Source organism: Streptomyces tamarix, from assembly GCF_032423885.1.
Lineage (GTDB): Bacteria > Actinomycetota > Actinomycetes > Streptomycetales > Streptomycetaceae > Streptomyces > Streptomyces tamarix.
The window spans coordinates 57,672-113,458 of sequence record NZ_JAWCTQ010000018.1; the positions used below are offsets into that span (position 1 = coordinate 57,672).

The window sequence follows — 55,787 nt, forward strand, 5'->3', positions numbered from 1 at the left end:
CAGTCCGGCGGCGGCCTCGCGGGCCCGCTCCGCGGCGCGCGAACCGATGATCACCTTCTGGCCCGCGCGGGCCAGCCGGTAGGCGAGGCCGCGCCCCTGGTCACCGGTGCCGCCGAGGACGCCGACGACGAGGCCGGACACGTCGGGCAGGTCCCAGGGGTCCCGGGCTGGCTTCTTGGTCTCCGTCTCACTCATGGTGCCGACACTACGTGCCACCACCCCCGTACGGGTGACGGGCCCGCGAAGCGCCGCGCCGGGCGGGCCGGGGCGGGCAGGATGCGGCGCCATGGATGCCGTACGGGTCGCCCTGCTCCGTGACGTGCTCGCCGGGACCGCGTGGCCGGCGGCGGCGCGCGGCTTCGCGGGGGCGCTGCGCTCGTCCGTCACGCGGCACGGCGGCGGGCTGCTGCTGGTGGGCACCGCGGAGTACGAGCCGTGGCACCTGGCCGCGCACCTGGTGGACGAGGCGATGTGGGCGGGCCTTCCGGAGTTGGCGCCCACTCTCGTACGGCACCGGGTGCGGCCCTCGGACCCGGCGCACCTGGCGGTGGGGCTGGGCCGGCTGGAGGCGGCCGGGCGGGGCGCGACGCTGCTGGTCGTGGCGCCGGACCGGCCGGACGGCGGCCTGCTGGAGCGGGTGCACGGGGCGCGGCGGGCCGGGGCGACGGTGCTGTCGCTGGACGGCGGCGACCGGGAGGTCCACGGCCTGGCGCACGAGTCGCTCACCGTCGACCCGGCGCGCGACGAGGGCGTCGACCTGGACACGGTGCAGCACCTGGTGAGCGCGGCGGCCGGGGAGAACAGCCTGCCCGCGCCCCGGGGCCGAGCCCGGCTGCGCGACCGGCTGTCCCGGCTCGCCGACCACCTGACGTCGCCGCCGCCCACGCGCTGGTAGGCGCGCGCCGGTAAAACCGGTTGCCCGGGGCAGCGGCCCGCGCGCAGCATGGCGCCCCGTGACCTCGAAGCTGTCCGCCGTGCTGCCCGACCTCTCCCCCTGGCGGGCCTCGCGCGACTTCCGTCTGCTGTGGGTGCAGGGGCTCGTCGCCTACTTCGGCAGTTTCACGGCGATGGTCGCGCTGCCGCTCCAGATCAAGGAGCTCACCGGTTCGCCGTTCGCCGTGGGTGCCATGGGCGCGGTCGAGCTGGTCCCGCTGGTCGTGTTCGGCCTGTACGGGGGCGCGCTCGCCGACGCGGTCGACCGGCGGCGGATGATCCTCGCCACGGAGGCGGGGCTGGCGCTGCTCGCCGCCGTCCTGCTGCTGAACGCGCTGCTGCCCGAGCCGATGCTGTGGCCGCTGTACGCCGTGGCGGCCGGGGTCTCCGCGATGGCCGGGCTCCAGCGGCCCGCGCTGGACGCGCTGATCGCCCGGATCGTGCCGCACGACCAGCTCCCGGCCGCCGCCGCGCTCAACGCGCTGCGCTGGCAGTTGGGCGCCGTCGCCGGGCCCGCGCTGGCGGGCCTCGTCGTGGCGTACGCGGGGCACGGCACGGCGTACGCCACGACGGTGTGCTGCTTCGCCGTGTCCGTGCTGCTGTGCCTGCGCCTCTCCCCCGCCCCGCCCGTGAGCGGCGCGGGCGGGCCGTCGCTGCGGGGCATCGCGGAGGGCGCGCGGTACGCCTGGTCGCGGCCCGTGCTGCTCGGCACGTACGCGGTCGACCTCGCCGCGATGCTGCTGGCGTACCCGCCGACGCTGTACCCGTTCCTCGCGGACGAGCTGGGTGCCCCGTGGTCGCTGGGGTTGATGTACGCGGCGGGGTCCGCGGGGTCGGTGGTGCTCACCCTGACGAGCGGGTGGACGTCCCGGGTGCGGCGGCACGGGCTGATGGTGGTGGTCGGCGCCGCCGGGTGGGGGCTGGCGGTCGCGGGCGCCGGCTGGTTCGACGACGTGTGGGTGGTGCTGCTGTGCCTGGCGGTGGCGGGCGCGGGCGACATGCTGAGCGGCCTCGGCCGGTCGACGATCTGGAACCAGACGATCCCCGACCACCTGCGGGGGCGGCTGGCCGGGATCGAGGTGCTGTCGTACAGCGTGGGCCCGCAACTGGGGCAGGTGCGGGCGGGCGCCATGGCCGGGTGGACCGGCACGCGCGGGGCCGTGTGGGGCGGCGGGCTGGCGTGCGTCGCGGCGGTGGGGCTGCTGGCCGCGGCGCTGCCGCGGCTCGTGTCGTACGACGCCGCGACCGACCCCGACGCGCGGCGCCGGCGGGCGGCCGGGGCGCCGTAGGGCCCGGTGGGAGACCTCGGCGGGCACCGCGGCCACCTCGTCGGACGGCCCGCGCGTCACGGGGCCGCACCCGCCGAGCCCGCCCGGCACACCGGCGGTCCGGCGGCCCGGCGGTCCGGGCGCGGCTATCCCTCCCGGGGCCCCGTTCCGGGGGTGTCGTGCCAGCGGGGGTCGGTCTCCCACTGGGCGTTCCGCTCGCGCGCGGTCTCCATCGCGTGCCCCGCCGCCTCCGGCGACGCGTAGGGGCCGAACCTGTCCTTCGCGGGGCACTCCGGCCCCTCCTCCACCTTCCGGTGCTCCAGGCAGTAGTACCACTCGCCCGGTTTGCCCGCCGTGCGCTTCTTGAACAGGGCCATGTCCCGCTCCTTCCTCTGTCGCCATGGTGCCCCGGCCCGCCCTGGTTAGACTCGCTGGCATGTCTGGCCAGTCGCTGCTCGTCCCGGGGGAGCTGTCCCCCATCCGTTCCGTCCCCGGATCCATCCGGCGGCCCGAGTACGTCGGGAAGCCCGCTCCGAAGCCGTACGACGGCCCCGAGGTCCAGGACTCCGACACGATCGAGCGGATGCGCATCGCGGGCCGCATCGCCGCGCGGGCGATGGAGGAGGCCGCCAAGCACATCGCGCCCGGCGTCACCACCGACGAGCTGGACCGCGTCGCCCACGAGTACATGTGCGACCACGGCGCCTACCCCTCGACGCTGGGCTACCGGGGCTTCCCCAAGTCGCTGTGCGCCTCGGTCAACGAGGTCATCTGCCACGGCATCCCCGACTCGACCGTCCTGCGGGACGGCGACATCGTGAACCTGGACGTCACGGCGTACATCCACGGCGTCCACGGCGACAACAACGCCACGTACCTGTGCGGCGACGTCGACGAGGAGTCGCGGCTGCTCGTCGAGCGGACCCGCGAGGCGCTCAACCGGGCCATCAAGGCCGTCAGGCCGGGCCGGCAGGTCAACGTGATCGGGCGCGTCATCGAGTCGTACGCCAAGCGCTTCGGCTACGGCGTCGTGCGGGACTTCACCGGGCACGGCATCAGCTCGTCGTTCCACTCCGGCCTGATCATCCCGCACTACGACTCGCCGCACGCCACGACCGTGATGCGGCCCGGCATGACCTTCACGATCGAGCCGATGCTGACGCTGGGCACCCACGAGTACGACATGTGGGAGGACGGCTGGACCGTGGTGACGAAGGACCGCAAGCGGACCGCGCAGTTCGAGCACACGCTCGTGGTGACGGACGGCGGGGCGGAGATCCTCACGTTGCCCTGACGTCCCCGAGGGGTACCGTTTTACCGACAGGCCGTCGGAAAGCAGGTGACTTGGGCACGCCCAAGCAGGAGGATCGGGTGCGGCGGCGCCCCGGCGCGCACGCGTGACAGCGCGCGCCGGCGCCGCACGCCCGCTCGTCCACCACGCGACTTTCCGCCCCATCGGTCCCCGGAGGCCCGCCTTGGACGCCAGCGCCACCCCCGCCGCCATCCCCTTCTCGACCCTCATCCGCACCGCGTCCCAGGGGGCGCACACGGAGGCCGAGAACTCGACCTTCATGAGCGACCTGCTCGGCGGTCGCCTGGGAGTGGACGCCTTCGCCCGCTACACCGAGCAGCTGTGGTTCGTGTACCGGGCCCTGGAGGCCGCCGCGGACGGGCTGGCCGACGACCCGGTCGCCGGGCCCTTCATACGGCCCGAGCTGTACCGCACCCGGGAGCTGGAGCGGGACCTCGCGCACCTGCGGGGCGCCGGCTGGCGGACCCTCGCCTCGCCGCTGCCGTCGACCGCCGCGTACGCCGCCCGCGTCGAGGAGTGCGCCCGCACCTGGCCGGCGGGGTACGTCGCCCACCACTACACGCGCTACCTCGGCGACCTCTCCGGCGGCCAGGTCATCCGCGACCGGGCGGAGCGCCAGTGGGGCTTCGCGCGCAAGGGCGACGGCGTCCGCTTCTACGTCTTCGACGCCATCGCCAACCCGGCGGCGTTCAAGCGCGCCTACCGCGAGCTGCTGGACTCGGTGGACGTCGACGACCTGGAGAAGCAGCGGATCGTCGACGAGTGCAGGCGCGCCTTCGCCTTCAACACGGCCGTCTTCCGCGAGCTGGGCGAGGAGTACCCGCTCAGCGCGTGAGCGGCCCGGAGCCGAGGTGGCGGACCCGTCCGCCCAGTTCGATCACGCCGTCGGGGCCCGGGGCCGTCATGATCTGCGAGCCCCGGCCCTGCGTGATGTTCAGGGCCCGGCCCAGCAGCGCCGTCAGCAGCAGCGCCGCCGCGCCCGTCGCCTCGTCCTCGTCCACGCCGTCGCCCCGGCCGGGGAAGGCGCGGGCGCGGACCCGCCCGGCGGCCTCCTCCTCCCACGCCCAGGCGTACAACCTCCCCCGCTCCGCGGGAGGTGCCCCCACCCCCGGCGGCGGCACGTCCAGCGCCTCCACCTCGGCGGCGGAGCCGTACTGGCGCAGGGTGCGCGGCGGCGCCCACTCGGGGCGCGCCCCGATCCAGGTGAACTCCCCGTCGTGGCGCGCCCACACCTCGCCGACCGGGAGGTCGAGCACCTCCAGGTCGAGCAGCCAGGCGGCGCCGACGACGGGGTGGCCGGCGAAGGGCAGCCGGACGCTCGGCGTGTAGACGTCGAGGACGCCGCGCTCGGGGTCGTCGACGAACACCGTCTCGCTGTGGCCGAGTTCCTTCGCGAGCGCCTGCCGGGACGCCTCGTCGGGGCGGGCGCGGCCGTCGCGTACGACGCCGAGCCGGTTGCCGTGCCGCCCGTCGGGGCCGCAGAAGACGGCCAGGACGTCGTATGCAGTGTTCACCGGGGCATTCAAGCACGGGGTCGGGACGCGGGGCGGGCGTCCGCGGACGGGGCCCGGTCGGTACGGTGGGCGGACCCGCCGCGGAGCACGCCGTCGGCGGGCGCGTGTGCCGGACCCGTCGAAGACCCGTCGAAAGGCTCCCCGTGCTCGGCTCCCATCTGGCAGGGCTGCGCGGCGGCTTGGAGGCCGCCCTGCTCCTCGGACTGCTCGCCGCGTGGCTCGGGCGCGGCCAGGGGGCCGCCGGGGCGCCCGGCCGGGCGGACGGCGGCGGGCGGGCGCTGTGGGGCGGGGCCGCAGCGGCGGCGCTGCTGGCCCTGGGCCTCGGATGGCTGTTCACGTACGGGGACCGGGAGGTGACGCGGGAGGCGGGCACGGTGCTCGGGGGCGTCTTGTCGGTGGCGGCGGCCGGGTGCGTCACGCGGGTGGTGTTCCGGCCGTGCGGGGCGCGCGGCGGACTCGCGGGCGCGGCCGGGTTCCTGGTGGTGGCGCGGGAGGGCCTGGCCACGGCGCTGTTCGTGTGGGCGGCCGTGTCGGCGGCCCTCGACGAGGCCGGGTCGGCGGGCCCGCTGGGCATGGTGCTGCTGGGCCTCGCCGTCGCCGCGCTCCTCGGCTGGGCCGCCCACCTCGGCGTACGGCGGCTGCCGCCGGCCCGGTTCCGCGCCTGGGCGGGCGGCGCGCTGCTCGTCGTCGCGGCGGGGGTGCTGGCGCGGGGGGTGCGCGACCTCCAGGACGCGGGCCCGCTGGGCGGGTTGCTCGCGGACCGGGCGGTCGACCTGGGCGGCGCGGTGTCGCCGGACCACTGGCCGGGGGCGCTGTTGGAGGGTGCCCTCAACGTACGGCCCGACCCGTCGGTGCTCCAGGTCGCGGTGTGGGCCCTGTACCTGGTGCCGGCACTCGTGCTCGCCCTGTCACCGGTAGGGTTCGGTCGGTCGGTGCCGGTCGGGGTCGAGGAGCAGAAGAGAACCGATGCGAGGGCTGGTGAAGGTGCTGGGCCGGGGGTTGGTCCGCAGGGGCCGGCGTCCGCTGTCGGCGGTCGCGGCGGTGGCGGCGCTGACGCTGGCGGCGAGCGGCTGCGTGACGGTGCACGGCGAGCTGGCGGTCGTGCCGACGGCGACCCGCGATGAGGCCGCACGGGCGCTGAAGGACTTCACCGAGGCGTACAACGCCGCCGACAAGGCGTACGACCCGACCCTCGACGCGCACCGGGTGACCGGCTCGCTCGGCGCCATCAACCAGGCCGGTCTGAAGGCGCGGTCGGTGACGGACCCGGACGGCAACCCCCGGCACCAACCGCTGGAGCTGGGCGACGCCAAGTTCGTCATCCCCAAGAAGGCGGGCTGGCCCCGCTGGTTCGTCGCCGACACCGACTCGAACCGGGACACCGACGAGGGCGAGGGCGACAACCGCTGGCTGCTGCTGTTCGTCCGCGAGGGGGCCGACCGGATGTGGGAGGCGGCGCACCTCGCGATCCTCGCCCCCGACCGGGTGCCCGCGTTCCGGACCGACGCGGACGGCTGGGCCGCGCCCGCCCCGGCGGACGGCGCGACGCTGGCGGCGGCCCCCCGCGATCTGGGCCGGGACTACGCCGCGTACATGAAGTCCGGCGAGCCGAAGGTGTTCGCGGACGGCCCGCACACCTCGCGGCTGCGGGAGGACCGCGCGAAGATCGCCAACCGGCCGGGGCTCTCGCTCCAGTTCGCCGACCAGGCCCTGGACACGGGCGCGTTCGCGCCGGTGGGGCTGGTCACCGAGGACGGCGGGGCGCTGGTGTTCTTCTCGAACCGCGTCTACGAGCGGGCCACCACCGCCCGCGGCTACCGGCCCCGGGTGACGCCCGAGGAGAAGCCGCTGCTCACCGGCGAGGTCCGTGACACGCTCACCAAGGAGTGGGTGACGAGCCTGACCGCCCTCGTGAAGCCGGGCCCGGCCGACGCGGACCAGGTGACGATCGTGAACCGCATCCAGGGCGTGACGGCCCTCAAGGGCTCCTGACCCCGGTGCGCCGGCGGGTCAGCGGCACGCGCGCCGGCCGCCGGCGGGTCAGCGGGTCAGCGGGTCAGCGGGTCAGCGGCCACGCCACCGCGTGGTGGCCGTGCCCGTCGTCGTACTGCTCGGCGTGGCGGGCGCAGGCGTCGGTGAGCGCCTCCAGCAGGGTCAGCGGGTCCGGCAGCGGGTGCTCGGGCCCCCGCACCCACTCCACCGCGTGGTCGCCGGGCAGCCGCGCCGGCGGTACGAGGACGTAGCTGCCGCGGCAGTGCCAGCGCAGGCCCGGGTGCTCGTCCATCGTCTCGGGGTGGCAGTCCAGCTCGCAGGGCCACCACTCGTCCTCGTCCTCGGGCGTGCCGCGCGTGGCCGTGAAGAACAGCGCCCGGCCCCCGCCCAGCGCGTCCCCCGACTCCGCGACCGGGCCCACCTCGACGCCCTCGGCGAGCAGCCGCTCCAACGCGGCGCGACCGGCCTCCAACGGAACGTCCAGGACGTCGTGGACCATGCCGGTCGCGGTGATGAAGTTGGCCTGCGGCTGGCCGTGCGCCCACCGCTCGATCTGGGCCCGGTCGGTGGTGGACTGCGTCTGCCAGGCGAAGGAGACGGGGTGGCGGGCGGGCGTGGGACAGCCGATGCGCTCACACGAACAGCGGTAGCCGACCGGGTACGCGGCGGGGGCGAGCGGCAGTCCCGCGGCGGCCGCGGCCAGGAGCAGTTCCTCCCGGCCCGGCGTGTCGGCGGCGGACCTCCTCGGGCGGCGGCGCAGCCACTGCGCGAGTTTGCTCTCCGTGCCGCGGTAGCGGCCGATGCCGTCGCCCATCTATCCCCTCACACCTGCGTACGAGCCCCTGTGGTCCCTGCCATGGTCCCACCATCCCGCGCCGCGGGTGACAGGACTCCTCGACCCGGGGGCGGCCGTCGCGACCGGGCGGGCCGCCGAACCGGCCGGGTTGCCGGATTTCGTCCGGGTATGCCTGTCGTTCGTCCGTCGTTCACCGTGAGGTGGTCCACGCGTCGGGTTCAGCGGGCGGCGATGCCGTGGAGGGCGTACTCGACGAGTTCGTCGGCGTAGGCGTGGGTGAGCGGGCGGGTGCGCAGCAGCCAGCGGTGGGTGAGCGGGCCGACGAACAGCTCCAGGGCGATGCGCGGGTCGACGCCGGGGCGTACGTGGCCGGCCTCCCGGGCGGCGGTGAGGCGCTCCACGTACAACTGGAGCTGGGGCTCCAGGAGCCGCTCGACGAACCGGGCCCCGAGCTCCGGGTCGACGACGCCCTCGGCGGTGAGGGCGCGGGTGGGGGCCTCGAAGCGGGGGTCGTTGAGCTCGTCGACGGTGGCGCGCAGCACCGCCTTGAGGTCGGCGGCGAGGTCCCCGGTGTCGGGCAACCCGCCCGCCGTCTCCGCCTCCGCCCCGCCGGACCGGCCCGCCAGGTCGAGGAACGCGTCGAGGAGGACGGCGCCCTTCGACGGCCACCAGCGGTAGATGGTCTGCTTGCCGACGCCGGCCCGGGCGGCGATGCCCTCGACCGTGGTCCGGGCGTACCCCGCCTCGCCGACGAGGGCGAGGGCGGCGTCGAAGATGGCGCGGCGGGAGCGTTCGCTGCGGCGCGTGGCGTCGGGCGTCCGCGGGGACGCCGCCGGGGGCTCGGACATGGCGGTCAATCTACCAAGGGGGCGGACCGGTACGTCTCGTCTCGGGCCGCTCCGGTGAACCTCCGGTGACCGTGCGTACGGTCCGCTGCGCGCGGGCGCTCCGCGGCGCACCATGGCGGTGCGCGCACACCGCGTGCGCCGGTCGTTCGTGAGGAGCCCCCGTTGCCTCGTGACGCTTCACCCCGCCGCTACCTGATGTGCCCACCCACGCACTTCAGGGTGACGTACTCCATCAACCCCTGGATGGATCCGGCGAAACCGGTCGACCTCCCGCTCGCCCTCGCCCAGTGGGAGGACCTGCGGGACCGCTACCGCGCCCTCGGCCACACCGTCGAACTGCTGGAGCCCCGACCCGGCCTGCCCGACATGGTGTTCGCCGCCAACGGCGCCACCGTCGTCGACGGCCGCGTGCTGGGCGCCCGCTTCCTGTACCCGGAGCGGGCGGCCGAGGCGGAGGCGCACCGCGCCTGGTTCCGCGCCCGCGGCTACCCGGACGTCCACGAGCCCGAGCACGTCAACGAGGGCGAGGGCGACTTCGCCGTCACGGCCTCCTACCTGTTGGCCGGCCGGGGCTTCCGCTCGACGTCCCTGGCGGGCGACGAGGCGCAGGAGTTCTTCGGCAGGCCGGTGATCGGGCTGGACCTGGTGGACCCGCGCTACTACCACCTGGACACGGCGCTGTGCGTCCTGGACGACGCGGCCGACGAGGTCATGTACTACCCGGGCGCGTTCTCGCCCGGCAGCCGCAGGGTGCTGGCCCGGCTGTTCCCCGACGCGCTGGTCGCCGAGGAGGCGGACGCGGCGGCGCTCGGGCTGAACGCCGTGAGCGACGGGCGGCACGTGCTGCTCCCGCAGGCGGCGGTCGGCCTGTTCGCGCCGCTGCGGCGGCGCGGGTTCGAGCCCGTCGGCATGGACCTGGGCGAGCTGCTCAAGGGCGGCGGCAGCGTGAAGTGCTGCACGCAGGAGCTGCGCGGCACCCCGCCCGGCGCGGCCTGACGCGGCGGCCCGGGAGCCGAGGGGCGCGCAGCCGTCAGGCGCGTGCGACGCGCGCCGGGGCGCCGCCCCGTGGTCCGCCCCGTGGAGCCGGAGGGACGCGCGGGGACCGGGAGGGCATGCGGGTGCCGGAAGGCACGCGGGGCCGGGAGGACGCGCGGGGCCGGGAGGACGATCGCGCGCGGGCGCGCGGCGCTGGGCGTCCGTCCTCCCGGCACCCCCTGGCCCCCCGGGGCGGAGCGGGCCCTACCAGGCGTCGCCCCACTCGGCGTCGCGGGCCTCCTTGTACCGCGCGCCGTGCCGCTTGGTGACCGTGTCGCGTCGCAGGCCCTCCTCCGCGGTGCACAGGTCGAGCAGGACCTGCCCCTTGCGGATCTGCGGCCTGCGCACCACCCGCGCGACCGCCGGCTCCACCGGGAAGCGGACCGCCGCGACGTACGCGAACTTCTCGTCCTCGTACGCGAGGGAGCCGCCCTTCACCTGCCGGTGCAGCGACGAGCGGCTGACCCGCGCCGAGAAGTGGCACCAGTCGGTGCCCGGCGCGATCGGGCAGGCGGCGCTGTGCGGGCAGGGGGCGGCGACCCGCAGGCCCGCCCCGGTCAGCTGGTCGCGGGCGGCGATGATCCGCTCGTACCCGTCGGGGGTGCCCGGCTCGACGATCAGCACGGCCGCGGCGGCACGGGCGGCCTCGGCGACGAGCGCCGCCCGGTCGGCCGGGGCCAGCTCCTTCAGCACGTACGAGACGGTGACGAGGTCCACCGGGTCGAGCCGCAGCGCCCCGCCGATGCGGGCCCGCCGCCACTCGGCGCCGCGCAGGCCGGGCGCGCCGGACGCGGCGGCCAGCTCCCGGCCGAGGGCGAGGGCGGGTTCGGACCAGTCGAGGACGGTGGTGCGGGGCGCCCCGCCGCCCTCCTCCCCCCACGCCTCGGCGACCGCCCAGCTCGCCGCTCCGGTGCCGCCGCCGACGTCGGCGTGGGTGGCGGGCCGCCACCCGGGCGCGGCATCGCGCAGGGCGGCCAGCGCGGACCGCACCGCCTCGAACGTGGCGGGCATGCGGTACGCGGCGTACGCGGCGACGTCCGCGCGGTCCCGCAGCACGGGCGCGTCGGTGGGGGTGGTGCCGCGGTAGCTGGCGATGAGCCGGTCGACGGCCTGCGCCGCCTTGGTGGGCGGCAGCCCGTCGAGCAGCCCGGCGAGGGCGGCGCGCAGGGCGTCCGAGGTCGGGAGGGTGGCGTTCACCGACCCATGGTAGGCGGGCCGGCGGGGGTGCCGGTGTGCCGCCAGGGACGGCACAGCCCGAGGAAGCAGGCGACGGCGGCCAGCGCGCACACGAGCTGGACGACGGCCATCGGCACGGCCGTGTGCTCCCCGGCGATGCCGACCAGCGGCGAGGCGATCGCGCCGACGAGGAACGAGGAGGTGCCCAGCAGCGCGGAGGCGGAGCCGGCGGCGTGCGGGGTGCGCATCAGGGCCTGCGTGTTGGTGTTCGGCATGGCGAGGCCCATCGCCGACATGAGGACGAACAGTCCGGCGGCGACCGGGACGAGGCCCACCTCGCCGAAGACGCCGCCGGTCATCAGGAGCAGCGCGGTCGCGGCGGCGACGATCACGGCGAGGCCGGTGGCGAGGGCCTTGTCGAGGCTGACGCGGCCGACGAGCAGCTTGCCGTTGATCTGGCCGACGGCGACCAGGCCGATCGAGTTGATCCCGAACAGGAGGCTGAACGTCTGCGGCGACGCCCCGTAGATCTCCTGTACCACGAACGGCGAGGCGCTGATGTACGCGAAGAGCGCGGCGAAGGCGAAGCCGCCGGACAGCATGTAGCCGGTGAACACCCGGTCGGCGAGCAGTCCGCGCATGGTGCGCAGGGCGGACCCCACGCCGCCGCCGTGCCGCCGGGTGGGCGGCAGCGTCTCGTGGAGCCACTTCCACACGACGAACGTGAGCAGCGCGCCGACCGCGGTGAGGACGTGGAAGACGCCCCGCCAGTCCGTGGTCCGCAGGATCTGCCCGCCGATGAGCGGCGCGACGACGGGGGCGACGCCGGAGATCAGCATGAGGGTGGAGAAGAACCGGGCCATCTCCACGCCGTCGTACAGGTCGCGGACGACGGCGCGGGCGATGACGATGCCCGCCGCGCCCGCGAGGCCCTGGAGCAGCCGGAACGCGATGAGCAGCGCGACGTTCGGCGCGAGCGCGCAGGCGGCGGTGGCGAGGACGTACACGGCCATGCCGGCGAGGAGGGGGCGGCGGCGCCCCCACTTGTCGCTCATCGGGCCGACGACGAGCTGGCCGAGCGCCATGCCGGCGAGGCAGGCGGTGAGGGTGAGCTGGACGGTCGCGGCGGGCGACCGCAGGGACCCGGTGACCTCCGGGAGGGCCGGGAGGTACATGTCCATGGAGAGCGGCGGCAGCGCGGTCAGGCCGCCGAGGACGAGGGTGACGAGGAGGCCGGCGGCGCGGCGCGCGGCCGGGGGCGGCGGAGCGGTCGGGGTCTCGGCTCGGGTGGTGGGTATCGGTCCTCGGACGGTCTGTCCCTGCGTGCTCGGGCCGCTCTCCGGCATCTCGTCTCCTGTCCTGGGTGGTTCCCGCCTATGCTCTCAGCTCGACCAGGATGGTTTAAACGTCAAGCGAAGGGGTCGGGGCGTGGGGCGGAAGGTGCGCTGGGGTGTGCTGGCGACGGGCGGGATCGCCGCGTCGTTCACGCGGGACCTGCTGGAGATGCCGGACGAGGCCGAGGTGGTGGCCGTGGCCTCGCGGTCGGCGGCCCCGGCGGAGGCGTTCGCGGAGCGGTTCGGGATTCCGCGCGCGTACGGGACGTGGGCGGAGCTCGCCGCCGACGACGAGGTCGACGTCGTGTACGTGGCGACCCCGCACTCCGCGCACCGGGCGGCGGCCGGGCTGTGCCTGGAGGCGGGCCGGGCCGTGCTGTGCGAGAAGCCGTTCACGCTGAACGTGCGGGAGGCCGAGGAGCTGGTGGACCTGGCCCGGGAGCGCGGGACGTTCCTGATGGAGGCCATGTGGATGTACTGCAACCCGGTCGTGCGGCGGCTGGTGGAGGTGGTGCGGGACGGGGCGATCGGTGAGGTCCGCACCGTCCACGCCGACTTCGGCCTGGTCACGGCCGACGACCCGGGGCACCGGCTGCGGGACCCGGCCGCGGGCGGCGGGGCGCTGCTGGACCTCGGGGTGTACCCGGTCGCGTTCGCGCAGTTGCTGCTCGGCGAGCCGGACCGGGTCCGGGCCGACGCGCTGCTGTCGCCGCAGGGCGTCGACCTGAACACGGGCGTGCTGCTCGGCTGGGACTCCGGGGCCCAGGCGCTGCTGTCCTGCTCGGTCGTCGCGGACACCCCGCTGACCGCGTCGGTGACGGGGACGGCGGGCCGGATCGAGTTCCCGCGCGGCTTCTTCTTCCCGGAGGGGTTCACGCTGCACCGGGAGGGCCGGGAGCCGGAGGAGTTCCGGGTGGAGCTCCGCCGGGACAGCTACCAGTACGAGGCGGCGGAGGTGATGCGCTGCCTGCGGGCCGGTGAGAAGGAGTCGCCGCTGGTGCCCCTGGACGGCACGCTCGCCGTGATGCGGACGCTCGACGCGGTCCGGGACCGCATCGGCGTCCGCTACCCCGGCGAGTAGCCGCGCCTACACCTGGCGCAGCCCGGGCGCGCCCGCCTCGGTGACGAACGAGGCGGCCGTGGCGACGGGCGCGCCGGGGACGGTGACCGCGGCGACCGTCCGGTAGTCGGCGCGGGCCTGCCGCTCGTCGAAGGTGACGCGGAGGTACCCGCGCCGCCCGTTGTAGTACTTCATGTGCGGGTTGGCGGCGGTCAGGTCGCCCCAGTTGGCGGGCCGGTCGGCGCCGTCCTTGCCGCTGCTGACGGAGGTGGCGACGAGTTCGGTGCCGACGGTCGGCGAGGCGGGGTCGTCGAAGTCGGCCTTCAGGTCGAGGGCGTAGCCGACGTGGACGTCGCCGGTGAGGACCACCAGGTTGTCCACGCCCGCCGCCCGCGCCCCGTCGAGGAAGCGGCGGCGGGCGGCGGGGTAGCCGTCCCAGGCGTCCATGGAGAGCTTGAAGTCCGGGCCGGGGACGTTGCGCCGCTGGGCGAGGACGACCTGCTGCGGGACGACGTTCCACAGCGCGTCCGACGCCCGCCAGCCGTCGAGCAGCCAACGCTCCTGCTCGGCGCCGAGCATGGTGCGCGAGGGGTCCTGCGACTCCGGGCCGGGGACCCGCCAGCCGTCGCCGTACGCCTGGTCGGAGCGGTACTGGCGGGTGTCGAGCACGTCGAACTGGGCGAGCCGCCCGAAGCGCAGCCGGCGGTGGACCCGCATGTCGGGTCCGGTGGGCCGCTGGGGCGGGCGCAGCGGCTGGTTCTCCCAGTACGCGCGGTACGCGGCGGCGCGGCGCAGCAGGAACTCCTCGGGCGGCACGTCGTTCTCGGGGGTGCCGCCGGCGTAGTTGTTCTCCGTCTCGTGGTCGTCCCAGGTGACGACGAAGGGGTGCGCGGCGTGGGCGGCCCGCAGGTCCGGGTCTGTCTTGTAGAGGGCGTACCGGAGCCGGTAGTCCTCCAGCGTGACCGTCTCCCGGTTGAAGTGGGCGGGCAGGCGGCGGTCGGTGTAGGCGCGGGCGCCGCCGGTGGCGTTGACGGCGTACTCGTACAGGTAGTCGCCGAGGTGGACGACGGCGGTCAGGTCCGGCTCGTCGGCGAGGTGGCGGTACGCGGTGAAGTACCCGTCGTGGTACGCCTGGCAGGAGACGGCGGCGATGCGCAGCGCGGCCGGGCGGGCGCCCGGGTGCGGGGCGGTGCGGGTGCGGCCGGCGGGGCTGGTCCAGGTGCCGGCGCGGAACCGGTAGTGGTAGACGCGGCCCGGTTCGAGGTGGGCCACCTCCACGTGGACCGTGTGGTCGAACTCGGGGTGCGCGGTGGCCCGTCCGCGCCGGACGACGCGGGTGAACCGCTCGTCGTGGGCGAGCTCCCAGTGGACGGGGACGCGCGCCGCGGGCAGGCCGCCGCCGGGCTCGTACGGGCGGGGCGCGAGGCGCGTCCACAGCAGGACGGACGTGGGGTGCGGGTCGCCGGAGGCCACGCCGAGCGTGAACGGGTCGTCGGCGATCCGGCGCCCGTCGAGTTCGGCGGCCTGGGCGGCGCCCGCGGCCGGGATGCCGACGGCGAAGGCGAGCGCGGCGGCCGCGCCCGTGCCGGCGAGGAAGCCGCGTCTGCCGAAGTGGCGGGCGGCTGCGTGGAGTTCGGAGGTGTCGGACGTCATGCGCCGAGTACACCGCCGCGGTTCGTCCGGGACACGACATCCACATGGCGGGCGCGTGAGGTCCGGGTGCCGGACCGTCCCGTACGCTGCGCGCCCATGGACGCTGTGCGGAGGATCGCGGTGGTGACCGGGGCCGGTTCGGGCATCGGCCGGAGCGTGGCGGTGGCGCTGGCGGAGGCCGGGTGGTCGCTCGCCCTGGCCGGGCGGCGCCCGGAGGCCCTGGCGGGGACGGCGGAGCTGGCGGGGGCGACGGGCGACGGGGTGCTGTGCGTCCCGACGGACGTCACGTCCCCCGAGGAGGTGGCGGCGCTGTTCGCGGCGGTCCGCGACCGGTTCGGCCGGGTCGACCTGCTGTTCAACAACGCGGGCTCCTTCGCCGGCGGCGGGACGCCCGTCGAGGAGCTGGACCCCGCGACGTGGCGGCAGGTGGTGGACGTGAACCTGACGGGGGCGTTCCTGTGCGCGCAGGCGGCGTACCGGCATATGAAGGAGCAGTCGCCGCGCGGCGGGCGGATCATCAACAACGGCTCCGTCTCGGCGCACGTGCCGCGCCCCCACTCGGTGGCGTACACGGCGACCAAGCACGCGGTCACCGGCCTGACGAAGGCGCTGGCGCTGGACGGGCGCCCGTACGGCATCGCCTGCGGCCAGATCGACATCGGCAACGCGGCGACGGAGATGACGCGGCGCATGGAGGAGGGCATCCTCCAGGCGAACGGCACGCTCGCTCCGGAGCCGGTGATGGACGCGGCGGACGTGGCGCGGACGGTGGTCCACATGGCGTCGCTGCCGCTGGAGGCGAACATCCCGTTCGTGACGGTGATGGCGACGGGGATGCCGTACCTGGGCCGGGGCTGACACCCGCCACCGAGCGGAACCGGCCGGGAACAACGGAGAACAGCGGGGCCGAGCGGAACCGGCCGGGAACAACGGAGGACAGCCGGGCCAGCCGGGCCGGCCGGGAACAACGGGGAACAGCCGGGAACAAACGGGGGGCACGCGCGGGTTGCGGGGATCATGACGACCGGCGAGGGCACCCCCGAGATCCTGCACTACACCGCGTTCTCCGCCGACCCGGCGGGCGGCAACCCGGCCGGTGTCGTCCTGGACGCCACCGGTCTGGACGACACGGACATGCTGGCGGTCACCGCCCGGCTGGGCTACAGCGAGAGCGTCTTCCTGACGCCGCCGCCCGAGGGCCTGGGCGAGCCGGGGCGGGCGTTCACCGTCCGGTACTTCAGCCCGGTCGCGGAGGTCCCGTTCTGCGGGCACGCCACGGTCGCGGCGGCCGTCGCGCTGGGCGAGCGGACCGGCCCGGGCGACCTGGTGTTCGCGACGCGGGCCGGCGAGGTGCCGGTGTCGGTGACCGAGCGGGACGGGGCGCTGCGCGCGACGCTGACGAGCGTGGAGCCGTACGTCGAGGAGGCCGCCGCCGGGGACGTGGCGGAGGCGCTGGCCGCGCTGGACTGGCCGGTCGCGGACCTGGACCCGGCCCTGCCGCCGCGGATCGCCTTCGCGGGCGCCCGGCACCTGGTGCTCGCCGCGGGCTCGCGGGAGCGGCTGGCGGACCTGGACTACGACTTCGAGCGGCTGCGGTCCCTGATGCTGCGCCTGGACCTGACGACCGTGCAGCTCGTGTGGCGGGAGTCGGGGACGGTCTTCCACGTGCGGGACCCGTTCCCGGTGGGCGGCGTGGTCGAGGACCCGGCGACGGGCGCGGCGGCGGCGGCCTTCGGCGCGTACGCCCGCGCCCTGGGCCTGGTCCCGGAGCCGTCCGTCCTCACCCTGCACCAGGGCGAGGACCTGGGCCGCCCGGCGGAACTGACGGTCGAGCTGCGCGCCGGTGACCCGCGCGTCCACGTGTCCGGCACGGGCACCCGCATGTGACGCCCCCGCCGGAGCCACCAGGACCCCTTCCCCCCTCACAGGTCGCTGTCGGAATCGGCTGCCGGCGCCGATTCCGCAGTGCGACCCTCCTGCGCGAGTGCGAAAAGGCGCTGCGTCTCGATTTCCTTAGTGGCGTAGTGCGCAAGCCCGCGAAGCGGGGTCGGAGGTCCCGCGTAAAAGAACGGCGCCCTTGGCGAGGGCGCTGGCGAGAACCGCCCTGGATCCCGTCTCCGGCCTGGTCCGCGGCCACCTGAAGAACATCTGTTCCGGCTTGCGCGAGCTCCCGGCCCGCCCTGGTCGTCCTCATGGTCGTCTACTGCGGCCAGCGGCGCTGTGACGTGGTGGGCAGCTGCGGCGTCTCCACCTCCCCGTGCACCAGTGCCTACGGGAAGTGATTGCGTCGTGACGTCGACGGCAGCTTCACCGCTCTGGAAGACGACCCCGGCCCGCCGGTGATCGCAACCGGCCGTTGACGAGTCGCGGCCATCGCCCACTGTCGCCCAGAAGGGGCGAACCGGCTGGTCAGCCGCGAGGGCGTGGCGAACAAGCACGGCTTCCCCAGGACCCGCACCACCCCGTGACCTGCATCTTCAGAGTGAAACCCCCTACTGCATACGGCGTGAGATTGGCGTTGGGGGCTGTGTTAGACTTCCTTGGTCTACTGTCGTTGCATGGTGCCCGTCTAATCGAAATGCGCGGCGGCCCGTTTCTGGAAGTGGAGATTTTAATGGCTCAGCGTTGCGATGTTTGTGGCAAGGAGCCTTCCTTCGGTAAGTCTGTCGCCCGCCTGGGTAAGAACGCCATTCACCGCAGGGTGCAGGGGCGTTCGGCGCGGAGGTTCAACCCGAACGTGCAGCCCATGAAGACGACGGTCAACGGTACGCCGACCCGTCTGAAGGTTTGCACGTCCTGCCTGAAGAGGGGCAAGGTGGAGCGTCGCGTTGCTTCATAAGCGACGGAACGCGAGGTAGCCACGGGCGAACATCGACACTTCCTGCAAAAGATCAGTCAGATTAAGTCTACTGTCGCTGCGCGAGCAAAAGACTTGTTGTGAGATGTTCGCCATTTCCTGCGCATTCGGCGGAAGTTTGCACGGGACATCTTCGCCTGCGATGGTTGTGGTACATCAACTGCTCCACAGACGGGCCCCGATGAGTGGTACACGCTCCGGGATGATGTGTGGGCTGCGTCCGGTCATGATCCGGATGGAATTCGGTGCGTCGGCTGCCTTGAGGATCACCTTGGGCGGGAGCTTTCTGGCGAAGATTTCGCTCCCGTGGCCTTGAATGATCCCGAGTTCAGTCAGCACGGTCAACGACTCATTGATCGGTTGACGCGCAACACCTAGGCCGGTTGAGCCTCCACGACTCCGGGGCTCCAGCTCCGGCCGGCACTAGCCTCGATCCTGCAAAAGGGTCCGTCAGATTGCTGACGGACCCTTTTCGCTTGGTTGGAGCGGATGTGTCTGCCGTGGGACGGCTTGGCGGTCCGGAGGGGTGCGGGGTGCCATGTCCGCATGGAGGGCCGGCAGGCGCACAGCGGAGCCTCATCAGTAACGGCCGGTGACGCCCCGCATACTTTCGTTACGTGGTGCGGCCGTGTTCCCTTTTGAGGAGGACGAGGGCGGCTGGGGTCATTCGGGTGATGCCGCTGGGGTATGTCGAGTTCTCGTACCACCCCGGCCTTCGTGGCTATTACGCGGCTTAGTACATAGCCGCACGGTCTCTTTTGAACCGGTGTGGAATGGGGTATTGCCAACCTCCGGAATTCCACAAAAAGAGCCCTCGGCCAGTGGTTTTTCTGGTCAGGGGCCCTGGGCGGCAGACGAGTCGGGCATGTACGCCGGGTTCTGTGCCCCGGGACCTCGCGGTCGTCGGGGTGACGGCCATCCATCTAGGACCGGCGTTGCCGCCGGCCTCGTGCGGTCTACCCGCGGACTCGGGCGGGCAGCCCTCGAACGTCCGCGCAGGGCCGTCTCGCGACGGCCCCTCTTGACCTTGCTCCGGGTGGGGTTTACCGAGCCGCCTGGGTCACCCCAGGCGCTGGTGGTCTCTTACACCACCGTTTCACCCTTACCGAGGGCCGAGGCCCCCGGCGGTCTGCTTTCTGTGGCACTGTCCCGCGGGTCACCCCGGGTGGGCGTTACCCACCACCCTGCCCTGTGGAGCCCGGACGTTCCTCGGGGGGATCCTTCGATCCCCACGCGGCCGTCCGCCCGGCTCGTCTGCCGTGCCGCCCATGGTACCCGCCCCGGTGGCGCGCTTGACCTTGTCGCTGCGTCAACGTTTCTACTGGCCGTATGAGGATCGGAGAGATCGCCCGGCTCGCCGGCGTCAGCACGCGGGCCGTACGGCACTACCACCGGATCGGGCTGTTGCCCGAGCCGCCGCGGCGGGGCAACGGGTACCGGGAGTACGGGTTGCGGGACGCGGTGCTGCTGGCGCGGGTGCGGCGGCTGGCCGAGCTGGGCTTGTCCCTGGACGAGGTGCGGGACGTGCTCGCCGACGACGCAGGGCGGGAGCTCGTCGAGGTGCTGGAGGAACTGGACGCCGACCTGGCCCGGCAGGAGGCCGAGGTGCGGGCGCGGCGGGAGCGGCTGGCGGTGCTGTTGGGGCAGGCCCGCGAGGGGCGGCTGCCGGCCGAGGGGCCCGTGTCGCCGGAGCTGGCCGCGCTGTTCGCGGACATGGCCCGGACCGGTGCCGGGCGCGGCGGGCCGGAGCCCAGGATGGCGGCGCTCGACCGGGACCTGCTGACCCTGATGGACTCCTCGTTCGCCAACGAGGAGGGGCGGCGGATGGTCGCCGCCATGCGGGACGCGGTGGCCGGGCCGGAGGCGCTGGAGCGTGCCTACGACCTGTACGCGCGGCTGGACGAGCTGGACGGCGCCGGGGCCGGGGACCCGCGGGTCGGGCCCACCGCGTCGCTGCTCGCCGGACTGCTGCCGGACGAGGTGGCGGAGCGGGCGGCCGAGCTCGACCTGGACGCCTGGGGCGGGGGCGGCGGGTTCGAGGGGGCGTTCCTCGCGGAGTTCTCCCCCGCCCAGGCCGAGGTGGTCCGGCGGGCCCTGCGGATCGCCGCGGGGCGGGTGGAGGCCCCCGGGCGGGCGGAGGACTCGGGGCCGGCTGGGGATGCCGGACGGGCCCAGGACGGTGGACGGGCTGAGGGCACCAGACGGGTCGAAGACCCCGGACGGGCGACGGAGGCCGGGTGGGCCAAGGACGGTGGGCAGGCCCAGGACGCCGGGCGGACCAAGGACCCTGGGCGGGCCGGGGGTGCCGGGCGTGGTGAGCGGGCGGGGGGCGGGCGGTGAAGCGGCTGCTGCGGGGCGCCGCGTACGCCCTCCTGCCCGTCGAGGCGGTGCTCGCCGTGTGCCTGGCCGCCGGGGTGGCGATACCCGTACCCGTGCTGCACGCGCTGGAGGTGCTCGCCGTCGCCGCCGTGCTGCTGGGGGTCGCCGTGTACCGGGGGGCCCGCCGCCGGGGGCTCTCCCGGCGCGAGGCGCTGTACGAGGTCGTGCCGGAGCCCGTCGTCCGGATCGCCGGGCACGAGCTGGGCCTGATGGTGAGCCTGGTGCGGTGGGCGGGGCGGCGGCGACACGGTGTGGGCGGGGGCGTCGAGGCGTTCGGGCACGCCCGGGACCAGGCCGCGCTCATGTACGGCTTCACGTTCGTGTGCGCCGTCGAGGCGGTGGGGATGTTCTGGCTGCTGCGGGACGTACCCGTGGTGCACGAGGTGTTCCTGGTGCTCGACGTGTACACCGTGCTGTTCGTCCTGGGTCTGCACGCCGCCTCCGTCACCCGGCCCCACCTGCTGGACGGGCGGGTGCTGCGGCTGCGGCAGGGGTGCCACGTGGACCTCGCCGTACCGCTCGACGCCGTCGCCGCCGTCCGGCACGAACCGCTGTTCACGCACGAGAGGGCCGAGGGGGAGCTGGACCTGAAGGTCGGCGGGCAGACCTCGCTCACCCTGGAGCTGGCGACGCCGGTGGAGGCCGTGGGGCTGCTCGGCAAGCGGCGGGAGGTGCGCGTCGTACGGTTCCACGCCGACGACCCGCGGGCGCTGCTGGCCGCGCTCGGGCGGGCACGGACGGCGCCTTCTCCCGCCCCTGGTGCGCCCGCGTGAGCCGTACGCCCCACCGCTCCCCCGGCGGCGGCTCCCCGCAGCCCTCCGGGCGGGCCCCCACCGCCGGGGCTCCGGACGGCCACCACCAGGGCTCCGGACGGGCCGCCACCGCCGGGGTTCCGGACGGGCCGCCACCAGAACTACCGGCGGATGGGTGGAGGGGACGGCCGGCCGGTTCGGGGCCGGGTGAACCGGGGCTCCGGGCGGGCCGGTGGGAGGCTCCCGGTTTCCGCTCCGGCGCGCACGCCGGACGGGACGTCGCGCGGCACTTTGTACGCTGGCCGGGGGCCGTATCCCCCGCCCCCGTCCGTATGTGAGGAGAACCACCGTGCTCGTGTTGCTGCCGCCGTCGGAGGGCAAGGCCGCCTCGGGGCGCGGCGCGCCGCTGGAGCCGGACGCGCTGTCCCTGCCGGGGCTGGCGGAGGCGCGGGCCGCCGTGCTCGCGGAGCTGGTCGAGCTGTGCGCCGCCGACGAGGAGAAGGCGCGCGAGGTCCTCGGGCTGAGCGAGGGGCTGCGCGGCGAGGTCGCGAAGAACGCCGCGATGCCGACCGCCGGGGCCCGCCCCGCCGGGGAGGTGTACACGGGTGTCCTGTACGACGCGCTGGGCCTGGCGACGCTGGACGCGGCGGCGCGGAAGCGGGCGCGGGCGTCGCTGCTGGTGTTCTCCGGGCTGTGGGGCGCGGTGCGGATCGACGACCGGATCCCCTCGTACCGCTGCTCGATGGGGGTGAAGCTGCCGGGGCTGGGGGCGCTCGGCGCGTACTGGCGCGGGCCGATGGCGGAGGTCATGCCGGAGGTGGCCGGGGACGGGCTGGTGCTGGACCTGCGGTCGGCGGCGTACGCGACGGCGTGGAAGCCGAAGGGCGAGGTGGCGGGGCGCACGGCGACGGTGCGGGTGCTGCACGCGCCGACCCGGAAGGTGGTCAGCCACTTCAACAAGGCGACGAAGGGCCGGATCGTACGCGGTCTGCTGGAGTCGGGGGCGGCGCCCGCGACGCCGGGCGAGCTGGTGGAGGCGCTGCGGGGCCTCGGGTACGCGGTGGAGTGCGAGGCGCCGGGACGGGCCGGGAAGGCGTGGTCGCTGGACGTGTTGGTGGACGAGGTCCACTGACCGCCGCCGGGGTAGCGGGGGATGGGACGGACCGCCACCGCGGGGTGGGGTGAGCGTCGTGGGCAAGGGCCGTCGTCGCGGGGCGGGCCGCCATCGCGGGGCGGACGCCGTCGCAGGACGGGCCGCCGCCGCAGGACGGGGCCACCGTCGCAAGGCGGGGTGAGCGTCGTGGGCAAGGACCGTCGTCGCGGGACAGGCCGCCACCGCGGGACGGGCCGCCGCCGCAGGACAGGCCGCCGCCGCAAGGCGGGGACGGACCGCCGCCGAGTGGGTGAGCGACGTGGGTAAGGCCGTCGCGGTCGGAGCACGGGGCCGTGGGTGGGGCGTGCACGGGTAGGGGCGGACCGCCGCCGCAGGACGGGGTGTTGCGCTCTGCGCAACGGCCGTTGCGGAAGGTGCCGGGCCGGGGCAGGATGCCGGGCATGACGCCGGAACCGCTGCCGGCCGCGCTGTCCGCGTCGGCCGCCCCCGTGCTGCCCGTCGTGGTCGTCGAGGACGCCGCCGACGCCGTACCGCTGGCGCGGGCGCTGGTCGCGGGCGGGCTGCGGGCCGTCGAGGTGACCCTGCGGACCCCGGCCGCGCTCGACGCGATCCGGGCGGTCGCCGCCGAGGTGCCGGAGTGCCTGGTCGGCGCGGGCACGGTCGTGTCGGCGCGGGCCGTGGCGGACGCCGTCGCGGCGGGCGCGCGGTTCCTGGTGAGCCCCGGCTGCACGGGCGGGCTGCTCGACGCGATGGAGGCGTCCGGGGTGCCGTACCTGCCCGGTGTCTCGACGGCGTCGGAGGCGCTGGCGCTGCTGGAGCGCGGGGTGCGGGAGATGAAGTTCTTCCCGGCGGGGGCGGCGGGCGGCGCCGCGTACCTGGCGGCGCTGGCCGGGCCGTTGCCGCAGGCGCGGTTCTGCCCGACGGGCGGCATCTCGGCGGTGTCGGCGCGGGAGTACCTGGCCCTGCCGAACGTCGACTGCGTGGGCGGTACGTGGGTGGCGCCGCCCGCCGCGCTCGCCGCCCGGGACTGGACGCGGATCACGTCCCTGGCGCGCGAGGCGGCGGCGCTCGGCGGGGCCCCGCCGGGCGGCGGTCAGCGCAGGTGTGACGTGTCGTTGAGGAGCCGGACCGAGGCGTTGCCGTCCCGGTAGTAGGCCACGGCCGAGAGGGACGCGGCGGACAGCTCCATCCGGAACAGCGCCTCGGGCGGGGCGCCCAGCGCCAGGCGGACCAGCGTCTTGATGGGCGTCACGTGCGTCACGACCAGGACGGTACGGCCCGCATGACGTTCCGTCAGCCGGTCGCGGACCGCGGCGACCCGGCGCGACACGGCCGCGAACGACTCGCCGCCCGTGGGGGCGGCCTTCGGTGAGGCGAGCCAGGCGTCCAGGTCGTCCGGGTAGCGCTCCTGCACCTCGGCGAAGGTCAGGCCCTCCCACGCCCCGAAGTCCGCCTCGCGCAGCCCGTCCTCGATCCGTACGTCGAGGCCGAGGCGCCCGGCGACGGTCAGCGCGGTCTGGCGGCAGCGCAGCATCGGCGAGGAGACGATCTCCTGCACGGTGCCGCGCGCGGCGAGCGCGGCGGCGGCGGCCTCGGCCTGCCGGCGCCCGGCGGGCGAGAGCTCCGGGTCCCCGCCGCCGCTGCCGGAGAACCGCTTCTCGGGCGTCAGCGCGGTCTCCCCGTGCCGCAGCAGGACGAACGTGGCGGGCGCCCCGAGGTCGGCGGGCGCGGCCCATCCGACGGAAGGCGTGGCGGGCGTCGCCGCCGCACCAGCGGAGGGCGCGGGCGCGGTCGCGGCGGGCACGGGGGCCGACCCGGACACGGGGGCGGGCGCGACGGGACCGGGCACGGTCGCGGTCGCGGCAGGGGCGGTCGCGGCGGGACCGGGGCTGCCGGTCGCCGTACCGCCGGACAGCGCGGCGGCGGGACCGGCGACCGCCTCCCGGTCCGCCGGCCCCGCCGCCCCGGTCAGGGCCGCCCGGGCCTTCGCCGCGCCCGCCGCCGCGTCGCCGACCACGCGGGCCGCGGTCGCGTCCAGGGCGGCGCGCGAGGTGGACGGTTGCCACTGGCGACCCTGGCGGCCCGCGTCCATCGCCTCGTTGGCGAGACGGTCCGCGTGCTTGTTGCGCTCGCGCGGGATCCACTCGTACGAGACCTGTCCGGGCGGGTAGATCCGGGCGGCCTCCGCCGCGAGCGGCTTCATGTCCGGGTGCTTGATCTTCCAGCGCCCGGACATCTGCTCGACGACCAGCTTGGAGTCCATCCGCACCCGCACCGACGCGTCCGGCGCCAGCTCGCGCGCCGCGCGCAGCCCGGCGAGGAGGCCCTTGTACTCGGCGACGTTGTTGGTGGCCACGCCGATGTACTCGGCGGCCTCCGCCAGGGCCTCGCCCGACACCGGGTCCAGGACCACCGCGCCGTACCCGGCCGGGCCCGGGTTGCCCCGGGAACCGCCGTCGGCCTCGACGATCAGCTCGCGCAGCCGCACCCCGCTCATTACAGGCCGGACTCCGCCGTGCGGACCAGGATGCGGCGGCAGTTCTCGCACCGCACGACGGTGTCGGCCGCGGCGGCCCGGACCTCGTTCACCTCGGTGATGTTCAGCTCGATGTGGCAGCCCTCGCAGCGGCGCTGGTACAGGCGGGCCGCGCCCACGCCGCCCTGCTGCCCCCGGATCTTCTCGTACAGCCCCATCAGGTCCGCCGGCACGGAACCGGCCACCAGCTCCCGCTCCTTGGCGACGGCCGCCGCCTCGGTGTCCAGCTCGTCCTGCGCGCGGTCGCGGCGGGCCGTCGCGTCGTCGACCTTCGCCTGCACGGAGGCGACGCGCTCGGTCAGCTCGTCCACCCGCTCCTGCGCGGACTCGCGGCGCTCCATGACCTCCAGGACGACGTCCTCCAGGTCCCCTTGGCGCTTCGACAGGGAGACGAGCTCCTTCTGGAGGTTCTCCAGGTCCTTCGGGGACGTGACGGCGCCCGAGTCGAGCCGCTGCTGGTCGCGGACGGCGCGCTGGCGGACCTGGTCCACGTCCTGCTCGGCCTTCTTCTGCTCGCGGGCGCAGTCGCTCTCCTCCGTCTGCGCGGCGACGAGCAGGTCCCTCAGCTGGGTGAGGTCCTTGGTCAGCGCCTCGATCTCGGCGTGCTCGGGCAGGGACCTGCGCTTGTGGGCGAGCTGCGACAGGCGCGTGTCGAGGGACTGGACGTCGAGGAGTCGGATCTGGTCGGCGGGCGCGGCGTTCAGTTGGGGGCTCCAGGGGAGGTGTGGTGAGCGGAGGGGGACGTGTGGTGGGCGGCCCACGGGTCGGTGACCGTCTTCGAGACGTGCACCCGCAGGTTCCAGCCGTGGCGGTCGGAGATCTCGTCGAGCTGGGAGGCGGCCAGTTCGCACCAGGGCCACTCGGTGGCCCAGTGGGCCGCGTCGACGAGGCCGAGCGGGGAGTGCTGGGTGGCCTCGGAGGCCGGGTGGTGGCGCAGGTCGGCGGTGAGGAACGCGTCGACGCGGGCCGCGCGGACGGCGTCGAACAGGCTGTCGCCGGAGCCGCCGCTGACGGCGACCCTGCGGACCGTCGCGTCGAGGTCGCCCGCGACGCGGATGCCCTGGGCGGTGGCGGGGAGCCGCTCGGCGGCGCGCGCCGCGAACGCGCGCAGCGTCTCCGGCGGGTCCACCTCGCAGATCCGGCCGAGGCCGTTCTCCGGTACGAGGGGGCCGACCACGCGCAGGTCGAGGGCGCCCGCGAGGGCGTCGGAGACACCGGGGTCGGCCGTGTCGGCGTTGGTGTGCGCGACGTGCAGGGCGATGTCGTGCTTGATGAGGGTGTGCACGACGCGGCCCTTGAAGTGGGAGGCCGCGACGGTGGTCGTCCCGCGCAGGTAGAGGGGGTGGTGGGTGACGACCAGCTGGGCGCCGAGCCGGACCGCCTCCTCGGCGACCTCCTGGACGGGGTCGACGGCGAAGAGGACGCGGTCGACCTCGGCGTCGGGGTCGCCGCAGACCGTGCCGACGGCGTCCCACTGCTCGGCCCGCTCGGGGGGCCAGAGGGCGTCGAGCTCGGCGAGGACTTCGGTAAGACGTGGCACGCCCCCAAGGCTACCCGCAACCCCGCCGGGCCCGGCCGCCCCGGTGGACCGCCCCGTACCGGCGGGGCCGGCACCCGGCGCGGAGGCGTCGCACGGACCGCACGGGCCGTGCGGAGCCGGTGGCTCCCGACGGGAACGGGAGCGGGCGCGCGGGATCCGGACCTTCGAGTTCCACTTAGGGCCGCCTTACCCCTCCGGGCCTCTGACCAGCACATCGACCCACTTTTCCTCAGCCAAACCCCGCGATGGCCACCCTTATGTGTGAAAGATGCGGGCTCGTGCCTTTCGGGTGGGTGCGCGAAAACTAGCGTCGGGGCCGGAGGTGACGAACCATGACAGCCTGTGCCATCGAGGGCACCGTCCGGGACGGTGACGCCGCGGTCGGCGGGACGGGGTTCGCGATCGCGGCGGACGGCTCCTACGCGGCCCGGCTGGCCGGTGAGGGCGAGGCGCTGTTCCCCGAGCGGTGGACGCTCGACGGACCGGAGCCGTACGCCGTTCCGCTGCCGCTCGGGCAGCCCGAGGACCCGCACGCCCAGCTGCTGCCGCTCACGGACGGCCGGGTCCTCATCGCGCGCCGGGTCGCCGGGAGGTGCCTGTTCTCGCTGCTGTACCCGGCGGGCCCGGGGACCGGTGAGCTGCCGCTCGGCGCGGTCGAGGCGGAGTCGGTGCGGCTGCTGCCGCCCGCCCCGGACGGGGTGTGCGCGTACGCGCTGGCGGTGAGCGGGCGTTCGACGGGCGTCTGGCGGGTGACGGGTGGCGCGTACGGGCCGGAGTACGTCGCCAAGATCCCGGGACACTGCTCGGGCGGGGTGTGGCTGGACCGGAAGGGGCGGCTGCTCGCGCTGGACCGGACGGTGGACGGCGGCCCGGTGAAGACCGTCACGGTGGACCTGGGGCGGGGCGGGGAGGTCACGCCCCTGCTGCAGCTCACGGAGGAGAGCCGGGACCGGCTGCTCCTGGCCGACCTGGACAGCGGGTTGGTGCTGATCCGTTCGGACGCGCCGTCGCCGGGGCGCGAGCGGCTGGGCTGGGGGGTGCTGGGCAGTGCGCGACCGGTGCGGTTCCCGGAGTGCCTGCGGTCGGCGGACGCGGTGCTGACGCCGTTCGCGGTACAGCCGGGGCAGGCGCTGACGCCGGAGGCGTGCGCGGTGGCGCTGCGCGTCGACGCGGCGGCCGGGAGCTGGGTCGGGCTGTGGCGCCCGGCGGCGCGGCGGCTGCTGCAACTCCCCGCGCCGGCCGGCTGGTTCGCGGGCACGGGGCTGTGGACGCGGGACGGGGCGCTGGCGCTGCCGTACGCGAACGCCTCGGTGCCGTGCGGGCTGGCGCGCGTGGGGGGTGCGGCGCAGGCGCTCGCACCGGAGGGAAGGGGGCGCACCAGACCGGCGGAACCCGCGGGTGGGAAGCAGCGCGGCCCGCTGGGGACCGTGGGGGTGCGCCGGCCGGTGCCGTTGCAGCAGGCGCCCCTCATGGGGCGTGCGATGCCCGGTTAGGCTCACGGGCCGCACGACAACGGCGAGCACCACGGGGTGACTTCACCACATGTCCGAGGCCGGCACCGACACGATCCGGGCGACGCGGGCGCACGGGGACGCCGGCGGCTCCGGAAGGCACCGCGGGGGCCCCGCGCCGGCGGAGGACGCGTCGGCGCGGCCGCACGGCCGCCACCGCAGGGAGTCCGGCCAGGGCGGCGGCACGGCGTGACGCCGGCCGTCGCGAGGCGGGAGGAGAGGGCCGTCCCGGGGTTCCGGGGCGGCCCTCGGTGCTTCCGCCGGCGGTCAGCGGGTCTCGACGGCGGTGTCCGCGAGGACCGGCGCGTCACCGCGTTCGACGGCGGTGGCGGAGACGTGGACGCGGCCTCCGTCGTCCCACATGCGGAAGCGGAGGGTCTCGCCGGGGAAGACGACGCCGGCGAAGCGGGCGCGGTACGCGCGGACGCGGGTGACGTCCCCGCCGAGCACCGTGTCGACGACGGCCTTCAGCGCCATGCCGTACGTGCACAGGCCGTGCAGGATCGGCCGGTCGAACCCGGCGAGCGCGGCGAACCCGGGGTCGGCGTGCAGCGGGTTCCAGTCGCCGGACAGCCGGTACAGCAGCGCCTGGTCCTCCCGTACGGGCCGCTCGACCGTCCGGTCCGGCGCCCGGTCGGGGACCCGGTCGGCGGCCGGGCGGGAGGGGCCGCGCTCGCCGCCGAACCCGCCCTCGCCGCGTACGAAGAGGTCCGCCTCGCTCGTCCACAGCGGCCCGTCGCCGTCGGCGGCCTCGCAGCGCAGCACGAGCACGGCGGCGGTGCCCTTGTCGTACGCGGCGGTGACGCGGGAGGTGGTGACGGCCCGCCCGCGCGCCGGGAGCGGGCGGTGCACGGCGACGCGCTGCCCGCCGTGGAGGACGGCGGCGAGGTCCACGTCGATCCCCGGCGCGGACAGCCCGGCGAGCACGCCCGCCCCGTCGCCGCCGGCGACGGTGGCGAAGGTCGGCAGCACGTGCAGCCGGGACTCCAGCGCGTAGCGCAGTTCGGCGGGGTCGGTGGCGGGGACGCCCGCGCCGATGCCGAGGTGGTAGAGCTGGACGTCCTTGTGGTCCCAGGCGATCGTGTCCGACCGGGGTTCGGCGGCCAGGGCCCGCGCGGCGTCGATGGGCATGGGCGGGCGCTCCTTGGGTGGGAGGGGACGGCTCCGGCCCGGCCTGTATAGCGCGCCGCCGGCCCCCGGGGAAGGAGGCGGCGGACCCGCGCCGGTGCGGCACGGGCCGGCGCCGGGTGGGTGCGGTACGGCCCCGGCGCCGGGAGGACCGGACACCGGGCGGACACCGTACGGACCGGACGCCGGGCGGGCACGGTAGGGACCGGACACCGAGCGGACACCGTACGGGCCGGGCGCCGGGCGGGCACGGTACGGGCCCCGCTCAGGTCGCGCGGGGCCCTCGCCGCGCCGGTCAGTCCGGCAGGAGCAGGTACAGGCGGGTGCCTCGGGGGCGGTAGCCGACGCGTTCGTACACGCGCCTGGACCCCTCCCCGGAGTACTCCAGCCACACCGAGCGGGCGCCCCGCGCCAGCAGGGACCCGGTGACGGCCGCGGTGACCGCGCCGGCGATGCCGCGTCCGCGGAACGCGGGCCGGGTGCCCACGCCGGCCGCCTCGGCGGTGCCCTCGGCGGGCGCCGAGCAGGTGGCGGCGCCCGCGCAGCCGCCGTCCGGCGCCCGGACGAAACGCACGGCGCCGCCGCCCTCCTGGACGCGGCGCAGCCGTGCCGCGCCTTCGGCGGACGGGGCGAACCCGCCGTCGAACGCCTCGGACAGGGCGGCGTCGACCGCGGCGTACTCCGCGTCCGTCGACGGGGCCCGCACCAGGGGCGCGGGGGCCGGCGGCGGGGTGAACGTGTCCGGTGCGCACACCAGGTACTCGTGCACCGCCTCCGTCGCGAACCCGGCCTCGCGCAGGGCGGGCGCCACCTCGGGCGCGGCGTCCGGCGCGAACTCCAGCCGGGGCGTGAGCCCGCGCTCCCGGAACGCCGCGACGAGCGCGGCGACGTCGCGGGCCGTGGGGCGCGCGCCGGGCAGTGGAGTGGCGTAGTTCAGGTACGGGCTGGTGGTGCCCGGGTCGATGCCGACGACGAAGCCTCCGGTCTCGACGACCGCGGGGCGGCGGCGGAGGTGGGCGACGGCGAAGCTCTGGACGTCTGTGTCCACGGTGGGGTGTCCTCACACAGGGATGTCGGGGATGTCGGTGGACCGGTGCGCGCGGGTGCGCACCACCACGACGTGGGGCCGCCGTGAGGGAAGCGGTCAGTGCCGACGGCGGCCGCTGGTGGACGCCGCGATCATGGGCTTCAGTCCCTTGGGTGAGGACGCGTGTGGTGCCGGACCCGGACACCCTGGCACGGCCCGGACCGGGGTCGCAACGCCTTTCCCCTCAGGCGCCTTCGCGCGCCGTCCCGCCCCGCGCCGGGGCGGAGGTCCGGCGGGGCAGCCAGAGGAGCATCAGCGCGGCGGCCACGAGGAGGACGGCCGCGCCGGTGCGGAAGGCGAGGGCGTACCCGGCGGTGAGGGCCTCCGGGGTGGCGGCCCCCGCCGCACCGGACGCGGCGACCGTCGACAGGACGGCCAGGCCGACCGCGCCGCCCATCGTGCGGGAGGTGTTGACCAGGCCCGACACGAGGCCCGCGTCGCCCGGCGCGGCCCCGGAGGTGGCCATCGCGGCGAGCGGCGTGAGGACCAGCCCGACCCCCGTCATCATCAGGATCCCGGGCCCCAGGATGTCCGTGGCGTACGTGCCGTCCACGTCCATCAGCGACTGCCAGGCGAAGCCGGTCGCGGTGATCAGCGCGCCGCCCACCGCGAGGGCCCGGGCGCCGAACCGCGGCATCAGGCGCGGCGCCAGCTTGGAGCCGGCGACGACCCCGGCCGAACTGGGCATCAGGGCGAGCCCGGCCTCCAGTGGGCGGTAGCCGAGGACGTTCTGCGCGTACAGCGTCAGGAAGAACCAGGACGCGAACGTCGCCGAGCCGATGACGAACAGCGCGACGTTCGCCGCCGACACCGCCCGCGCCCGGAACACCTTCAGCGGCACGAGCGGTTCGCGGGTACGGGACTCCACCGCCACGAACGCGGCCAGCAGCGCCACCCCGCCGAGCAGCGGCACCAGCGTCCGGGCCTCGGTCCAGCCGGCCTGCTCGGTCTGCACCACGCCGTACGCGAACACCGCGAGCCCGGCGGTCACGAGGACCGCGCCCGGCAGGTCCAGGCGACGCCCGGCGCCCGTGCGGGCCTCCCGCACCCACACGGCGCCCGCGATCAGCACGAGGGCACCGACGGGGACGTTGACGAGGAGGACCCAGCGCCAGTTCAGCAGGTCGGTGAGGAGGCCGCCGACGAGGCCGCCCGCCGCGCCGCCGCCCGCGCCGACCGCCGCCCACGTGCTGATGGCCCGCGTCCGGGCCGGGCCCTCCGGTACGGCGCTGGTGACGATGGTCAGCGTGGCCGGCGACAGCACGGCCGCGCCCAGCCCCTGCGCGGCGCGCGCGGCGAGCAACTGCCAGCCCTCCTGGGCGAGTCCGCCCGCCACGGAGGCGGCGGTGAACACCGCCAGGCCCAGCAGGAACATCCGCTTCCGCCCGAACAGGTCGGCGGCCCGCCCGCCGAGCAGCATGAACCCGGAGAAGGCTATGGAGTACGCGTTCACCACCCACTGCAACGCCAGCGCGGACATGCCGAGGTCGGCACGCATCGACGGCAGGGCGACGTTCACGACGGACACGTCGAGCACGACGAGGAACGTTCCGGCGCAGGCGGCGAGGATCACCGCCCAGGGGCGGGTGGGGAGTTGGGGTTCGGCGGCGACGGCGGGGGCGGGGGTTCCGGTACGGGTCTGGGCCATGCCCGTCATGGTCGCAGTTGGCCGGAGCCCCGTACATCCCGGTGTCGCCGCACGGGGAGCGCGCCCCGGGGCCCGGACCCGCGGCACCGCCGGGCGCCCGCGCGGCGCGGTCCGCCGTTCGCGCCGGTCGCACCCGCCCGCCCCGGCGGACGGCCTGCCCGCACCGGCGGACGGCCTGCCCCGGCGGTCTGCCCGTACCGGCGGGCGGCCCGCCCGTACCGGCCGGGGCGGCGTCGTCCGGCGGCGGGGCGTGGGGGACGATGGGCCTCCGTTCGCCCGTACGACCTGGAGGACCCCGACCATGAGCGCCGCACCCACCCCGGAGCAGACGCCGGAGCCGTCGCCGGAGACGCTCGCCGCGTTCGAGGCGGCCAAGGGGTTCATGCCCGTGCGGGAGGGGCTCGCGCTGTACGCGGCGGCCGTCGAGGCGGGACGGCTGGGGCTCCCGCTGCTGGAGGTCGGCACGTACTGCGGGCGCTCCACGATCCTGCTGGCCGACGCGGCGCGGGCGGCCGGCACCGTGGCCGTCACGGTCGACCACCACCGGGGCAGCGAGGAGCAGCAGCCGGGCTGGGAGTACCACGACCCGACCCTCGTGGACCCCGAGGTGGGCCTGATGGACACGCTGCCGGCGTTCCGGCGCACCCTGCACGCGGCCGGGCTGGAGGAGCACGTCATCGCCGTGGTCGGCCGGTCGCCGCAGGTGGCGCGGGTGTGGGCCGGGCAGGTGGGGCTGGTCTTCGTCGACGGCGGGCACACCGACGAGCACGCGGTGAACGACTACGAGGGGTGGGCGCCGCACGTCGCGGAGGGCGGGCTGCTCGTCATCCACGACGTGTTCCCCGACCCGGCGGACGGCGGCCAGGCGCCGTACCGGATCTACCTGCGGGCGCTGGAGTCGGGGGCGTTCACGGAGGTGTCCGCGACGGACTCGCTGCGGGTACTGCGCCGAACGGCCCCCGGGACCCGAGCCGGAACGCCTGCCACCGCTTAGGCTCGCCCGCGTGTACGACGACGACGCGCACCAGCGCACCCGCCTCCGGAAGGCCGTCCTCCTGGCCGCCGTGCCGCTCGCCGCGGCCGCCCTGCTCGCCGGGGGGTGGGCCGTGACGGGAGCGGCGTCCGGCGGGCCGCCGGGCGTCGGCCGGGGAGACGGGCCGGGCGCCGACGGCCGGGGAGACGGCGCCGCGTCCGCTCCGGCCGGCGCGTTCCCCTCCGCCGGTGCGTCCGCGTCCGCGCCGCTCGCGGGCAAGGTCGTCGTGATCGACCCAGGTCACAATCCGAGGAATTTTCAGCACCCCTCGGAGATCAACGAGAAGGTGGATATCGGGACCGGTCACAAGGAGTGCGACACGACCGGCACTTCCACCCGGGACGGTTACGCGGAGGCGGCGTTCACCCTCGACGTCTCCCACCGGCTCCGCGCGGCCCTCCAGCGCCTCGGGGCCACCGTGGAGCTGACGCACGACGCCGACCGGCCCTTCGGCCCGTGCATCGACGAGCGCGCCCGCATCGGCAACGGGGCGGGCGGCGGGCGGGGCGCCGACGCCGTCGTCTCCGTCCACGCGGACGGCTCGGCGGCCGGCCACCGGGGCCACCACGTGATCCTCCCGGGCCTGGTCAAGGCGGGTGCGGCCGATACGGCGCCGATCGTCGCGCCGTCGCGCGCGCTCGGCGAGCGCGTCGCGGCCGAGTTCGCCCGGGCGACCGGTTCCGCCCCGGCCAACTACCTGGGCGGGGGTACGGGGTTGGTCGTCCGCGAGGACCTCGGCGGGCTGAACCTGTCGACCGTGCCCAAGGTGTTCGTCGAGTGCGGCAACATGCGCGACCCGCAGGACGCCGCGGCGCTGTCCGACGCGGCGTGGCGGCAGAAGGCCGCCCAGGGGATCGCGAACGGGGTCAGCACCTACCTCCTCCGGTAGGCCGTACGGACGATACATTCGTCCGTACGATGGGGCGCCCCCCGTGTTTCGCGCCACCCCTGACGACGACACGAACCGACGAAGGACTTTTCACGTGAACATCCGCTCCCTCACTCGAGGCGATGGCGTGGTGATCGGAGCAGCGGTGGTGCTGTTCATCGCCTCGTTCCTCGGCCTGAGCAGCATCGACTGCCCCAGCGGGCTCGACTGCTCGAACTACGACGTGCCCAACGCCTGGGACAGCCTCGGCCTGCTGATGAGCATGTTCCTCGCGGGCGTCATCGGCGCGGCGCTGATCGTCCTCGCGCGGGCCGTGCCGGGACGCAGGGTGGCCGGGCTGGACCTGGGGCAGTTCGGTGTCGCCTTCACCGTCTTCTCGCTGTGGACGGCGTTCTGGACCATCATCGACGTGAGCTCCGCGGGCGCCGGTCTGATCCTCGGCCTGCTCGCCGCCATCGTGCTCGCCGCGGGCGCGGTGGCCTCCCCGCTGGTCCCGGCCCTGAAGGCGCCGCTGATGGGCGCGCCGCGCCCGCAGGCCCCGCAGCCGTACGGCGCCCAGCCGGGCGTGACGGGCGGCGCCGGCTACGGCTACCCGGGCGTCCAGCCGGGCGGTACGGGCGGCTACGGCTACCCGGCCGGCGGCCAGCCCGGCCCGGTGGACGCCCAGCAGCCGCAGCCCGACCAGCACGGCGCTCCGGCCACGGCCCAGCACGGCGCGCCGGCCGGGGACTTCGCCCCGTTCTGGTTCGCCGTGCCGGTGGCGCGTCCGCTGTACGCCGAGGACGGCTCGCCGACGCCGATCGCCGAGCTGGCGCCGGGCACCTGGTACCTGGCCGTGGAGCAGCGCGGCGCGGCCCTGGTCGCGCAGACGCAGGACGGCCGCCGCGGCGTCCTTCAGGACACGACGGGCATCCAGCGCGGCTGACCCCGCGCCCCGTGTCGTACGACGGGCCCGCCCACCGCGCCGAGAGGCCGGTGGGCGGGCCCGTTCGCGTGGCCGTCCCCCCGCGGGGTCAGCAGCAGCCCGGCGGCAGGCCGGCCGGCAGGCGCTCGCCGCCGAACACGGCCGCCGTCGCCTCGTCGCCGCCGAGCGCGGCGACCGCGAGGAGCAGCGAGCCCGCCGTCCAGGTGGTGAGCTCCTCGGGCCAGACCGCGCGGTTGCCCTCGAAGACGTACCCGGTCCAGTACAGGCCGCCCTCGGCGCGCAGGTGGCCGATGGAGCGCAGGATGTCCACGGCCCGGTCGGACTCCCCCATCGCCCAGAGGGTGAGGGCGAGTTCGCAGCTCTCGCCGCCGGTGACCCACGGGTTGGGGACGACGCACCGCACGCCGAGGCCGGGAACGACGAACTCGTCCCAGCGGCTCTCGATGCGCTCCTTGGCCGCCGCGCCGGTGACGGCGCCGCCGAGGACCGGGTAGTACCAGTCCATCGAGTAGCGGCTCTTGTCGAGGAACCGCTCCGGGTGGCGGGCGACGGCGTGGGCGAGGGCGCCGGTGGCGAGCTCCCAGTCCGGCTGGGGCTCCTCGCGGTGCTCGGCGATGGCGAGGGCGCAGCGCAGGGCGTGGTGGACGGAGGAGCTGCCGGTGAGCAGGGCGTCCGTGACGGGCGTGCCGTCCGCCTCCCGCTTCCAGCCGACCTGCCCGCCGGGCTGCTGGAGGCGCAGGACGAACTCGACGGCGGCGCGGACGACGGGCCACATCCGGTCGAGGAACGCCTCGTCGCCGGTGGTCAGGTAGTGGTGCCAGACGCCGACGGCCACGTACGCGCAGAAGTTGGACTCGCGGGCGAGGTCCGTCGGCCGGTCGGCGTCGCCGTCGTGGTAGGCGGCGTACCAGGAGCCGTCCGGGTTCTGGTGGCGGGCGAGCCACGCGTAGGCGCGGGCGGCGGCGTCGTGCTCCCCGGCGGCGTCGAGGGCCATGGCGGCCTCGGTGTGGTCCCACGGGTCGAGGTGGTGGCCGCGGAACCAGGGGATGGCGCCGCTGGAGCGCTGGGCGGCGAGGATGCCGGCGACGGTCTCGGCGGCCTGCCCGGCGGTCAGCACGCCGGGCAGGGTGAGGTGTTCGGTGCGCTCGGGCGGCGTCACAGCGCGGCGTCCGCCGGGAGGTGGGGCTTGGTCGCGTACACCACGAAGCTCTTGCCGAGGACGGGGTTGAGGGCCCGCTCGGCGAGCCGGGTGGCCAGCGGCTTCTTCATGATGTCCCAGACCAGCAGCTTGTGGTACGCGCGGACGGGCAGCGCCCGGTCGTTGTCCACGCCGAACGCGCACTTCAGCCACCAGTACGGGGAGTGCAGGGCGTGCGCGTGGTGGCTGCCGTACGGGCGGAGGCCGGCCTCGCGGATCCGGCCGAGGAGCTCGTCGGCCCTGTAGATGCGGATGTGGCCGCCCTCGACCTCGTGGTAGGCGTCGGACAGGGCCCAGCAGACCTTCTCGGGACCGTAGCGGGGGACCGTGACGGCGATGCGGCCGCCCGGCTTGAGGACGCGGACCATCTCGGCGAGGACGCCCTTGTCGTCGGGGATGTGCTCCATCACCTCGGAGATGATCACCACGTCGAACGAGGCGTCGGGGAAGGGCAGGTTGAGGGCGTCGCCCTCCATCGCGGTGGCGGTGGCGCCGGCCGGGGCCTCACCGGCCTCCTTCATGGCGGCGAACCACTTGGCGACCTCGCGGACCTCCTCGCCGTTCCGGTCGAGGGCCACGACCCGCGCCCCGCGCCGGTAGCACTCGAACGCGTGCCGCCCGGCACCGCAGCCGAGGTCGAGCACGCGGTCGCCGGGGGCGAGCGGGAAGCGGGTGAAGTCGACGGTCAGCACGTGCGGGGCCTGCTTTCACGGTCCGTGGCGGGGGACGGGGGTGCGGGGGGCGGGGGCGTCATCGGCGCGCTCCGTGCGCGGCGACGGCCTCGCGGTAGTGGTCCGCGGTGCCCTGCGCGGCGCGGGCCCAGGTGAAGCGGTCCAGGACCCGGGCGCGCCCGGCGGCGCCGAGGCGGGCGCGCAGCGCGGTGCCGTCGGGGCCGAGGAGGCGGCCGAGCGCGGCGGCCAGGGCGCCGGCGTCGCCGGGCGGCACGGCCAGGCACGTCTCGCCGTCCGGTCCGGCGACCTCCGGGATGGCGCCGCCGGTCGTGGCGACCAGGGGCGTGCCGGTGGCCATGGCCTCGGCGGCGGGCAGCGAGAACCCCTCGTACAGGGACGGGACGCAGGCGACCTGGGCGCTGCGCACGAGGTCGACGAGTTCGGCGTCGCCGATGCCCTTGACGAACCGGACGGCGCCGTCGAGGCCGTACCGCTCGATGGCGCGGGCGACGGGGCCGTCCTCGGCGCGCTTGCCGACGACGACGAGGTGCGCGCCGGGGACCTCGGTGCGCAGCTTGGCGAGCGCCTCGACCAGGTGCACGAGGCCCTTGAGGGGCACGTCGGCGCTGGAGGTGGTGACGATCCGGCCGGGGACCTCGGCGACGGACGGGTCCGGGGACCACAGGTCCGTGTCGGCGCCGATGGGGACGACGTGGACGCGGTCGGGGCGCACGCCGAGGTGGTCGACGATCTCCTGGCGGGAGGAGCCGGAGACGGTGAGGACGGACGGCAGGCGGCGCGCGACGCGCTTCTGCATGCGCGTGAAGGCGTACCAGCGGCGCACGGAGGCGCGGCGCTTCCAGTCGCGGGCGGCGTCCAGCTCCAGTTGCCGGTCGACGGTGACGGGGTGGTGGATCGTGGTGACCAGCGGCGCGCCGAGCGGGGCGAGGAGCCCGTAGCCGAGGGTCTGGTTGTCGTGGACCACGTCGAAGTCGCCGCGGCGGGCGGCCAGCAGGCGCCGGGCGCGCAGGGAGAACGTGAGCGGCTCGGGGAAGCCGCCGGTCCACATGGTGGCGACCTCCAGGGCGTCGATCCAGTCGCGGTACTCGTCGCGCCGGGGGGTGCGGAACGGGTCGGGCTGCCGGTACAGGTCGAGGCTGGGCAGCTCGGTGAGCGTGACGCTCCCCTCCCCCGTCCGGGAGCCGTCCCCTCCGCCGACCGCGTCGAGGACCGGGTACGGCTGGGATCCGATCACCTCGACGGTGTGGCCGAGGCGGGCCAGCTCGCGGGAGAGGTGCCGCACGTAGACGCCCTGGCCGCCGCAGAACGGGTTTCCCTTGTACGTGAGGAGGGCGATGCGCAGCGGGCCTTCCCCACCGGCTGCTGCGCCCGCCCGGGGGCCTGCTGCTACGGCCTCAGCGGTCACTCGCGGCCCCTTCCATCCCTGCGCTCCGGCGGAGCGTAACCGGTCGCGCTAATCTAGAACAAGTTTCAGAGTTGGCCGTTCTCGGGCGCTCGGAGGAGCTTCGAATCTACCGGCAGGTAGCGCCCCTGTGAGGACCGGAACAGGTGATTCGCGCCACGGCGGGGGCCGGGCCATACTGTCGCGCACCACGGCACGGAACACGACGGCGCGGAAACGTCCGACGCACGGATCGACGGGGACCTATGACAGTGGAAGGCAGGCCGGGGTCACCGCCCCTGACCGCGCGGCAGGAGGCGCGCCGCCGCCGCATCCTCCACGCCAGCGCGCGGCTGGCGGGCCGCGGCGGCTTCGACGCCGTGCAGATGCGGGAGGTCGCGGAGGCGGCGGAGGTCGCCCTGGGCACGCTGTACCGCTACTTCCCCTCCAAGGTCCACCTGCTGGTCGCCACGATGCAGGACCAGCTCGACGCCCTCCACGCGACGCTGCGCAGGCGGCCCCCGGCCGGGGAGAGCGCCGCGGAGCGGGTCGCCGAGACGCTGATGCGGGCGTTTCGCGCGCTGCAACGGGAGCCGCAGTTGGCGGACGCGATGGTGCGGGCTCTGACGTTCGCCGACCGGAGCGTGAGCGCGGAGGTGGACACCGTGTCGCGGCGGACGACGGCCATCATCCTGGACGCCATGCGGCTGGAGCACCCGACGCCGCAGCAGCTCGCGGCGGTCCGCGTCATCGAGCACACCTGGCATTCGGCGCTGGTCACCTGGCTGTCCGGGCGGGCGTCGATCGCGCAGGTGCGGCTGGACATCGAGACGGCGTGCCGGCTGATCGACGGCCCCGAGGCGGCCGGGGAGCGCCCTCGGGCCGCCAGGTGACCCGCGGGTAGAGTGTGCCCGTCGTTTCATGCCCGTACGGGGGGAAGCCGGTGCGAATCCGGCGCTGACCCCGCAGCCGTGAGCCGCCCCGCGCGGCGAGCCGGAATGCCTCGTCACGGGTCTGACCGGCTCGCGTCCCCGGGAACGGCCCGGTGACCGGCACCGTCGAGGAGTACGGAGCCGAGCCTGGTGCCCCCGCGCGCCGGTGTCCGGCCCCGGAGGAGAGGCACCCCGCCATGACCATCGTTCGCCGCGGCGCCACGGCACTCGCCGCCACCGCCGTGCTGCTCGCGGTCGGCGCCGGGGCAGTGGCCCCCGCCGCGCTCGCCGCGCCGTCCCCCGCGCCGTCCGACGCCGCGTCGTCCTCCGCCGCCCCGTCCCCCGTGCCGTCGTCGCCCGCGGCCCCCGCCCTCCCGGCCGGCCTGTACGGCACCGCGGACCCCGCCTACGACGGGGTGTGGCGGCAGTCGCTGGCGTTCCTCGCCCAGCAGTCGGTCGGCGTCGAGCCCGCCGGGCAGGCCGTGGCGTGGCTCCTCGGCCAGCAGTGCGCGAGCGGCGGGTTCCCGTCCTTCCGCGCCGACACGGACCGGCCCTGCCCCGCCGACCTGCCCCTCGACACCAACGCGACCGCCGTCGCCCTGCACGCGCTGAAGGGCGTCGACAGCCACCCGGAGGAGACCGGCGAGGCCCGCGGGACCGCCGTGGCGTGGCTGAAGCAGGCGCAGAACCCGGACGGCGGCTGGGGCTACAACCCCGGCTCCCCCAGCGACGCCAACTCCACCTCCCTCGTCATCAGCGCCCTCGCCGGCACCGGCGAGGAGCCCGGCCGGTTCCGGACCGCCACGGGCAAGACCCCGTACGACGCGCTGCTCACGTTCGCGCTGCCCTGCTCCGCCGGGCAGGGCGGCGGCGCCTTCGCCTACCAGCCGGAGAAGGACGGCACCCTCCGTCCCAACGGCGACGCCACCGCGGCCGCCGTCCTCGCCGGGCTCGGCAAGCACGCGCTGGTCCGCGGCGCCACCCCCAACCAGCGGCCCACCTGCGAGGACGCCGCGAAGCCCACTCCGGAGCGGGCCGCCCGCAACGGCGCCGCGTACCTGGCGGACGCCCTGGCGGGGACCGGCCACCTCACCCTGCCGCCCCTGCCCGGCGCGACCGCCCCCGCCGACCAGCCCGACGTGGGCAACACCGCCGACGCCGTCCTCGCCCTCGCCGCCGCCGGGCACCGCGACGCGGCGGACGCCGGGATCGCGTGGCTGGAGGAGAACTCGGCCGCGTGGGCCAAGGACGGCGGCCCCGCCGCGTACGCCCAGCTCGTCCTCGCCGCGCACACGGCCGGGGCCGACCCGCGCGACTTCGGCGGCGCCGACCTCGTCCGGCAGCTCAACGCGACCGGCCCGAAGCCCGCGTCGACGCCCGAGACCCGCGAGCGGCAGGAGGCCGGGGAGGAGCGGGAGGAGTCCGGCTTCCCGGTCTGGCTGATCGTCGCGGTGTTCCTCGTCGCCGGCGTCGGCGTCGGCTTCCTGCTCAGCGGGCGCGGGAAGCAGCGGCCGTGACGGGCCCCACACGCGCGTACCGGCGGTTTTGGGCGCTCGCGGTCTGCCTGGCCGCACTCGCCGCCGTGCCGGCCGTGCCCGGCACGGCGCACGCGGCCGGCTACCGGTACTGGTCGTTCTGGGAGGGCGGCCGGGACGGCGCGTGGGCGTACGCCACGCAGGGCCCGGCCACCGTCCGGCCCGACGACGGCGCCGTCCACGGCTACCGGTTCGCGGTCAGCGCCGACAGCCGGGACGCCGACCGGCCGCGCCTCGCCCCCGACTTCGCCGCGATCTGCGCGGGCACCCGGCCCGAGGAGGGCACCAAGCGGGTCGCGCTCGTCCTCGACTTCGGCACCGCCGCCGACGCCCCGCCGGGCGGCACCCCGCCCGCGCGGCGCACCGCCTGCGCGCGCGTGCGTCCCGACGCGACCGGCGCGGACGCCCTCGCCGCCGTGGCCGCGCCGCTGCGGTACAGCAGCCAGGCGCTGCTGTGCGCCATCGCCGGCTACCCGGAGCGGGGCTGCGGGGAGCAGGTGGACACCGCGGCGGCCGGCCGGCCGTCGCCCGCCCCGGCGACGTCACCGTCCGCGACGGCCGCGCCCGGCGCCGCCCCCGGCGGCCGGGGCGCGTCGCTGGGCCTGTACGCCGGGGCCGCCGCCGTCCTGGCGCTGGGCGCCGCCGCCCTCGTACGGGCGCGTCGGCACGGCCGCCGATGAGGCTGCGCGCTCCCGAGGCGCACCGCTCCAACGCCGTGCCCGCGGGCGCCTGGTGGCTCTGGGCGCTCGGCCTGGCCGTCGCCGCGTCCCGCACCACCAACCCGCTGCTGCTCGGCCTGGTCGTCGGCGTCGCCGGGTACGTGGTCGCCGCGCGCCGCACCGACGCGCCCTGGGCCCGCTCGTACGGCGCGTTCCTCAAGCTGGGCCTGGCCGTCCTGGTGGTCCGGGTGCTGTTCTCCACGCTGCTCGGCTCGCCCGTCCCCGGCACGCACGTGCTGGTCACGCTGCCCGAGGTGCCGCTGCCCGAGTGGGCGCGGGGCGTGCGGATCGGCGGCCGGGTCACCGCCGAGCAACTGGTGTTCGCCCTGTACGACGGGGCGAAGCTGGCGGCGATGCTGGTGTGCGTGGGCGCCGCGAACGCCCTCGCCGACCCGGCGCGGCTGCTGAAGTCGCTGCCGGGAGCGCTGTACGAGGCCGGGGTCGCCGTGGTCGTCGCGATGACGTTCGCGCCGAACCTGGTCGCGGACGTGGCCCGGCTGCGGACCGCCCGGCGGCTGCGCGGTCGCCCCGCGGGCGGGGTGCGGGCGGTCCTCCAGATCGGGCTGCCGGTCCTGGAGGGGGCGCTGGAGCGGTCGGTGGCGGTGGCCGCGTCGATGGACGCGCGCGGGTACGGGCGCACCGCGGCCGTCCCGCCCGCCGTGCGGCACACGACGACCGCGCTGACGCTGGGCGGCCTGCTGGGCGTGTGCGCGGGCACGTACGGGCTGTTCGCCGTGGAGGGCGCCGGGTACGGCGTGCCGCTGCTCGCCGGGGGCGCCGCGGCGGCGCTGGCCGGGCTGTGGCTGGGCGGCCGGCGCACGCCCCGCACCCGCTACCGGCCCGACCGGTGGGGGCCCCGGGCGTGGCTGGTCGCCGGGGCGGGGATCGCGGTGGCCGCCCTGGTCGTGTGGGCCTCCGCCGGGCCGGCCGGGGACGCGCTGCGGCCGGGCGTCACCCCGCTGGCGGCGCCCCGGCTGCCGCTGTGGCCCGCCCTGTCCGTGCTGGTGGGCCTCCTGCCGGCGTTCGTCGCGCCCGTACCGAAAGACCGCTGAGGAGCCCTGGTGATCCGCTTCGAGAACGTCACGGTGACCTACGAGGACTCCGCCGGGCCGGCCGTGCGGGACGTGGACCTGGCCGTCCCGGAGGGCGAGCTGGTCCTGCTCGTCGGCCCGTCCGGCGCCGGCAAGTCGACCCTGCTGGGCGCCGTGTCGGGGCTCGTCCCGCACTTCACGGGCGGCACGCTGCGGGGCCGGGTGACGGTCGGCGGGCGCGACACGCGCACGCACCGGCCGCGCGAGCTGGCCGACGTGGTCGGGACGGTGGGCCAGGACCCGTCCGCGCACTTCGTCACCGACGTCGTCGAGGACGAGCTGGCGTACGGCATGGAGTCGCTGGGCCTGCCGCCCGGGGTGATGCGGCGCCGCGTCGAGGAGACCCTGGACCTGCTGGGCCTCGCCGACCTGCGGGACCGGCCCCTCGCGACCCTGTCGGGCGGGCAGCGGCAGCGCGTGGCGATCGGCTCGGTCCTCACCGCGCACCCGAAGGTCCTCGTGCTGGACGAGCCGACGTCCGCCCTGGACCCGGTCGCCGCCGAGGAGGTCCTGGCCGTCCTCCAGCGCCTCGTGCACGACCTCGGCACGACGGTCCTGATGGCCGAGCACCGGCTGGAGCGGGTGGTGCAGTACGCGGACCGGGTGGTGCTGCTGCGGGAGCCCGGCGCGCCCCTGGTGGCGGGGGCGCCGGCGGAGGTGATGCGGGTGTCGCCCGTGCACCCGCCGGTGGTCGCCCTGTCCCGGCTCGCCGGCTGGACCCCGCCGGCCCTCACCGTCCGCGAGGCCCGCCGGCGGGCGGAGCCGCTGCGCGAGCGCCTGGCGTCCCGGGTACCGGCGCCGGTGCCCGGCGGGCCGACGGCGTCCCCGGGTCCCGTACCACCGGCGTCCCCGGGTCCCGTACCGCCCACCCGGCCCGCTCCCGCCGGGGCGCGGGCCCGCCGCCGCGGGGGCGGCCCGGCTCCGTCCTGGTGGCCGTTTCGCCGCCGCGCCGAGGAGGGCCGTCCGGCGCCCGGGGGCACCGGCGCCGGCCCGGACCTCGCCCGCGTGGACGGGCTCGTCGTCACGCGGGGGCGCGTGGAGGCGCTGCGGGGCGTCGCCCTCGGGGTCGGCTCCGGGGAGACCGTCGCCCTCATGGGCCGCAACGGGGCCGGCAAGTCCACCCTGCTCGGCGCCCTCGCGGGCATGGTCGCCCCCTCCTCCGGCCGCGTCCTCGTGGGGGGCCGCGTCCCGCACCGCACCCCGCCCGCGGAACTGATCCGCGAGGTCGGCCTGGTCCCGCAGGAGCCGCGCGACCTGCTGTACGCGGACACGGTCGCCGCCGAGTGCGCGGCGGCCGACGCGGACGCCGGCGCCGAACCGGGCACCTGCCGCGCGCTGGTGGCGGAGCTGCTGCCGGGCGTACCGGACGGCACGCACCCGCGGGACCTGTCGGAGGGGCAGCGCCTGACCCTGGCCCTGGCCGTGGTGCTGACCGGCCGCCCCGGGCTGCTGCTGCTCGACGAGCCGACCCGGGGCCTGGACTACGCGGCGAAGGCGCGCCTCGTGGAGGTGCTGCGGCGCCTCGCCGCCGACGGGCACGCGATCGTGATGGCCACGCACGACGTGGAGCTGGCGGCGGAGCTGGCGCACCGGGTGGTGGTCCTCGCCGACGGGGAGGTCGTCGCCGACGGGCCGACCCACGAGGTCGTCGTGGCGTCCCCGGCGTTCGCCCCGCAGGTCGCGAAGGTGCTGGCCCCGCAGCCGTGGCTGACGGTCGCGCAGGTGGAGGCGGCGCTGTGACGGCGCGTCCCGTGCGGCTGGGCCCGCGCTCGGTCGCCGCGCTGGTCCTGATCAGCGCCGTCGGGGTGGCCGCGTTCGGCTGGCCGCTGCTGGCGGACGGCGCGTCCGGCCTGGCGGAGGCGCACGCGGGGGCCGCGCCGTGGCTGTTCGCGGCGCTGCTGCCGCTGCTCGTCGGGGTGGTCGTGGCGACGATCGCCGACTCGGGCATGGACGCGAAGGCCGTCGCGATGCTGGGCGTGCTGGCGGCGGTGGGCGCCGCGCTGCGGCCGCTGGGCGCGGGGACGGCGGGCCTGGAGCCGATGTTCTTCCTCATGGTGCTGAGCGGCCGGGTGCTGGGGCCGGGCTTCGGGTTCGTGCTGGGCGCCGTGACGATGTTCGCGTCGGCGCTGCTGACCGGCGGGGTCGGGCCGTGGATGCCGTACCAGATGCTGTCGATGGCGTGGTTCACGATGGGCGCCGGGCTGCTGCCGGCCGCGGACCGGCTGCGGGGCCGGGGCGAGCTGCTGGTGCTGGCGGTGTACGGGGCGGTGGCGTCGTTCGCGTACGGGACGGCGATGAACCTGCAGGGGTGGGTGCTGGCGCTGCCGGAGGGGTCGAGCGGGATCGCCTTCCACGCGGGCGAGCCGGTCCACGAGAACCTCGTGCGGTTCGCGGCGTACTGCCTGGCCACCTCCATGGGCTGGGACCTGGGGCGGGCGGCGCTGACGGCGGTGCTGACGCTGACCATCGGATCGATGGTCCTGAAGGCCCTCCGGCGTGCGACTCGACGGGCGGCGTTCGAGGCCCAGGTCACATTCGAAGGGGACGAAAACCCTCATCCGGGGCATTTCTGAGTGATGTGGGTCACATTGCCCACGTCACATACGACCCCCGTTAGTGGACTTCCCGGCGGTCCGGAAGGCGGCCCGCCCGCTCGTCGCGACCTACGCCGACCGCCGCCGGGCGGGCCGCGCCGCGGGGACGGGTCTCCGGTCGCGCCTCGTACAAGGGGGGCTTTGCCATAGCCCGCCGATCTTGCTTTGGTGGATGACGTCGCCGGGCACCGACGGCGGCGCGATCGCCTCGCGGTCCCGCCGAAGTGCCCTCTGGCAAGCCTCTTGAGCCCCCGGGTACCCCCGGCCCGGTTCCAGCATGCCCGCGGCAACCCTGTCCCCGACGTGAGGTCCCTTACGACGTGTTCCGCTCCATCTCCAGCCGTTTCTCCGTCCGCAACAAGTCCGTCGCCGCCGCCACCACCGTGCTGCTGGGCGCCTCGGGCGCGATGATGGCGGTGACGACCCCGGCCTCGGCCGCGACCGGCTCGGCGCAGGCCGTCGCCCAGAAGATGATCCCGTCCGGCCAGTACCAGTGCTTCAGCAAGATCGTCGAGCACGAGTCCGGCTGGAACCCCACCGCCACCAACGCCTCGTCCGGCGCGTACGGCCTGGTCCAGGCCCTGCCCGGGTCGAAGATGGCGTCCGCGGGGTCGGACTGGAAGACCAACCCGGCCACCCAGATCGAGTGGGGCCTGGACTACATGAACGACCGTTACGGCAGCCCGTGCGGCGCCTGGCAGTTCTGGCAGACCAACCACTGGTACTGAGCCGCCGCTCCCGCGGCCGCTCCCCCGGCGGGAAGCCCCCGGTGACCACGTTCACCGGGGGCTCCGCCATGTCCGCGCGGAATCCCGCCGCACCGGCGGCGGATGTCGGCTAGGTTCCCGATCATGACCCAGAACGCTCAGGACCCCCAGGCGCGCTGGAGCGCCGTCGACGCGTACGTCACCGACCTGCTCGCCCCCGCCGACGAGGCGCTGACCGCCGCGCTCGCCGCGAGCGACGAGGCGGGCCTGCCGCAGATAGCGGTCGCCCCCAACCAGGGCAAGCTGCTGCACCTGCTGGCCCGTGTCCAGGGCGCCCGCACGATCCTGGAGATCGGCACGCTCGGCGGGTACAGCTCCATCTGGCTGGCCCGGGCGCTGCCGCCGGAGGGCAGGCTGATCTCGCTGGAGTACGACCCCGCGCACGCCGAGGTCGCCCGGCTCAACCTGGCCAGGGCCGGTCTCGACGCGGTGGCCGAGGTCCGCACGGGCGCCGCCCTGGACACGCTGCCGGAGCTGGAGGCGGAGGGCGCCGGCCCCTTCGACCTGGTCTTCGTCGACGCCGACAAGAAGAACAACCCGCGCTACGTGGAGTGGGCGCTGCGCCTGACCCGCCCGGGCAGCGTGATCGTCGTCGACAACGTGGTGCGCGGCGGCAGGGTCGTCGACGGGGAGACCGCCGACGAGGCGGTCCGCGGCACGCGCGAGATGTTCGACCTCGTCGCGCGCGACCCCCGGCTGGACGCGACGGCGTTCCAGACGGTCGGCGTGAAGGGCTACGACGGGATGCTCGTCGCCCGGGTGGTGTCCTAAAGGCCGTGCCGACGACGGACCCGGCCGCGCACTGGGAGATACGCCCCGAGCGGTACGACACGGCCGACGCGACCGCGCTGCGCCGCGACTACTACGGCGACGTGGCCGGCCGCTACTGGCGCCGCCCCGCCACGCCCCGGGAGGTCGACGAGGGGCTGGCCGGCGACGGCGTGGAGGCCCTGGAGCCGCCGACCGGCCGGTTCCTGGTGGGCCGGTACGGCGGGCGGCCGGCGGCCTGCGGCGGGGTGCTGCTGCTGGACGCCGGGCGGGCGGAGCTGACCCGGGTCTTCGTCCGCCGCGCGTTCCGCGGCACGGGCGGCGCCGGGCTGCTGCTGACCGCCCTGGAGGCCGCCGCCACGGAGCTGGGCGCGCGGCGCACGGTGCTCAACACGCGCCTGGACCTGGTGGAGGCCCGCGCCCTGTACGTCCGCCACGGCTACCGGGAGATCCCGGCGTACTGCGAGGGCCCGTACATGGAGGTCTGGTACGGCAAGGAACTGACCTGACCCCGGCGCGGGACCGCCCCGGCCCTCGGCCCCCCGGTCCCGCGCCGGGCACCGGTCCCGTGCCGACCTCCGGGTCCGCGCCGCGCCGGGCACCGGTCCACACCGTGCCGGCCGCCGGTTCCGCGCCGCACCGCACCGGTCGCCGGGTGTGCGGCGGCCTCCTAGGTCCGGTGGTTCGGGGGTGGTGGCCCGGCCCCCGGGTGCTCCCGGTCCGAGCCGCACAGCTCGGCGGTCAGCTCCCGCACGAGCTGGTTGAGGTCGGTGGGCCGATCCGGCCCCCACCAGTCGCCGAGCAGCTCCGCGAGGGACTCCTCGCGGGCGCGCGCCAGCCGGGTCGCCGCCTCCACGCCCCGGTCGGTGAGGATCATCTGGAGGCCCTCGCGGCGGGCCAGCCCCCGCTCCTCCACCTGCCGGGACGCGTCCGTGACGGCCCTGAGCGGCACGGACGCGGCCTCGGCGAGCCGCCCCGGCTCCACGGTCCCGTGGCGGCGGATGCGCAGCAGCAGCCAACTGGCCGCGGGCAGCAGGTCCATCCCCGCGCGGGCGGTGATCCTCTCGTACACGGCCTTGCGGCCCTCGCGGGAGCCGAGCACGGACAGGGCGCGGGCGACCTCGTCGTACGACGAGCGCTCGACGGGGTTGGAGGCGAGGGTCTCGCTCGGGTCGGGCGCGGTCACGGAGCCGCGGAGCTGGTCCTCGCGCAGGAACCAGGCGAGGGCGAAGGCCAGCAGGACGATCGGCGACGCGTACAGGAAGACGTCCGTGATGGAGGTGGAGTACGCGTCGAGCGCGACCGGGCGCAGGGCGGGCGGCAGCTCGGTGATGGCGCGCGGGTCGGCGGAGATCGTGTGCGCGTCGGCGCCGGGCGGGACGTCCTGGCCGGCGAGGGCGTCGGCCAGCTTGCCGGTGAGGCGGTTGGTGAAGATCGTGCCGAAGACGGCCACGCCGAAGGAGGCGCCGATGGAGCGGAAGAAGGTGGCGCCGGAGGTGGCGACGCCCAGGTCCTCGTAGCCGACGGCGTTCTGCGCGACCAGCACCAGGACCTGCATGACGAGGCCGAGTCCGGCGCCGAAGACGAAGAAGTACACGCTCATCTCCCACGTGGGGCTGGTCATCTGCAGCCGGTGGAGGAGGAGCAGGCCCACGGTGGTGATCGCGGTGCCGAGGATGGGGAAGACCTTCCACCGGCCGGTGCGGCTGACGATCTGCCCGGACACGGTGGAGGTGAGCAGCATGCCGACCACCATCGGCAGCATGTGGACGCCGGACATGGTGGGGCTGATGTGCTGCACGACCTGGAGGAAGGTCGGCAGGTAGGTCATGGCGCCGAACATCGCGAAGCCGATGACGAAGCTGATGGCGGAGACGAGCGTGAAGGTGCGGATCCGGAACAGCCGCAGCGGCAGGACGGGCTCGGCGGCGCGCCGCTCGGCGTACACGAACGCCACGAGCAGCACGGCGCCGAGGGCGGCGAGGCCGATGATCCGGGCGGAGCCCCACGGCCAGGTGGTGCCGCCGAGGGAGGCGACGAGCACCAGGCAGGTGGCGACCGAGGCGATCAGGAACGTGCCGAGGTAGTCGATGGTGTGGGGGGTGCGGCGGACCGGGATGTGCAGGGCGGCGGCGATGACGAAGAGGGCGACGATCCCCACGGGCACGTTGATGTAGAACACCCAGCGCCAGGTGAGGTGTTCGGTGAAGACACCGCCGAGGAGCGGCCCGAGGACGCTGGTCGCGCCGAAGACGGCGCCGAAGATCCCCTGGTAGCGACCGCGGTCCCGGGGCGGGACGAGGTCGCCGACGATCGCCATGGACAGCACCATGAGCCCGCCGCCGCCCAGGCCCTGCACGGCGCGGTAGGCGATGAGCTGCGGCATGTCCTGCGCGATGCCGCACAGCACGGAGCCGAGGAGGAAGATGACGATGGCCGTCTGGAAGAGTTTCTTGCGCCCGTACTGGTCGCCGAGCTTGCCCCACAGGGGCGTGGCGGCGGTGGAGGCGAGCATGTAGGCGGTGACGACCCACGACAGGTGGTCCATGCCGCCGAGCTCGCTGACGATCGTCGGCAGGGCGGTCGACACGATCGTCTGGTCGAGCGCGGCGAGCAGCATGCCCAGCAGCAGCGCCCCGATGGGCACCAGGACCGTGCGCCGGTTGTACCCCGTTCCGGGGGCGGGGCTGGTGGTCGGGGTGCCGACTGGCCGCGTCATGGGCGCCTCCCTCACTGTCTCCGTCTCCCTCTCCATCGTGGGCGTTCCGGCCCGTTATGGCCTGCCGAGAACGGTCGGGGATGTCGGGAGGGTCACTCCGGGCTGCATAATCGCTGCCAGTTCCCGGGGGCGGGATCCAGTCAGCAGGACTTCTAGGGGAGGGACCCACAGTGGCCGGAACGGTCTGTCCTGAGTGCGGCACGCCCGCGGCGCCGCGGGGTGCCGGCTGCGCCTGCGGCGGGGTGGAGGACAGCGGGCCGGCGCCGGGCGCCTTCGACCCCCTGCGGATTCGCCCGTACGTGAACCTCCAGTCGCCGCCCGAGCCCGTGGACCCGCGCCCGGCGGCCGGCGCGGTGCCGGGTGCGGGGGCGCCGCTCCCACCGGAGGCGGCCTACGGGGGCCGGAAAACGGAACCGGACGTGGAGTCCACGGCACCGCTGTACCTCGGGACCGGGACCGGAGCCGGTCCGACGGCGGGCCCGCCGCCCGCGAACGGGGCACCGGGCGCGGGGTACGGAGCGCCGGGCCCCGGATACACGGCGCCGGGATACGCGGCGGGCTTCACCGGCGCGGGTGACGTGGACGCGACGCACGGCATGGACGGCGTGGATGGCGTGGACGTCACGCCGGGGCCGCGCCGTTCGCGCCGGCGTGAGGACGTGCGGCGGCCGGCGGGCGGGCGCCGTCCGGGGGCGGTCGCCGCCGCGGTGGCGGCGGTCGTGGCGGTGGCCGGGGCGGTGGCGTTCGCGGGCGGCCTGTTCGACGGCGGCGATACGGCCGACCGGGTGGCGCCCGACCCGAACCTGAGCGCGCCCCCGTGGCCGACCGGCCCGGCGGACCCGGCCAGCCCGGCGCCGGAGGAGAGCGCGGAACCCTCGCGGACCGCCTCGTCGGTGCCGTCCGCCACGTCCTCCGCGTCCGCCAGGTCCTCCGCGCCCGCGGCGGCCCCCTCGCCGTCCGCGTCGGGCGCCCCGTCCTCCACGGGGGCCGGGGGCGGCGCCCCGGACACCGCGGGCCCCACCGCGTCGAAGCTCCCGGAGCGGCGGGAGACCGCCTCGGTGCGACCGCGCCCCGACACCCAGCAGCCGTCCGCGCCGAACACGGAACGGCCACAGGAGCACGGTTCGACCCTGCAACGCGGCGACCAGGGCGAGGAGGTCCTGGAGCTCCAGTACCGACTGCGCGACCTCGGCCTGTACTACGACGCGATGAACGGCCGCTACGACAAGAACGTCGAGCGGTCCGTCGCCGAGTACCAGACGCGCCGCGGGATCACCGCCGACCCGCGCGGCGTCTACGGCCCCACCACCAGGAAGGCCCTGGAGACCGACACCGCCCACATGGACGACTGAGACGACTGAAACGCCGCCCGTGCGGTACGGGCCGCACCCGTACCGCACGGGCCCGCGCGGGCCCCGGACCGGCCGCCTCCGCGAGGGGCCGGGTGGCGCTGCACGCCCTTTGTTTTGTATCGTGGAGAAACAAAGTGGTCCCGCCCGTATTCCCTGACCGGCGGGCGGGCCCACTTCGTACGTCTTCTGCCTCTGGAGTGCCCATGCCGGCCACCGCTTCCACCCCCGACGTCCTCACCACCCGCGCCCTGCTGCTCGACATGGACGGCACGCTCGTGAACTCCGACGCGGTGGTGGAGCGCGTCTGGCGGCGGTGGGCGCTGCGGCACGGGCTCGACCCGGAGGAGGCGCTGAAGGTGGTGCACGGCCGCCAGGGGTACGCCACGATGGCCGTCCTCCTCCCGGGCCGCCCGATGGAGCAGAACCACGCGGAGAACCGCGAGCTGCTCGCCGAGGAGACCGCCGACCTCGACGGCGTCGTCCCGGTCCCGGGCGCGCCCGCCTTCCTCGCGGCCCTCGCCGCGCTCCCGCACGCCCTGGTGACCTCCGCCGACGCGGCGCTGGCTCGGGCCCGGATGGGCGCCGCGGGGCTGCGGATGCCGGACGTGCGGGTGACCGCGGAGTCCGTGAGCGCCAGCAAGCCGGACCCGGAGGGCTTCCTGAAGGGCGCGGCCGAGCTGGGCTTCGCGCCCCGGGACTGCGTGGTGTTCGAGGACTCCGAGGCGGGCGTCGAGGCCGGGCGGGCCGCCGGGATGCGCGTCGTGGGCGTGGGCCCGCGCGCGGCGGCGTTCGCGCCGGACGTGCACGTACCGGACCTGACGCACCTGCGGGTGGAGGCGGACGCCGACGGCGGGATCCGCCTGCGCGTCACGCCGTAGCACCCACCGGCCGGGGCACCCCCGAAGGGCACCCCGGCCGGTCGGGCGTCTGGCCCGCCGGCCCACCGGCCGGCCAGACGACCCGCAGGTCAGCCGACCAGCGCCTCGTACAGGCTGAAGCCGGCCAGGGCCAGCATCAGGCCCGCCGCCACCTTCGTGATCAGCCGCAGAGGCACGTACTTCATCAGCGTCCGCCCGCCGACGATGCCCAGTCCGGCGACCGCCCAGAGGGCGAGGACCGCGCCGAGGCCGACGGAGAGCGGGTCGTCGTAGCGGGCGGCCAGGTTCGCGGTCATGATCTGCGTGAGGTCGCCGAACTCGGCGACGAGGATCAGCATGAAGCCCGCCCCGGAGACCTTCCAGAACGACTGGTCGGCGGGGGCCTTCATCTCCTCGTCGTCGCCGTCGTCCTTCTTCAGCAGCAGCATCGCCGCGCCCGCGAGGAACAGCACGCCGACGAACGCCTGCACCAGCCGGTGCGGCAGCAGGGTGAGGACGCTGCCCGCGGCGACGGCGAGCGCCACGTGGACCGCGAAGGCGGCGGCGACGCCCGCGAAGACGTACGACGCCCGGTAGCGGGTGCCCAGCATGAGGCCGGCGAGGGCGGTCTTGTCGGGGAGTTCGGCGAGGAAGACGACACCGAAGGTGATCGCCATGATCGTGAAGCTGAGCACGGGCTGGGTTCCTCAATCGGTCGGGCCGCCGCCGTGCCGAGAGACCTTCGCTCACGCGTTCCAGGGGTCGCTTCGGCACGGCAGGGCCATGGGTACATGGATTCTGCTGATGCCGAAGGTCTCGCTGGCGGTCTCCGTGGAGGTCCGCCTCCGGGCGCCGGCCGGGCACGAGGCCCAGCAGTATGTCGACGGTCCGGCTAGGAGCTACTCCCCTTCTGCTCCCTCCAGGGTACGCGACGCCGGCCGGAACCCTCCTCCCGGTGCAGCAGCCCCCGCGCGACCAGCTCCAGCACCACCGCGACCGCGACCGCCTGCACCGCCATCAGCGCGACCAGCACGAACAGCTGCACGGCCCCGGCGAGCAGCGGCGACGCCCCGCCCAGCAGCATCCCGACGAACGCGCCCGGCAGTGTGACGAGCCCCACGGTCCTGGTCTGGTCGAGCCCCGGCAGCAGCGCGTCCGCCGCCGCCGTCCGCGCCACCTCCAGGCGGGCCTCCCTCGGCAGCAGCCCCAGCGCGAGGCCGGCCTCGACCTCGCCGCGGCGGGTGGCGAGCTCGTCCAGGGCGCGCCGGCCGCCGAGGACGGTGGCGGTGAGCGCCCCGCCGATGAGGATGCCGGTCACGGGGATCAGCGCGATGCCCTCGGCCGGTACGAGCCCGGTGAGCAGCAGCGCCGCGACGACCGGGGCGACCCCGGCGCCCACCGGGGCGGCGGCCCACCACCAGGTGCGGTTGTGTGTGAGGCGCCGTCCGGCGGTCCGCACGGCGACGCCGTACATCATCAGCAGGAAGAGCAGCAGCAGCGGCGCGGCGCGGACCACCCAGCCGATCACCAGCGAGACGGCCGCGAGCTGCACCGCCGCGCGCACTCCCGCGACGACGGTCTCGCGGGGCGGGCGCAGCCGGGCGACGGCGACGACGGCCGCCGCGACGGCGAGCAGGGCGGCGAGGACGGCGCCGAAGGTGAGGTCGACCGGCAGCAGCACGCGTCAACCCTAGGGCGCTGAGCGTGACCTGTCCGGGTGTCAAGAACTGGACACGGGCCTTGATGTGACGTGTTCATGTCGTCACGCTGTTACCTGGAGCCCATTTCCAGGACATCCGGCGCCACCACCATGGGCGGGCCGCCCGCACGGGCGCACCGGCCGACACCCCCACCGCACAAGGGAGTTCGCATGTTCTCTGTCTACGCGCGTCGATCCGCGCGCCGCCTCGCCGCGCTCGCCGCGACGGCCGCCCTCGCGGTCACCGGCCTGCTGACCACCGCCCCCGCCGCCCAGGCGTCCCCGCCCACCCCGGTCAGCGCCGCCACCGCGCGCACGTACCTGGGCCAGCTCACGGTCCGGGCGGAAGGTTCCTCCTCCGGCTACAGCCGGGACCTGTTCCCGCACTGGATCACCCAGTACGACGCCTGCAACACCCGCGAGGTCGTCCTGGAGCGCGACGGCACGGGCGTCATCCAGGACTCCACCTGCGCGGCGACCGGCGGGAGCTGGTACTCCGAGTACGACGGCGCCACCTGGTACGCCGCCTCCGACCTCGACATCGACCACGTCGTGCCGCTCGCCGAGGCGTGGCGCTCGGGCGCGAACTCCTGGACCACCACGCAGCGCCGCTCCTTCGCCAACGACCTGACGCGTCCGCAGCTCATCGCCGTCACGGACAACGTCAACCAGGCCAAGGGCGACCAGGACCCGGCCGAGTGGCTGCCCTCGCGCACCGCGTACCGCTGCACGTACGCCCGCATGTGGGTGCACGTGAAGCACTACTGGGGCCTCTCGGTGGACTCCGCCGAGAAGAGCGCCCTCCAGTCGGTGCTGAACGGCTGCTCCTGACGAAACGTCACTCCCCGGACTGGATCCGGTCCGCACCCCGCTCCTCCGTCACCCCACCCACCCGGCCCCGGACCGCACGGCGGGGTGGCGGAGGGACACCGGGCCCAGGCGGGGCGCCGGACCCAGGTGAGACACCGGGCCCAGGTGAGACACCGAGCCCAGATGGGGTGCCGGGCCCAGACGGGACGGAAGGACGGTACGGACACCGTCACACTCGAACCGGACGCCGGTCGCCGGTCACCGGTCACCGGTCGCCGGACGCCAGGCGCCGAACGAGACCTTCGATCACGCGACCTTCGACCACGCGCTCGTACGCCACGGCCGCGCCGACCACACGCGTGCTTGCGAGGTCGTCGTCCACGGGGTCGCCGTCCACGCGGGCAGCCGATCCCCCGTACCGGCGACACACCGTCCCACCTGCGGTGACCCTTCGGATACCGCGTCGAGGCGCGGTACGGGACGCCGGTGCCGACCAAGCCGTGGCGGGCCCCTCCGGTCGACCGGCCCATCGCCCCGGGACCAGTGCCGCCCCCGCCCTACGCGCCGGAGACCCGAAGCGGCACCGCCCGCGTCCGGGGCCCCTCCCCGAGCCGGGGACGACCGACCCGACGTGGACCGCAGGCCCTCGGGTTCGGCTTCCACGAGGAGCGCGTCGGGGCCGGCGCGCCCAACCCCGCCTCGCCCTTCCCGGCCTTCGGGTGACCGGGGACCGGAACCCGCCCGGACGTGCACCACCGTTCGTCGCGGACCGGAGGGCCGGGGCCCGCGCGAGCCCTCAGCCCCACTCCGGCCCCGGCTCCCGCTCCGGCCCCGGACCTGGTCGCCCCGGCCCCGGCTCCCGGAGCAGCTCGGGAAACTGCCGTTCGAGTTCCTGCCGTACCGCTTCCAGGGTCGGGTCGACGACGTTCCACGCGTGCGCGGCCGGGTGGTTCCGGAACAGCGTGCACGCGTCCCCGTACGCGCCCCCGGTGACCTCGCACGCGGGCAGCAGGACGAAGCGCCCGCCGAGCGCGCTCCAGCGGAACCAGACCGCCCCGCCCGTAGCGTCGTCGTCCCAGCAGAACTCCGCGTGCTCCCCCTCGTGTTCCTCACCCAGTTCGCACATCGGGTGGCCGAACCCGCCGTGCGGGGTGCGTACGGCGGTGACGGCGGTGCACTGCAACATGGGCGCTTCCTGGCCGGGAGAAGGGGAACGACGGACGGACGCGAAGGCGCGCATCACAGCAGCTCACCCCGGCTCCGGGCGTTCCACCGCTCGATCTCCGCGTGGAGCCGCTCCTTGTGGGTCGTCCGGCGGACCGCCCCGGGCTCGGCCTCCCACTCGGCCCCGCCTCGGACGGGGCGCAGCGACCAGTACGAGCCGGCGAGCCCCCGGAACTCCCCGACGCGGTCACCACGGCTGGTGTCCACCACGAGCGTGCCGAGGGTCGGAACGGGCGGGGGGTCCTGCGGGGTCGCACGCTCGGTTTCTCCGGACACCGAAGACTCCTCTCCGTAGTCAATCCACTACCAAGGCGGCTCAGCGTGTCCTAGAGTCGGATTTGCTTCAACGTGTCGGGGAAGGACGGAAAGTCGGTGTTGGGCCGTTGAACATCAAGGAGTTGGACCCGGACAGCTCGCCGCAGGCGGCGTTCGGGGCACGTCTGCGCAGGCTGCGCGGAGAGCGCGGTTGGACGCAGGACGAGTTGGGCGCGCGGATGGGGTACTCCAGTACGCACCTCTCGTCCATAGAAACTGGTCGAAAGATGCCTACCTTGCGCCTCGCGCGGCAGGCGGATGCGGCGCTGGGAACCGGTGACCTGTTCGAGCGCGAATGGCGCGAGATGCGGCAGGGCTCACTACTGGAGGGCTTCCCCGAGTACGTCGAGCACGAGGCCCGCGCGGCGGAGATCCGGTTGTACGAGGTCGGCGTGATGCCCGGTCTCCTCCAGACCCCGAGGTACGCCTCCGTACTCGCGGAGAGCGCCCTCAAGAGGGGCGCGATCACGCCCGAGCAGGCGGAGGAACGGGTCTCGCTCGTCGCCGAGCGGCAGGCAGCGCTGGTCCGGACACCGCCGCCGATGATCTTCGTGGTGCTGGACGAGAGCTGCATCCGTCGGCCCATCGGGGAACCGGAGGTCATGGAGGCCCAGTTGGAGCGGCTGATCGAGTTCGCCGAGCAGCCGAACACCGTGCTCCAGATCGCGCCGTTCGACATGGGCGCACGTCGCCCGTTCAATCTGCCGATAACCCTGCTGACGATGCCGAATCGCTCGCTCATGTCGTACGCCGAGTCCGCGCAGCAAGGCTTCCTTGAGCGGGAAAGCACCTCGGTGTTGCCCCTTCTGACGGC

At 75.5% G+C, this 55,787-nt stretch carries 55 protein-coding genes, 1 other RNA gene and 1 riboswitch (2 of these 57 cut by a window edge); of the genes, 32 read left to right on the forward strand and 24 right to left on the reverse strand.

Annotated elements, in window-relative coordinates; all coding sequences use genetic code 11:
- A protein-coding gene (gene npdG / locus RND61_RS16305; protein ID WP_315878682.1) for an NADPH-dependent F420 reductase crosses the window boundary here: on the reverse strand, positions 1–195 show its start. 522 nt of this gene lie to the left of the window's left edge; 195 of the gene's 717 nt are visible here — the first part of the coding sequence; the start codon lies at positions 193–195; the stop codon falls past the left edge of the window.
- 91 nt (positions 196–286) lie between these two features.
- On the opposite strand from npdG, the gene RND61_RS16310 reads away from it, so the two are divergent.
- Together RND61_RS16310 and RND61_RS16315 are read left to right on the forward strand one after the other, a co-directional pair.
- Entirely contained in the window at positions 287–895 is a 609-nt protein-coding gene (locus RND61_RS16310) for a hypothetical protein (RefSeq protein WP_315878683.1), read from the forward strand.
- 58 nt (positions 896–953) lie between these two features.
- Positions 954–2,222 carry an MFS transporter gene (locus tag RND61_RS16315; protein ID WP_315878684.1) on the forward strand — a complete coding sequence of 423 codons (1,269 nt, stop codon included), beginning with the start codon at positions 954–956 and terminating at the stop codon, positions 2,220–2,222.
- A 125-nt stretch (positions 2,223–2,347) separates the two neighbouring features.
- Here the strand turns inward: RND61_RS16315 and RND61_RS16320 are convergent, their stop codons facing one another.
- Positions 2,348–2,578, reverse strand: a complete 231-nt coding sequence (locus tag RND61_RS16320) for a hypothetical protein (RefSeq protein ID WP_315878685.1) — start codon at positions 2,576–2,578, stop codon at positions 2,348–2,350.
- A gap of 59 nt (positions 2,579–2,637) precedes the next feature.
- Between RND61_RS16320 and map the strand changes: the two genes are divergently transcribed.
- Both map and RND61_RS16330 read left to right on the forward strand, forming a co-directional pair.
- Entirely contained in the window at positions 2,638–3,495 is an 858-nt protein-coding gene (gene map, locus RND61_RS16325; protein WP_315878686.1) for a type I methionyl aminopeptidase, read from the forward strand.
- A 181-nt stretch (positions 3,496–3,676) separates the two neighbouring features.
- Positions 3,677–4,348 (forward strand): biliverdin-producing heme oxygenase, encoded by a 672-nt coding sequence (locus RND61_RS16330; protein WP_315878687.1) that lies wholly within the window; start codon positions 3,677–3,679, stop codon positions 4,346–4,348.
- Here RND61_RS16330 and RND61_RS16335 read toward each other — a convergent pair.
- Positions 4,338–5,027 carry a PhzF family phenazine biosynthesis protein gene (locus RND61_RS16335; RefSeq protein WP_315878688.1) on the reverse strand — a complete coding sequence of 230 codons (690 nt, stop codon included), beginning with the start codon at positions 5,025–5,027 and terminating at the stop codon, positions 4,338–4,340. The two genes, RND61_RS16330 and RND61_RS16335, sit on opposite strands and share 11 nt — an antisense overlap.
- A gap of 143 nt (positions 5,028–5,170) precedes the next feature.
- On the opposite strand from RND61_RS16335, the gene RND61_RS16340 reads away from it, so the two are divergent.
- Together RND61_RS16340 and RND61_RS16345 are read left to right on the forward strand one after the other, a co-directional pair.
- Positions 5,171–6,151 (forward strand): FTR1 family protein, encoded by a 981-nt coding sequence (locus tag RND61_RS16340; protein ID WP_315878689.1) that lies wholly within the window; start codon positions 5,171–5,173, stop codon positions 6,149–6,151.
- Positions 6,069–7,019, forward strand: coding sequence for a hypothetical protein (locus RND61_RS16345; protein WP_315878754.1), 951 nt, complete (start codon positions 6,069–6,071; stop codon positions 7,017–7,019). The genes RND61_RS16340 and RND61_RS16345 overlap by 83 nt, the downstream gene beginning before the upstream one ends.
- A 64-nt stretch (positions 7,020–7,083) precedes the next feature.
- On the opposite strand, the gene RND61_RS16350 is transcribed toward RND61_RS16345, so the two are convergent.
- Both RND61_RS16350 and RND61_RS16355 read right to left on the reverse strand, forming a co-directional pair.
- Complete coding sequence (locus RND61_RS16350) at positions 7,084–7,833, reverse strand: bifunctional DNA primase/polymerase (RefSeq protein WP_315878690.1); 750 nt, start codon at positions 7,831–7,833, stop codon at positions 7,084–7,086.
- 200 nt (positions 7,834–8,033) lie between these two features.
- A complete protein-coding gene (locus tag RND61_RS16355; protein ID WP_315878691.1) occupies positions 8,034–8,663 on the reverse strand; it encodes a TetR/AcrR family transcriptional regulator in 630 nt (209 codons plus the stop codon).
- A gap of 162 nt (positions 8,664–8,825) precedes the next feature.
- On the opposite strand from RND61_RS16355, the gene ddaH reads away from it, so the two are divergent.
- Positions 8,826–9,659 (forward strand): dimethylargininase, encoded by an 834-nt coding sequence (ddaH, locus tag RND61_RS16360; protein WP_315878692.1) that lies wholly within the window; start codon positions 8,826–8,828, stop codon positions 9,657–9,659.
- A gap of 243 nt (positions 9,660–9,902) precedes the next feature.
- On the opposite strand, the gene RND61_RS16365 is transcribed toward ddaH, so the two are convergent.
- Positions 9,903–10,895, reverse strand: a complete 993-nt coding sequence (locus tag RND61_RS16365) for a small ribosomal subunit Rsm22 family protein (RefSeq protein WP_315878693.1) — start codon at positions 10,893–10,895, stop codon at positions 9,903–9,905.
- A complete protein-coding gene (locus tag RND61_RS16370) occupies positions 10,892–12,220 on the reverse strand; it encodes a multidrug effflux MFS transporter (protein WP_315878694.1) in 1,329 nt (442 codons plus the stop codon). Before RND61_RS16370 ends, RND61_RS16365 begins: the two co-directional genes overlap by 4 nt.
- Positions 12,221–12,302: 82 nt before the next feature.
- Here RND61_RS16370 and RND61_RS16375 point away from each other — a divergent pair, with 82 nt between their 5' ends.
- Entirely contained in the window at positions 12,303–13,289 is a 987-nt protein-coding gene (locus tag RND61_RS16375) for a Gfo/Idh/MocA family protein (RefSeq protein WP_315878695.1), read from the forward strand.
- 6 nt (positions 13,290–13,295) lie between these two features.
- Here the strand turns inward: RND61_RS16375 and RND61_RS16380 are convergent, their stop codons facing one another.
- The gene (locus tag RND61_RS16380) at positions 13,296–14,921 is read right to left on the reverse strand and encodes an alkaline phosphatase D family protein (protein WP_315878696.1); all 1,626 of its coding nucleotides are present in this window, start codon (positions 14,919–14,921) and stop codon (positions 13,296–13,298) included.
- Between the two features lie 96 nt (positions 14,922–15,017).
- Here RND61_RS16380 and RND61_RS16385 point away from each other — a divergent pair, with 96 nt between their 5' ends.
- From RND61_RS16385 to rpmB, 3 genes are all read left to right on the forward strand, one after another.
- Positions 15,018–15,779 (forward strand): SDR family oxidoreductase, encoded by a 762-nt coding sequence (locus RND61_RS16385; RefSeq protein ID WP_315878697.1) that lies wholly within the window; start codon positions 15,018–15,020, stop codon positions 15,777–15,779.
- A gap of 159 nt (positions 15,780–15,938) precedes the next feature.
- A complete protein-coding gene (locus RND61_RS16390) occupies positions 15,939–16,808 on the forward strand; it encodes a PhzF family phenazine biosynthesis protein (RefSeq protein ID WP_315878698.1) in 870 nt (289 codons plus the stop codon).
- A 727-nt stretch (positions 16,809–17,535) separates the two neighbouring features.
- The gene (gene rpmB, locus RND61_RS16395; protein WP_315878755.1) at positions 17,536–17,760 is read left to right on the forward strand and encodes a 50S ribosomal protein L28; all 225 of its coding nucleotides are present in this window, start codon (positions 17,536–17,538) and stop codon (positions 17,758–17,760) included.
- Positions 17,761–17,934: 174 nt separating this feature from the next.
- On the opposite strand, the gene RND61_RS16400 is transcribed toward rpmB, so the two are convergent.
- Positions 17,935–18,117 carry a hypothetical protein gene (locus RND61_RS16400; protein ID WP_315878699.1) on the reverse strand — a complete coding sequence of 61 codons (183 nt, stop codon included), beginning with the start codon at positions 18,115–18,117 and terminating at the stop codon, positions 17,935–17,937.
- A gap of 512 nt (positions 18,118–18,629) precedes the next feature.
- An RNA gene (gene rnpB, locus RND61_RS16405) (RNase P RNA component class A) lies at positions 18,630–19,031 on the reverse strand.
- Between the two features lie 76 nt (positions 19,032–19,107).
- On the opposite strand from rnpB, the gene RND61_RS16410 reads away from it, so the two are divergent.
- From RND61_RS16410 to eda, 4 genes are all read left to right on the forward strand, one after another.
- Positions 19,108–20,118, forward strand: coding sequence for a MerR family transcriptional regulator (locus RND61_RS16410; protein WP_315878700.1), 1,011 nt, complete (start codon positions 19,108–19,110; stop codon positions 20,116–20,118).
- On the forward strand, positions 20,115–20,930 hold the full coding sequence (locus RND61_RS16415; RefSeq protein ID WP_315878701.1) for a hypothetical protein: 816 nt from the start codon (positions 20,115–20,117) through the stop codon (positions 20,928–20,930). The genes RND61_RS16410 and RND61_RS16415 overlap by 4 nt, the downstream gene beginning before the upstream one ends.
- Before the next feature lie 328 nt (positions 20,931–21,258).
- Positions 21,259–22,041, forward strand: coding sequence for a peroxide stress protein YaaA (gene yaaA / locus RND61_RS16420; protein WP_315878702.1), 783 nt, complete (start codon positions 21,259–21,261; stop codon positions 22,039–22,041).
- Positions 22,042–22,463: 422 nt separating this feature from the next.
- Complete coding sequence (eda, locus tag RND61_RS16425) at positions 22,464–23,174, forward strand: bifunctional 4-hydroxy-2-oxoglutarate aldolase/2-dehydro-3-deoxy-phosphogluconate aldolase (protein WP_315878703.1); 711 nt, start codon at positions 22,464–22,466, stop codon at positions 23,172–23,174.
- Here the strand turns inward: eda and RND61_RS16430 are convergent.
- From RND61_RS16430 to RND61_RS16440, 3 genes are read right to left on the reverse strand one after another with little or no spacing between them, the layout of a single operon-like run.
- Positions 23,117–24,520, reverse strand: coding sequence for a bifunctional RNase H/acid phosphatase (locus RND61_RS16430; RefSeq protein WP_315878704.1), 1,404 nt, complete (start codon positions 24,518–24,520; stop codon positions 23,117–23,119). The genes eda and RND61_RS16430 overlap by 58 nt on opposite strands.
- Entirely contained in the window at positions 24,520–25,263 is a 744-nt protein-coding gene (locus RND61_RS16435) for a zinc ribbon domain-containing protein (protein WP_315878756.1), read from the reverse strand. The genes RND61_RS16430 and RND61_RS16435 overlap by 1 nt, the downstream gene beginning before the upstream one ends.
- The gene (locus tag RND61_RS16440; RefSeq protein WP_315878705.1) at positions 25,260–26,099 is read right to left on the reverse strand and encodes a Nif3-like dinuclear metal center hexameric protein; all 840 of its coding nucleotides are present in this window, start codon (positions 26,097–26,099) and stop codon (positions 25,260–25,262) included. Before RND61_RS16440 ends, RND61_RS16435 begins: the two co-directional genes overlap by 4 nt.
- Before the next feature lie 332 nt (positions 26,100–26,431).
- Between RND61_RS16440 and RND61_RS16445 the strand changes: the two genes are divergently transcribed.
- On the forward strand, positions 26,432–27,592 hold the full coding sequence (locus RND61_RS16445; RefSeq protein WP_315878706.1) for a hypothetical protein: 1,161 nt from the start codon (positions 26,432–26,434) through the stop codon (positions 27,590–27,592).
- A 285-nt stretch (positions 27,593–27,877) separates the two neighbouring features.
- Here RND61_RS16445 and RND61_RS16450 read toward each other — a convergent pair whose 3' ends face one another.
- From RND61_RS16450 to RND61_RS16460, 3 genes are all read right to left on the reverse strand, one after another.
- Positions 27,878–28,741 carry a MaoC/PaaZ C-terminal domain-containing protein gene (locus RND61_RS16450; protein ID WP_315878707.1) on the reverse strand — a complete coding sequence of 288 codons (864 nt, stop codon included), beginning with the start codon at positions 28,739–28,741 and terminating at the stop codon, positions 27,878–27,880.
- A 292-nt stretch (positions 28,742–29,033) separates the two neighbouring features.
- A complete protein-coding gene (locus tag RND61_RS16455) occupies positions 29,034–29,786 on the reverse strand; it encodes a GNAT family N-acetyltransferase (RefSeq protein ID WP_315878708.1) in 753 nt (250 codons plus the stop codon).
- A gap of 223 nt (positions 29,787–30,009) precedes the next feature.
- On the reverse strand, positions 30,010–31,482 hold the full coding sequence (locus tag RND61_RS16460) for an MFS transporter (protein ID WP_315878709.1): 1,473 nt from the start codon (positions 31,480–31,482) through the stop codon (positions 30,010–30,012).
- Positions 31,483–31,774: 292 nt separating this feature from the next.
- Here RND61_RS16460 and RND61_RS16465 point away from each other — a divergent pair, with 292 nt between their 5' ends.
- The 3 genes from RND61_RS16465 to RND61_RS16475 all read left to right on the forward strand — a co-directional run bounded on the left by RND61_RS16465 (position 31,775) and on the right by RND61_RS16475 (position 34,320).
- The gene (locus tag RND61_RS16465; protein ID WP_315878710.1) at positions 31,775–32,467 is read left to right on the forward strand and encodes a class I SAM-dependent methyltransferase; all 693 of its coding nucleotides are present in this window, start codon (positions 31,775–31,777) and stop codon (positions 32,465–32,467) included.
- Between the two features lie 10 nt (positions 32,468–32,477).
- Positions 32,478–33,395: an N-acetylmuramoyl-L-alanine amidase family protein gene (locus RND61_RS16470; RefSeq protein WP_315878711.1), complete on the forward strand. Its 918-nt coding sequence runs from the start codon at positions 32,478–32,480 to the stop codon at positions 33,393–33,395.
- 94 nt (positions 33,396–33,489) lie between these two features.
- On the forward strand, positions 33,490–34,320 hold the full coding sequence (locus tag RND61_RS16475) for a DUF5336 domain-containing protein (RefSeq protein WP_315878712.1): 831 nt from the start codon (positions 33,490–33,492) through the stop codon (positions 34,318–34,320).
- An 88-nt stretch (positions 34,321–34,408) separates the two neighbouring features.
- On the opposite strand, the gene RND61_RS16480 is transcribed toward RND61_RS16475, so the two are convergent.
- From RND61_RS16480 to RND61_RS16490, 3 genes are read right to left on the reverse strand one after another with little or no spacing between them, the layout of a single operon-like run.
- The gene (locus RND61_RS16480) at positions 34,409–35,479 is read right to left on the reverse strand and encodes a prenyltransferase (RefSeq protein ID WP_315878713.1); all 1,071 of its coding nucleotides are present in this window, start codon (positions 35,477–35,479) and stop codon (positions 34,409–34,411) included.
- On the reverse strand, positions 35,476–36,210 hold the full coding sequence (locus RND61_RS16485) for a class I SAM-dependent methyltransferase (RefSeq protein WP_315878714.1): 735 nt from the start codon (positions 36,208–36,210) through the stop codon (positions 35,476–35,478). Before RND61_RS16485 ends, RND61_RS16480 begins: the two co-directional genes overlap by 4 nt.
- A gap of 58 nt (positions 36,211–36,268) precedes the next feature.
- Complete coding sequence (locus tag RND61_RS16490; RefSeq protein WP_315878715.1) at positions 36,269–37,615, reverse strand: glycosyltransferase family 4 protein; 1,347 nt, start codon at positions 37,613–37,615, stop codon at positions 36,269–36,271.
- A gap of 242 nt (positions 37,616–37,857) precedes the next feature.
- Here RND61_RS16490 and RND61_RS16495 point away from each other — a divergent pair, with 242 nt between their 5' ends.
- The 9 genes from RND61_RS16495 to RND61_RS16535 all read left to right on the forward strand — a co-directional run bounded on the left by RND61_RS16495 (position 37,858) and on the right by RND61_RS16535 (position 46,506).
- Positions 37,858–38,484, forward strand: coding sequence for a TetR family transcriptional regulator (locus tag RND61_RS16495; protein ID WP_315878716.1), 627 nt, complete (start codon positions 37,858–37,860; stop codon positions 38,482–38,484).
- Between the two features lie 41 nt (positions 38,485–38,525).
- A riboswitch (cobalamin riboswitch) is annotated at positions 38,526–38,594 on the forward strand.
- Between the two features lie 126 nt (positions 38,595–38,720).
- On the forward strand, positions 38,721–40,040 hold the full coding sequence (locus tag RND61_RS16500; RefSeq protein WP_315878717.1) for a prenyltransferase/squalene oxidase repeat-containing protein: 1,320 nt from the start codon (positions 38,721–38,723) through the stop codon (positions 40,038–40,040).
- Complete coding sequence (locus RND61_RS16505; RefSeq protein ID WP_315878718.1) at positions 40,037–40,738, forward strand: SCO2322 family protein; 702 nt, start codon at positions 40,037–40,039, stop codon at positions 40,736–40,738. The genes RND61_RS16500 and RND61_RS16505 overlap by 4 nt, the downstream gene beginning before the upstream one ends.
- A complete protein-coding gene (locus RND61_RS16510) occupies positions 40,735–41,829 on the forward strand; it encodes an energy-coupling factor transporter transmembrane protein EcfT (protein ID WP_315878719.1) in 1,095 nt (364 codons plus the stop codon). Before RND61_RS16505 ends, RND61_RS16510 begins: the two co-directional genes overlap by 4 nt.
- A 9-nt stretch (positions 41,830–41,838) precedes the next feature.
- A complete protein-coding gene (locus RND61_RS16515; RefSeq protein WP_315878720.1) occupies positions 41,839–43,608 on the forward strand; it encodes an ABC transporter ATP-binding protein in 1,770 nt (589 codons plus the stop codon).
- Entirely contained in the window at positions 43,605–44,441 is an 837-nt protein-coding gene (locus tag RND61_RS16520; RefSeq protein ID WP_315878721.1) for an ECF transporter S component, read from the forward strand. Before RND61_RS16515 ends, RND61_RS16520 begins: the two co-directional genes overlap by 4 nt.
- Before the next feature lie 341 nt (positions 44,442–44,782).
- Positions 44,783–45,190, forward strand: coding sequence for an aggregation-promoting factor C-terminal-like domain-containing protein (locus RND61_RS16525; protein ID WP_315878722.1), 408 nt, complete (start codon positions 44,783–44,785; stop codon positions 45,188–45,190).
- 123 nt (positions 45,191–45,313) lie between these two features.
- On the forward strand, positions 45,314–46,000 hold the full coding sequence (locus tag RND61_RS16530; protein ID WP_315878723.1) for an O-methyltransferase: 687 nt from the start codon (positions 45,314–45,316) through the stop codon (positions 45,998–46,000).
- A gap of 38 nt (positions 46,001–46,038) precedes the next feature.
- Complete coding sequence (locus tag RND61_RS16535; RefSeq protein ID WP_391653583.1) at positions 46,039–46,506, forward strand: GNAT family N-acetyltransferase; 468 nt, start codon at positions 46,039–46,041, stop codon at positions 46,504–46,506.
- Positions 46,507–46,667: 161 nt separating this feature from the next.
- Here the strand turns inward: RND61_RS16535 and RND61_RS16540 are convergent, their stop codons facing one another.
- Positions 46,668–48,716, reverse strand: a complete 2,049-nt coding sequence (locus RND61_RS16540) for an MDR family MFS transporter (protein WP_315878725.1) — start codon at positions 48,714–48,716, stop codon at positions 46,668–46,670.
- A 419-nt stretch (positions 48,717–49,135) separates the two neighbouring features.
- Between RND61_RS16540 and RND61_RS16545 the strand changes: the two genes are divergently transcribed.
- Together RND61_RS16545 and RND61_RS16550 are read left to right on the forward strand one after the other, a co-directional pair.
- Positions 49,136–50,068 carry a peptidoglycan-binding domain-containing protein gene (locus RND61_RS16545; RefSeq protein WP_315878726.1) on the forward strand — a complete coding sequence of 311 codons (933 nt, stop codon included), beginning with the start codon at positions 49,136–49,138 and terminating at the stop codon, positions 50,066–50,068.
- Between the two features lie 203 nt (positions 50,069–50,271).
- Entirely contained in the window at positions 50,272–50,946 is a 675-nt protein-coding gene (locus tag RND61_RS16550) for an HAD-IA family hydrolase (RefSeq protein WP_315878727.1), read from the forward strand.
- 89 nt (positions 50,947–51,035) lie between these two features.
- Here RND61_RS16550 and RND61_RS16555 read toward each other — a convergent pair whose 3' ends face one another.
- Together RND61_RS16555 and RND61_RS16560 are read right to left on the reverse strand one after the other, a co-directional pair.
- On the reverse strand, positions 51,036–51,620 hold the full coding sequence (locus RND61_RS16555; RefSeq protein ID WP_315878728.1) for a TMEM165/GDT1 family protein: 585 nt from the start codon (positions 51,618–51,620) through the stop codon (positions 51,036–51,038).
- Positions 51,621–51,817: 197 nt separating this feature from the next.
- Positions 51,818–52,606: an ABC transporter permease gene (locus RND61_RS16560; protein ID WP_315878729.1), complete on the reverse strand. Its 789-nt coding sequence runs from the start codon at positions 52,604–52,606 to the stop codon at positions 51,818–51,820.
- A 189-nt stretch (positions 52,607–52,795) separates the two neighbouring features.
- On the opposite strand from RND61_RS16560, the gene RND61_RS16565 reads away from it, so the two are divergent.
- The gene (locus RND61_RS16565) at positions 52,796–53,455 is read left to right on the forward strand and encodes an HNH endonuclease family protein (protein WP_315878730.1); all 660 of its coding nucleotides are present in this window, start codon (positions 52,796–52,798) and stop codon (positions 53,453–53,455) included.
- A gap of 775 nt (positions 53,456–54,230) precedes the next feature.
- Here the strand turns inward: RND61_RS16565 and RND61_RS16570 are convergent.
- Together RND61_RS16570 and RND61_RS16575 are read right to left on the reverse strand one after the other, a co-directional pair.
- Positions 54,231–54,620: a hypothetical protein gene (locus RND61_RS16570; RefSeq protein ID WP_315878731.1), complete on the reverse strand. Its 390-nt coding sequence runs from the start codon at positions 54,618–54,620 to the stop codon at positions 54,231–54,233.
- Positions 54,621–54,673: 53 nt separating this feature from the next.
- Positions 54,674–54,934 carry a hypothetical protein gene (locus RND61_RS16575; RefSeq protein ID WP_315878732.1) on the reverse strand — a complete coding sequence of 87 codons (261 nt, stop codon included), beginning with the start codon at positions 54,932–54,934 and terminating at the stop codon, positions 54,674–54,676.
- A gap of 107 nt (positions 54,935–55,041) precedes the next feature.
- Between RND61_RS16575 and RND61_RS16580 the strand changes: the two genes are divergently transcribed.
- A protein-coding gene (locus RND61_RS16580; RefSeq protein WP_315878733.1) for a helix-turn-helix domain-containing protein crosses the window boundary here: on the forward strand, positions 55,042–55,787 show its 5' portion. Its footprint extends 82 nt past the window's final position; 746 of the gene's 828 nt are visible here — the first part of the coding sequence; the start codon lies at positions 55,042–55,044; the stop codon falls past the right edge of the window.

What these genes read in the sequence shown, in the direction of transcription:
- RND61_RS16310 (WP_315878683.1), top strand. Translation starts at nt 287, where the DNA reads ATGGATGCCGTACGGGTCGCCCTGCTCCGTGACGTGCTCGCCGGGACC.
- RND61_RS16320 (WP_315878685.1), bottom strand. Translation starts at nt 2,578, where the DNA reads ATGGCCCTGTTCAAGAAGCGCACGGCGGGCAAACCGGGCGAGTGGTAC.
- map (WP_315878686.1), top strand. Translation starts at nt 2,638, where the DNA reads ATGTCTGGCCAGTCGCTGCTCGTCCCGGGGGAGCTGTCCCCCATCCGT.
- RND61_RS16350 (WP_315878690.1), bottom strand. Translation starts at nt 7,833, where the DNA reads ATGGGCGACGGCATCGGCCGCTACCGCGGCACGGAGAGCAAACTCGCG.
- RND61_RS16355 (WP_315878691.1), bottom strand. Translation starts at nt 8,663, where the DNA reads ATGTCCGAGCCCCCGGCGGCGTCCCCGCGGACGCCCGACGCCACGCGC.
- RND61_RS16370 (WP_315878694.1), bottom strand. Translation starts at nt 12,220, where the DNA reads ATGCCGGAGAGCGGCCCGAGCACGCAGGGACAGACCGTCCGAGGACCG.
- RND61_RS16380 (WP_315878696.1), bottom strand. Translation starts at nt 14,921, where the DNA reads ATGACGTCCGACACCTCCGAACTCCACGCAGCCGCCCGCCACTTCGGC.
- RND61_RS16385 (WP_315878697.1), top strand. Translation starts at nt 15,018, where the DNA reads ATGGACGCTGTGCGGAGGATCGCGGTGGTGACCGGGGCCGGTTCGGGC.
- RND61_RS16390 (WP_315878698.1), top strand. Translation starts at nt 15,939, where the DNA reads ATGACGACCGGCGAGGGCACCCCCGAGATCCTGCACTACACCGCGTTC.
- rpmB (WP_315878755.1), top strand. Translation starts at nt 17,536, where the DNA reads ATGGCTCAGCGTTGCGATGTTTGTGGCAAGGAGCCTTCCTTCGGTAAG.
- RND61_RS16410 (WP_315878700.1), top strand. Translation starts at nt 19,108, where the DNA reads ATGAGGATCGGAGAGATCGCCCGGCTCGCCGGCGTCAGCACGCGGGCC.
- eda (WP_315878703.1), top strand. Translation starts at nt 22,464, where the DNA reads ATGACGCCGGAACCGCTGCCGGCCGCGCTGTCCGCGTCGGCCGCCCCC.
- RND61_RS16430 (WP_315878704.1), bottom strand. Translation starts at nt 24,520, where the DNA reads ATGAGCGGGGTGCGGCTGCGCGAGCTGATCGTCGAGGCCGACGGCGGT.
- RND61_RS16445 (WP_315878706.1), top strand. Translation starts at nt 26,432, where the DNA reads ATGACAGCCTGTGCCATCGAGGGCACCGTCCGGGACGGTGACGCCGCG.
- RND61_RS16450 (WP_315878707.1), bottom strand. Translation starts at nt 28,741, where the DNA reads ATGCCCATCGACGCCGCGCGGGCCCTGGCCGCCGAACCCCGGTCGGAC.
- RND61_RS16460 (WP_315878709.1), bottom strand. Translation starts at nt 31,482, where the DNA reads ATGACGGGCATGGCCCAGACCCGTACCGGAACCCCCGCCCCCGCCGTC.
- RND61_RS16465 (WP_315878710.1), top strand. Translation starts at nt 31,775, where the DNA reads ATGAGCGCCGCACCCACCCCGGAGCAGACGCCGGAGCCGTCGCCGGAG.
- RND61_RS16495 (WP_315878716.1), top strand. Translation starts at nt 37,858, where the DNA reads ATGACAGTGGAAGGCAGGCCGGGGTCACCGCCCCTGACCGCGCGGCAG.
- RND61_RS16500 (WP_315878717.1), top strand. Translation starts at nt 38,721, where the DNA reads ATGACCATCGTTCGCCGCGGCGCCACGGCACTCGCCGCCACCGCCGTG.
- RND61_RS16510 (WP_315878719.1), top strand. Translation starts at nt 40,735, where the DNA reads ATGAGGCTGCGCGCTCCCGAGGCGCACCGCTCCAACGCCGTGCCCGCG.
- RND61_RS16530 (WP_315878723.1), top strand. Translation starts at nt 45,314, where the DNA reads ATGACCCAGAACGCTCAGGACCCCCAGGCGCGCTGGAGCGCCGTCGAC.
- RND61_RS16540 (WP_315878725.1), bottom strand. Translation starts at nt 48,716, where the DNA reads ATGACGCGGCCAGTCGGCACCCCGACCACCAGCCCCGCCCCCGGAACG.
- RND61_RS16550 (WP_315878727.1), top strand. Translation starts at nt 50,272, where the DNA reads ATGCCGGCCACCGCTTCCACCCCCGACGTCCTCACCACCCGCGCCCTG.
- RND61_RS16565 (WP_315878730.1), top strand. Translation starts at nt 52,796, where the DNA reads ATGTTCTCTGTCTACGCGCGTCGATCCGCGCGCCGCCTCGCCGCGCTC.
- RND61_RS16570 (WP_315878731.1), bottom strand. Translation starts at nt 54,620, where the DNA reads ATGTTGCAGTGCACCGCCGTCACCGCCGTACGCACCCCGCACGGCGGG.